Source organism: Saccharothrix sp. DSM 118769 (genome assembly GCF_052936295.1).
On sequence record NZ_CP193627.1, the window covers coordinates 3,594,130 to 3,651,800 of the forward strand.

41 protein-coding genes (1 of these 41 running past the window's edge) are annotated in these 57,671 nt (G+C 75.0%); 15 read left to right on the top strand and 26 right to left on the bottom strand.

Features of this window, described 5'->3' with window-relative positions:
- Together ACRAKJ_RS15710 and ACRAKJ_RS15715 are read right to left on the bottom strand one after the other, a co-directional pair.
- Positions 1-1,555 carry the 5' portion of a carbamoyltransferase C-terminal domain-containing protein gene (locus tag ACRAKJ_RS15710; protein WP_438926795.1) on the bottom strand. The gene continues 452 nt to the left of window position 1, outside the view, so the window shows 1,555 of its 2,007 coding nt (coding positions 1-1,555); it begins with the start codon at positions 1,553-1,555; its stop codon lies off the left edge, out of view.
- Positions 1,556-1,661: 106 nt separating this feature from the next.
- Positions 1,662-1,877, bottom strand: coding sequence for an MbtH family protein (locus ACRAKJ_RS15715; protein ID WP_438926794.1), 216 nt, complete (start codon positions 1,875-1,877; stop codon positions 1,662-1,664).
- A 263-nt stretch (positions 1,878-2,140) separates the two neighbouring features.
- Between ACRAKJ_RS15715 and ACRAKJ_RS15720 the strand changes: the two genes are divergently transcribed.
- Positions 2,141-8,563 (top strand): amino acid adenylation domain-containing protein, encoded by a 6,423-nt coding sequence (locus tag ACRAKJ_RS15720; RefSeq protein ID WP_447009010.1) that lies wholly within the window; start codon positions 2,141-2,143, stop codon positions 8,561-8,563.
- A 96-nt stretch (positions 8,564-8,659) separates the two neighbouring features.
- Here the strand turns inward: ACRAKJ_RS15720 and ACRAKJ_RS15725 are convergent, their stop codons facing one another.
- Positions 8,660-9,655, bottom strand: a complete 996-nt coding sequence (locus ACRAKJ_RS15725; protein WP_438925924.1) for an asparaginase domain-containing protein — start codon at positions 9,653-9,655, stop codon at positions 8,660-8,662.
- Positions 9,656-9,864: 209 nt separating this feature from the next.
- Here ACRAKJ_RS15725 and ACRAKJ_RS15730 point away from each other — a divergent pair, with 209 nt between their 5' ends.
- The 7 genes from ACRAKJ_RS15730 to ACRAKJ_RS15760 all read left to right on the top strand — a co-directional run bounded on the left by ACRAKJ_RS15730 (position 9,865) and on the right by ACRAKJ_RS15760 (position 25,806).
- Positions 9,865-15,795, top strand: a complete 5,931-nt coding sequence (locus ACRAKJ_RS15730) for an amino acid adenylation domain-containing protein (protein ID WP_438925923.1) — start codon at positions 9,865-9,867, stop codon at positions 15,793-15,795.
- Between the two features lie 91 nt (positions 15,796-15,886).
- A complete protein-coding gene (locus tag ACRAKJ_RS15735; protein WP_438925922.1) occupies positions 15,887-20,821 on the top strand; it encodes an amino acid adenylation domain-containing protein in 4,935 nt (1,644 codons plus the stop codon).
- 95 nt (positions 20,822-20,916) lie between these two features.
- Positions 20,917-21,873, top strand: coding sequence for a TauD/TfdA family dioxygenase (locus ACRAKJ_RS15740; RefSeq protein WP_438925921.1), 957 nt, complete (start codon positions 20,917-20,919; stop codon positions 21,871-21,873).
- A 16-nt stretch (positions 21,874-21,889) separates the two neighbouring features.
- A complete protein-coding gene (locus ACRAKJ_RS15745; protein ID WP_438925920.1) occupies positions 21,890-22,858 on the top strand; it encodes a TauD/TfdA family dioxygenase in 969 nt (322 codons plus the stop codon).
- 3 nt (positions 22,859-22,861) lie between these two features.
- Positions 22,862-23,623: an alpha/beta fold hydrolase gene (locus ACRAKJ_RS15750; RefSeq protein ID WP_438925919.1), complete on the top strand. Its 762-nt coding sequence runs from the start codon at positions 22,862-22,864 to the stop codon at positions 23,621-23,623.
- Between the two features lie 33 nt (positions 23,624-23,656).
- Positions 23,657-24,580: an ornithine carbamoyltransferase gene (locus ACRAKJ_RS15755; RefSeq protein WP_438925918.1), complete on the top strand. Its 924-nt coding sequence runs from the start codon at positions 23,657-23,659 to the stop codon at positions 24,578-24,580.
- On the top strand, positions 24,577-25,806 hold the full coding sequence (locus ACRAKJ_RS15760) for an MFS transporter (protein WP_438925917.1): 1,230 nt from the start codon (positions 24,577-24,579) through the stop codon (positions 25,804-25,806). The genes ACRAKJ_RS15755 and ACRAKJ_RS15760 overlap by 4 nt, the downstream gene beginning before the upstream one ends.
- Before the next feature lie 96 nt (positions 25,807-25,902).
- Here ACRAKJ_RS15760 and ACRAKJ_RS15765 read toward each other — a convergent pair whose 3' ends face one another.
- The 11 genes from ACRAKJ_RS15765 to ACRAKJ_RS15815 all read right to left on the bottom strand — a co-directional run bounded on the left by ACRAKJ_RS15765 (position 25,903) and on the right by ACRAKJ_RS15815 (position 37,607).
- Positions 25,903-26,205, bottom strand: coding sequence for a hypothetical protein (locus ACRAKJ_RS15765; RefSeq protein WP_447009011.1), 303 nt, complete (start codon positions 26,203-26,205; stop codon positions 25,903-25,905).
- Positions 26,206-26,402: 197 nt separating this feature from the next.
- Entirely contained in the window at positions 26,403-26,945 is a 543-nt protein-coding gene (locus ACRAKJ_RS15770; protein ID WP_438926552.1) for a flavin reductase, read from the bottom strand.
- Positions 26,946-27,010: 65 nt separating this feature from the next.
- Positions 27,011-28,549: a tryptophan 7-halogenase gene (locus ACRAKJ_RS15775; protein WP_438926551.1), complete on the bottom strand. Its 1,539-nt coding sequence runs from the start codon at positions 28,547-28,549 to the stop codon at positions 27,011-27,013.
- 144 nt (positions 28,550-28,693) lie between these two features.
- Positions 28,694-29,674 (bottom strand): 2,3-diaminopropionate biosynthesis protein SbnA, encoded by a 981-nt coding sequence (gene sbnA, locus ACRAKJ_RS15780; protein WP_438926550.1) that lies wholly within the window; start codon positions 29,672-29,674, stop codon positions 28,694-28,696.
- 41 nt (positions 29,675-29,715) lie between these two features.
- Entirely contained in the window at positions 29,716-31,059 is a 1,344-nt protein-coding gene (locus ACRAKJ_RS15785; RefSeq protein WP_438926549.1) for a tryptophan 7-halogenase, read from the bottom strand.
- Positions 31,056-31,367 (bottom strand): phosphopantetheine-binding protein, encoded by a 312-nt coding sequence (locus ACRAKJ_RS15790; protein WP_438926548.1) that lies wholly within the window; start codon positions 31,365-31,367, stop codon positions 31,056-31,058. Before ACRAKJ_RS15790 ends, ACRAKJ_RS15785 begins: the two co-directional genes overlap by 4 nt.
- Positions 31,364-32,914: an amino acid adenylation domain-containing protein gene (locus ACRAKJ_RS15795; protein WP_438926547.1), complete on the bottom strand. Its 1,551-nt coding sequence runs from the start codon at positions 32,912-32,914 to the stop codon at positions 31,364-31,366. Before ACRAKJ_RS15795 ends, ACRAKJ_RS15790 begins: the two co-directional genes overlap by 4 nt.
- Positions 32,911-34,053 carry an acyl-CoA dehydrogenase family protein gene (locus ACRAKJ_RS15800; protein ID WP_438926546.1) on the bottom strand — a complete coding sequence of 381 codons (1,143 nt, stop codon included), beginning with the start codon at positions 34,051-34,053 and terminating at the stop codon, positions 32,911-32,913. Before ACRAKJ_RS15800 ends, ACRAKJ_RS15795 begins: the two co-directional genes overlap by 4 nt.
- Positions 34,054-34,138: 85 nt before the next feature.
- The gene (locus ACRAKJ_RS15805; RefSeq protein ID WP_438926545.1) at positions 34,139-35,692 is read right to left on the bottom strand and encodes an amino acid adenylation domain-containing protein; all 1,554 of its coding nucleotides are present in this window, start codon (positions 35,690-35,692) and stop codon (positions 34,139-34,141) included.
- A 37-nt stretch (positions 35,693-35,729) separates the two neighbouring features.
- Complete coding sequence (locus tag ACRAKJ_RS15810; RefSeq protein WP_438926544.1) at positions 35,730-36,686, bottom strand: TauD/TfdA family dioxygenase; 957 nt, start codon at positions 36,684-36,686, stop codon at positions 35,730-35,732.
- 294 nt (positions 36,687-36,980) lie between these two features.
- Complete coding sequence (locus ACRAKJ_RS15815; protein WP_447009012.1) at positions 36,981-37,607, bottom strand: hypothetical protein; 627 nt, start codon at positions 37,605-37,607, stop codon at positions 36,981-36,983.
- Between the two features lie 163 nt (positions 37,608-37,770).
- On the opposite strand from ACRAKJ_RS15815, the gene ACRAKJ_RS15820 reads away from it, so the two are divergent.
- On the top strand, positions 37,771-38,517 hold the full coding sequence (locus ACRAKJ_RS15820) for a GH12 family glycosyl hydrolase domain-containing protein (protein ID WP_447009013.1): 747 nt from the start codon (positions 37,771-37,773) through the stop codon (positions 38,515-38,517).
- Positions 38,518-38,695: 178 nt separating this feature from the next.
- Positions 38,696-39,589 (top strand): peptidase, encoded by an 894-nt coding sequence (locus ACRAKJ_RS15825; RefSeq protein ID WP_447009014.1) that lies wholly within the window; start codon positions 38,696-38,698, stop codon positions 39,587-39,589.
- 88 nt (positions 39,590-39,677) lie between these two features.
- Here the strand turns inward: ACRAKJ_RS15825 and ACRAKJ_RS15830 are convergent, their stop codons facing one another.
- Together ACRAKJ_RS15830 and ACRAKJ_RS15835 are read right to left on the bottom strand one after the other, a co-directional pair.
- Entirely contained in the window at positions 39,678-40,067 is a 390-nt protein-coding gene (locus tag ACRAKJ_RS15830) for a VOC family protein (RefSeq protein WP_438926964.1), read from the bottom strand.
- Complete coding sequence (locus tag ACRAKJ_RS15835) at positions 40,064-40,360, bottom strand: metalloregulator ArsR/SmtB family transcription factor (protein ID WP_438926965.1); 297 nt, start codon at positions 40,358-40,360, stop codon at positions 40,064-40,066. The genes ACRAKJ_RS15830 and ACRAKJ_RS15835 overlap by 4 nt, the downstream gene beginning before the upstream one ends.
- A 181-nt stretch (positions 40,361-40,541) precedes the next feature.
- On the opposite strand from ACRAKJ_RS15835, the gene ACRAKJ_RS15840 reads away from it, so the two are divergent.
- Positions 40,542-41,327 carry an MEDS domain-containing protein gene (locus ACRAKJ_RS15840; protein ID WP_438926966.1) on the top strand — a complete coding sequence of 262 codons (786 nt, stop codon included), beginning with the start codon at positions 40,542-40,544 and terminating at the stop codon, positions 41,325-41,327.
- 25 nt (positions 41,328-41,352) lie between these two features.
- Here the strand turns inward: ACRAKJ_RS15840 and ACRAKJ_RS15845 are convergent, their stop codons facing one another.
- From ACRAKJ_RS15845 to ACRAKJ_RS15870, 6 genes are all read right to left on the bottom strand, one after another.
- Entirely contained in the window at positions 41,353-42,315 is a 963-nt protein-coding gene (locus ACRAKJ_RS15845) for a methyltransferase domain-containing protein (RefSeq protein WP_438926967.1), read from the bottom strand.
- On the bottom strand, positions 42,312-43,256 hold the full coding sequence (locus tag ACRAKJ_RS15850; RefSeq protein ID WP_438926968.1) for an alpha/beta fold hydrolase: 945 nt from the start codon (positions 43,254-43,256) through the stop codon (positions 42,312-42,314). Before ACRAKJ_RS15850 ends, ACRAKJ_RS15845 begins: the two co-directional genes overlap by 4 nt.
- Positions 43,253-44,566, bottom strand: a complete 1,314-nt coding sequence (locus ACRAKJ_RS15855) for a YcaO-like family protein (protein ID WP_447009015.1) — start codon at positions 44,564-44,566, stop codon at positions 43,253-43,255. Before ACRAKJ_RS15855 ends, ACRAKJ_RS15850 begins: the two co-directional genes overlap by 4 nt.
- A 389-nt stretch (positions 44,567-44,955) precedes the next feature.
- The gene (locus ACRAKJ_RS15860) at positions 44,956-45,909 is read right to left on the bottom strand and encodes an anti-sigma factor RsbA family regulatory protein (RefSeq protein ID WP_438923351.1); all 954 of its coding nucleotides are present in this window, start codon (positions 45,907-45,909) and stop codon (positions 44,956-44,958) included.
- Between the two features lie 467 nt (positions 45,910-46,376).
- A complete protein-coding gene (locus ACRAKJ_RS15865; RefSeq protein WP_438923350.1) occupies positions 46,377-46,673 on the bottom strand; it encodes an STAS domain-containing protein in 297 nt (98 codons plus the stop codon).
- On the bottom strand, positions 46,673-50,836 hold the full coding sequence (locus tag ACRAKJ_RS15870) for a SpoIIE family protein phosphatase (RefSeq protein WP_438923349.1): 4,164 nt from the start codon (positions 50,834-50,836) through the stop codon (positions 46,673-46,675). The genes ACRAKJ_RS15865 and ACRAKJ_RS15870 overlap by 1 nt, the downstream gene beginning before the upstream one ends.
- Positions 50,837-51,044: 208 nt before the next feature.
- Here ACRAKJ_RS15870 and ACRAKJ_RS15875 point away from each other — a divergent pair, with 208 nt between their 5' ends.
- On the top strand, positions 51,045-51,407 hold the full coding sequence (locus ACRAKJ_RS15875; protein ID WP_438923348.1) for an anti-sigma factor antagonist: 363 nt from the start codon (positions 51,045-51,047) through the stop codon (positions 51,405-51,407).
- Positions 51,408-51,413: 6 nt separating this feature from the next.
- Here the strand turns inward: ACRAKJ_RS15875 and ACRAKJ_RS15880 are convergent, their stop codons facing one another.
- The 3 genes from ACRAKJ_RS15880 to ACRAKJ_RS15890 form a co-directional block, all read right to left on the bottom strand.
- Entirely contained in the window at positions 51,414-51,851 is a 438-nt protein-coding gene (locus ACRAKJ_RS15880) for an ATP-binding protein (RefSeq protein ID WP_447009016.1), read from the bottom strand.
- Positions 51,848-53,146 carry a Na+/H+ antiporter NhaA gene (nhaA, locus tag ACRAKJ_RS15885; protein ID WP_438923346.1) on the bottom strand — a complete coding sequence of 433 codons (1,299 nt, stop codon included), beginning with the start codon at positions 53,144-53,146 and terminating at the stop codon, positions 51,848-51,850. Before nhaA ends, ACRAKJ_RS15880 begins: the two co-directional genes overlap by 4 nt.
- Before the next feature lie 142 nt (positions 53,147-53,288).
- Complete coding sequence (locus ACRAKJ_RS15890; protein WP_438923345.1) at positions 53,289-54,074, bottom strand: alpha/beta fold hydrolase; 786 nt, start codon at positions 54,072-54,074, stop codon at positions 53,289-53,291.
- Between the two features lie 217 nt (positions 54,075-54,291).
- Between ACRAKJ_RS15890 and ACRAKJ_RS15895 the strand changes: the two genes are divergently transcribed.
- Positions 54,292-55,386 carry an acetate/propionate family kinase gene (locus tag ACRAKJ_RS15895; RefSeq protein WP_438923344.1) on the top strand — a complete coding sequence of 365 codons (1,095 nt, stop codon included), beginning with the start codon at positions 54,292-54,294 and terminating at the stop codon, positions 55,384-55,386.
- 54 nt (positions 55,387-55,440) lie between these two features.
- Here ACRAKJ_RS15895 and ACRAKJ_RS15900 read toward each other — a convergent pair whose 3' ends face one another.
- A complete protein-coding gene (locus ACRAKJ_RS15900) occupies positions 55,441-55,821 on the bottom strand; it encodes an anti-sigma factor antagonist (RefSeq protein ID WP_438923343.1) in 381 nt (126 codons plus the stop codon).
- A gap of 383 nt (positions 55,822-56,204) precedes the next feature.
- Here ACRAKJ_RS15900 and ACRAKJ_RS15905 point away from each other — a divergent pair, with 383 nt between their 5' ends.
- Positions 56,205-56,609, top strand: coding sequence for a YciI family protein (locus ACRAKJ_RS15905; protein ID WP_438923342.1), 405 nt, complete (start codon positions 56,205-56,207; stop codon positions 56,607-56,609).
- 143 nt (positions 56,610-56,752) lie between these two features.
- Positions 56,753-57,655 (top strand): hypothetical protein, encoded by a 903-nt coding sequence (locus ACRAKJ_RS15910; protein ID WP_438923341.1) that lies wholly within the window; start codon positions 56,753-56,755, stop codon positions 57,653-57,655.
- The last annotated feature ends 16 nt before the right edge of the window (positions 57,656-57,671 follow it).

Sequence of the window (57,671 nt, forward strand, 5' to 3'; positions counted from 1 at the left end):
CCCCCTGCTCGGCGGCGACGGTCTGGATGCGGCACGTCCCGTCGACGTGGGTGATCTCCTCGATCGCCTCGCGCTTCTCCGGCAGCACCGGGCACACGAACAGCATGAAGGGGCTGTCCGGCACGGGGATCTCGAAGTAGTCCACCGCCCGCTCGGCCAGCACCGAGGCGGCGAACGGCCGGAACGCCTCGCGGAACTTCACCCGCGCGTTGAGCCGGTCCTTCATGCCCGGCAGGCCCGGGTGGCACAGGATCGACCGCGACCCCAGCGCCCGCGGCCCGTACTCGGCGCGGTCCTGGAACCAGCCGATGATCTCGCCGCGCTCGATCGCCTCGGCCGCCGCGCGCACCATCTCGTTCTCGTCCGCGTGGTGGACCGGGTCGCACGACCAGGTCTTGGCCGCCTGCTCGATCTGCTCCTTGGCCACCCGCGGCGGGCCGAGGTAGACGTCCATCATCCGCAGCGACTTCGGGTCCGCCGGCGCGGCGGACCCCGGCTCGTTGACGATGTTGTAGTGGGCGTAGAGCGCCGCGCCCGCGGCGTTGCCGTCGTCCGTCGCCGCCGGGAAGACGGAGATGGCGTCGATGTCCAGCTCGCGCGCCAGGCGCGCGTTGGTGGTGGAGTTGAGGAAGCAGCCGCCGGACAGCACGACGTTGCGGCTGCCGGAGATCTCCAGGCTCTTGTTGGTGAGGAAGAGCATGGCCTCCTCGAACTCCACCTGGATCTGGTAGGCCAGGTCCTTGTGGAGCTGCGTCATGGCCTCGCCGCGCTGCCTCGGCAGCAGCTGCGCGCCCGTCCCCGCGTGCTTCGCGAAGCCCAGGTCCACCAGCGACCGCGTGGCGTTGTCGAACCGCATCTCGCCGCTGCTCACGTCGATGAACAGCGAGTCGGCCGACAGGCGCTTGCCGTAGGGCGCGAGGCCCATGGTCTTGCCCGCGTCGTCGTACGCGGTGCCGGACTCGCGGAACCCGAGGGCCAGCGTGACGACCCGGTACAGCTCGCCCAGCCCGCCGATGTTCTCCGGCAGGTAGACGCCGCCGTTGTGGACGGTGCCCGCGATCCGCGTGCTGGACCGCGTCATGCGGAACAGCTCCTTGGGGCGCGCGCCCAGCGAGAACTCGAACGCGGTCTCCCGCTCGCGGTGGCCGCGGAAGATCGACCCGTAGGTGTCCACCACCACCGCCGCCGCGTCGGGGAGGCCGGAGGTGTAGAACGCCGCGCTCGCGTGCGCCAGGTGGTGCGCGGGGTGGGGGAGCGCGAGCCGCTTGCCCGTCGGGGCGAGCACGCCGAGGATGTCGAGCAGCCGCTCCTCCTCGTTCTGGTCGCCGGACTCGGTCGAGGTCCCGATCCAGTAGTCGACGTCGTCGATCGTGAGGCCCTGGCCGCCCAGCACCTCGATCGCCAGCCTCGTCATCGCGAGCGTGTACTCGTGCCACGGCACGGTGCCACGCTTCTGCTGCGTGATGCGCTCCAGCGCGAGAGCCGCCACGACGCGCCCGTCCTCGACCAGGCTCATGCTGCTGTCGTGGCTGAGATTGACACCTACGATCCGCATATATGACTTCTTCCGACAGTTGGCAGGCGTCTGCCTGACACGTGAGTACCGGATTCCGGTCGTGCGGTGGACAACGGCGCGGCCCGACCGGTGAACGCGCTCGGGTTCAGATGCCCTGGGCCTGCATCCGCCGTCGCAGGCTCAGCGGGCGCATGTCCGTCCACACTTCCTCGATGCGCGCCAGGCATTCGTCCTTGGTGCCCTCGGTGCCCTCCGCGAGCCATCCCGCAGGCGGTTCGCGGTCGGCCCACCACACCGAGTACTGCTCCTCCTCGTTGAGCACGACCCGCCAGCGGCGGTCGTCGGCGAGGTTCTCCGTCACCGAATCCTCCTGCTCTCCACGTTTGCAGCGGCCGGACGGAAGAGTGCTCGCCCCGGCAATATCCCGGCTATACGCGGCGAAACGGCCGCCGGACCGCCCGGAGCCGGGGAGCCGGCGCGCCCCGAGCCCGGGTGACGTCCGCGGGGCGGCACGGGCTGGCCATATAGCGGCCGTATTGCCGCGCCCACGAGGGTTGCCGGTCAGGCGTGCACGGACCCCGGAGGGGAGCACGCCACCGGATCAGGTCGCAGACAGGAGCCCCGATGGCCAGCAAGCCGGACGTGTCCGTGGATGCCCGCCGCGCGCAGCTGCTGTGGCGGCGCCTGCACGGCAGCGATGGCGCGTCCGCGCGCATCGGACGAGCGGACCGCTCCCGACCGCTGCCGCTGTCCCACGGGCAGGAGCAGATGTGGTTCCTCCAGCAGTTGCGGCCGGGCAGCTCCGAGTACCTCGTCCCGGTGGCGCTGCGGCTGTCCGGCGCCCTCGACGCCGACGCGCTCGGCCGGGCGTGGGACCAGGTGGTGGCGCGGCACGAGATCCTGCGCACCCGCTACGAGATGCGCGGCGGCGCGCCGGTCCAGGTCGTCGACGACGCCGTGCCGGGCCTGCTCCGCCCGGAGCGGCTCTCCGGGCGGTCGGTCGCCGAGCTGGACCGGCTCACCGACGAGGTCGTCCGGCGCGAGGCGAGCACGCCCCTCGACCTGGCGACCGAGTGGCCCTGCCGCGCGGTGCTGGTCGAGCGCTCGCCCGACGAGCACCTGCTGCTCCTCACGCTGCACCACATCGCGTGCGACGCGTGGTCCACCCGGGCGCTGCTCACCGAGCTGGCCGAGGGCTACCGCGCGATCCTGGCGGGCGAACCGCCCGCGCTGCCCGCGCTGCCCGTGCAGTACGCGGACTTCGCCGCCTGGCAGCGCGCCCGGATGTCCGAGGCGGACCGCAAGCGCCAGCTCGGCTACTGGACCGACGTGCTCGCGGGCATCACCCCCGTCGAGCTGCCCACCGACCGGCCGCGGCCGTCGGTGCGCGGCTACGCGGGCGCCCAGTTCGACCTGCGCGTCGAGCCCGAGCTGGCGGACCGGGTCGTCAAGCTCGCCCGCGGCGAGGGCGCGACGCCGTTCGTGGCGATCCTCACCGCGTTCCAGGCGGTGCTGAGCCGCTACGCCGGCCGGGCGGACGTGCCGGTCGGCACGATCGCCTCCTCCCGCACGCAGCCCGAGCTCCAGCACCTCGTCGGCTACGCGGTGAACACGCTGGTGATCCGCACCCGCTGGTCCGGCGACGTGTCGTTCCGCGCGCTGCTCAACCACGTCCGGGAGATCGTGCTGGACGCCTTCGACCACGACGCCGTGCCGTTCGCGCAGGTGGTGGACGCGGTGGAACCCGAGCGGGACCTGTCGCGGACGCCGCTGTTCCAGGTCGTGCTCACCATGCACGAGACCGACGGCGCGGCCGTCGAGCTGCCCGGCGTGACCGCCGAGCCGTACGCCGGCGACGGCCAGGTCGCCCGCTGCGACCTCGAACTCCAGGCCGCGCTGCTGCCCGACGGCTCGATCACCGCCCGGCTGCTCTACGCGACCGAGCTGTTCGACCGCGCCACCGTCGAGCGCATGGCCCGCCACTTCACCACCCTCCTCGAACGGGTCGTCGAGGAGCCCGACGCCCCGCTCTCCCGGGTGGACGTGCTGGACGGCGTCGAACGGGCCGTGCTGACGCTCCCGCCGCTCCCCGGCCTGGGCGGCGCGCCGGCGCTGGAGCGCTTCCACGACCGGGTGGCCGAGGTCCCCGACGCCGAGGCGGTCCGCACCGCGACCGGCGTCACCACCTTCGCCGAGCTGGACGCGCGGGCCGACCACCTGGCCCGCGTCCTGCGGTCGCACGGGCACGGCCCCGAGCGGGTCGCGGGCGTGCTGCTGGACCGCGGCCCCGACCTCATCGCCTCCTTCCTGGCCACCTGGAAGACGGGCGGCGCCTACCTGCCGATCGGGCCCGAGCTGCCCCCGGAGCGGTGGGCGCACCTGCTGGCCGACGCCGGCGCGCGCTGGGTGCTCACCGAGCGCGCGTACGCCGACCAGGTGCGCGTGGCGTTCGACGGGGAGGTGGTCGTCGTCGACGAGCCGCTGCCCGCCGACCTCCCGCCGGTCACCGCGCCCGACCTCGACCCCGACGCGCTGGCCTACGTCATCTACACCTCCGGCTCGACCGGCCGCCCCAAGGGCGTGCAGGTCACCCACCGGGGCCTGGCCAACCACCTCGACCACGTGCTCGCCGAGTACGTGGGGGACTCGACCGGCGGCGCGCCGCTGTTCTCGACCGTCGCCTCCGACGTGGTCGTCCCCGTGCTGTACGGGCCGCTGCTGGCCGGCCTGCCCGTGCACGTCCTCCCGCAGGACCTGGACCTGTCCGAGCTGGGGCCGGCCCTGCGCGCCGCCGCCCCGTTCAGCTTCGTCAAGCTCACCCCGGGCCACCTCGACGTGCTGGCCCACCAGCTCTCCGACGCCGACATCGACGGGCTGGCGGCGACCGTCGTGCCCGGCGGCGACGTGCTCACCGGGCACGTGGCGCGCCGGTGGGAGGAGATGCTCGGCGACGGGCGCGTGGTCAACGAGTACGGCCCCACCGAGATCACCGTCGGCAACTCGACGTGCCCGGTCGCCGACGCGCTCGACCGCGAGGTCATCCCGCTCGGCCGCCCCATGCCCGGCACCAGCATGTACGTCCTGGACGAGCGGCTGGAGCCGGTGCCGGTCGGCGTCGTCGGCGAGGTGTGCGTCGGCGGCGACGGCGTGGCCCGCGGCTACACCGGGATGCCCGCCATGACCGCGGACCGGTTCGTGCCCGACCCGTTCGGCCCGCCCGGGTCGCGCCTGTACCGCACCGGCGACCTGGGCAAGGTCCTGCCCGACGGGACGGTGGACTTCGTCGGCCGCCGCGACGACCAGGTCAAGATCCGCGGCTACCGGGTCGAGCTGGGCGAGGTCGAGGGCGTGCTCGGCACCCACGAGCACATCGGCCAGGCGCGCGTGCTGCTGCGCCGCGACGGCGACCGCGACCCCCGGCTGGCCGCCTACCTGGTGGCCGTCGACGGCGCGCCCGAGGTCGACGCGCAGGAGCTGCGCGACTGGCTCGGGCAGACCCTGCCCGAGTACATGGTCCCGGCCGACCTGGTCTACCTGGACCGGATGCCGCTGACCTCCAACGGCAAGCTCGACGTGGCCGCGCTGCCCGTGCCGGACGCCGGCGCGGACGTCGACTACGAGCGCCCGCGCACGCCCGACGAGGAGCGGATGGCCGCGGTGTGGGCCGACGTCCTCGGCGCGGAGCGGGTCGGCGTGCGGGACGGCTTCTTCGACCTCGGCGGCGACTCGATCCGCGCGGTCGCCCTCGTCGGCGCGCTGCGCGAGGCCGGGTTCGACGTGTCGGTGCGCGACATCTTCGCCGAGCGCACGGTGGCCGCGCTGTGCGCGCTGGTCGCCGAGAAGCCCCAGCTGGCCGACGTCGGCAGCACCGTGCGGCCGTTCGCCCTGATCGGGCTGGAGGACCGCAACCGGCTGCCGGAGGGCGTCGTCGACGCGTACCCGTTGTCGCGCAACCAGATCGGCATGCTGTTCGAGATGATGGCGGACGACCAGAACCGCTACCACAACGTCACCTCGTTCCGGGTGTTCGACGACAAGCCGTTCTCGCTCACCGCGATGACCCGCGCCACCGCGCTGGTCACCGAGCGGCACGAGGCGCTGCGCACCTCGCTGCACCTCACCGGCTACTCCGCGCCGATGCAGCTCGTGCACGCCACCGCCAAGATCCCGCTGGCCGTCAGCGACGCCTCCGGCTCGTCCCCGGAGGAGGTGCGGGCGCTGCTGCGCGAGCACTCCGACCGCGAGCGCCGCGAGCTGTTCGACCTGGAGACGCCCGGCCTGCTGCGGTTCTTCATCCACCTGACCGACGACGGCGTCTACTGGCTGTCGTGCACCGAGTGCCACCCCATCCTGGAGGGCTGGGGGCACCACACGCTCATCATGGAGCTGCTCAAGTGCTACGAGGCCCTGCGCGACGGTGAGGAGCCGCCGCCGTACGACCCGCCGGCCGTCCGGTTCGCCGACTTCGTCGCGGAGGAGGTCGCCGCGATCGCCTCGCGCGAGCACGCCGACCACTGGCGCGGCGTCGTCGAGGACTACGTGCCGGTGACCCCGCCGCAGGAGTGGGGCGACCCGGACGCGCCGGCCGGGCAGACGCGGCAGGCGTACGTCTCGTGGCGCGACCTCGACACCGCGCTGCGGGCACGGGCCAGCGAGGCCGGGGTGTCCATGAAGAGCGTCATGCTGGCCGCCTACGCCAAGGTGCTGTCGCAGCTGACCGACGAACCGGCGTTCCACGCCGGGCTCGTGTGCGACGCGCGCCCCGAGCGCACCGGTGCGGACCGCGTCTACGGCATGTACCTCAACACGGTGCCGTTCGCGGTCGACCGCGGCGCGCGGACGTGGCGGGACCTGCTGACGCAGGTGTTCGAGCGCGAGGTGGGGTTCTGGCCCTACCGGGGCTTCCCGCTGCCCGAGATCACCCGGCTCACCCGGACCGCCGGCCGGCTGATCACCGTGCTGTTCAACTACCAGGACTTCAACCAGGTCGAGTCCCGGCTCGTCGGCGACCTGGCGGGCGAGGACGACAGCCCGACCGAGTTCCCGCTCAGCATCTCCTCGCGCGCCGGGCACGTGTTCGTCACGGTCGACCCGCGGGTGGTCGGCGAGGAGCGGGCGATGGCCGTCGCGCTGATGTTCCGCGCGGTGCTGGAGTCGATCGCCGCCGGCCTCGACGGCGACGCGTCCGCCACCTACCTGCCGCCGGGCGAGCGCGAGCAGCTGCTCGACTGGGCCCGCACGCCGGTGCGCCCGGTGCCCGGCGAGCCGATGACCAGCGCGATCGAGGCGTTCGAGCGGCAGGCGCGGCTCACCCCGGGCGCCCTGGCCGTCGAGTGCGCCGACGTGCGGCTGGACTACGCCGAGCTGGACGCCCGCGCCGAACGGCTCGCCGGTCGGCTGCGGTCGGCCGGGGTCGGCCCGGGGCGCGTGGTCGGCGTCGTGGCGCGGCGGGACGAGTGGCTGCTCGTGTCGCTGCTGGCCACCTGGAAGGCGGGCGCGGCCTACGTGCCGCTGGGCACCGAGCAGCCCGCCCGGCGGTGGGCGCTCGTGCTGGAGGACAGCGGCGCGGGCTGGGTCCTCACCGGGCAGGCCGACACGGAGAAGGTGGCCGAGTCGTTCTTCCCGGGCGAGGCGATCGTGGTGGACGGCGCGGTCGACGCCGCCCAGGTCGACGACCGGCCCGCCGCGCGCGACCGCGCGCGGCCGGACCCCGCCGAACCGGCCTACCTGGTCTACACCTCCGGGTCGACCGGGCGCCCCAAGGGCGTGTGCGTCACGCACGCCAACCTCGCCAACTACCTGACCTGGACCGTCCGCGAGTACCTGACCGGCCCCGGCGGCGCGCCGCTGTTCTCCACGCCCGCGTCCGACCTGGTCGTCACGACGCTGTTCACGCCGCTGGTGACCGGGCGGGCGGTGCACGTGGTGCCCGAGGACACCGACCTGTCCCGCCTCGGCGCGCGGCTGCGGGCGGCGGCGCCGTTCGGGTTCGTCAAGCTCACCCCCGGCCACCTGGAGGTGCTGGCGCACCAGTTCGACGCCACGACCGCGCGCGGCCTCACCACGACCCTCGTGGTCGGCGGCGAGTCCCTGCCCAGCCGGGCGGCGAGCCGCTGGGCCGACTGGCTCGGCGACGGCGCGCGGGTGGTCAACGAGTACGGCCCCACCGAGATCACGGTCGGCAACTGCACGCACGTGGCGGAGCCCACCGAGCGCGAGGTCGTGCCGGTCGGCGTCCCGATCGACGGCACCACCATGCACGTCCTGGACGAGGCGTTGCAGCCGGTGCCGATCGGCGTGCCCGGCGAGCTGTGCGTCGGCGGGCTCGGCGTGGCGCTCGGGTACCTCGGTCGGCCCGACCTGACCGCGGAGCGGTTCGTGCCCGACCCGTTCGGCCCGCCCGGCACCCGCCTGTACCGGACCGGCGACATCGCGCGCGTGCTGCCCACCGGCGTGGTGGACGTGCTGGGCCGGCAGGACGGCCAGGTCAAGATCCGCGGCTACCGGGTCGAGCCGGGCGAGGTGGAGGGCGTGCTGGGCGGGCACCCGCTGGTGGCGGAGGCGCGGGTCCTCTGCCGGCACGCGCACACCGGCGAACCGCGCCTGGTGGCCTACCTGGTGCCGGCGGACGAGTCCGCGGCCCTGGAGCCGGAGTCGCTGTCCCGCTGGCTGGCGGGCACCCTGCCGGACCACATGGTGCCGTCGGCGTTCGTGCCGGTGCCGAACCTGCCGCTGACCGCCAACGGCAAGCTCGACGTGGGCGCGCTGCCCGAGTGGGACGGCACCGCGTCCTCGGACGCCCGCTACGTCGCGCCGCGCACGCCGGGCCAGCAGCGGATGGCCGCGGTGTGGGCCGACGTGCTCGGCGTCGAGCGGGTGGGCCTGGAGGACAGCTTCTTCGACCTCGGCGGCGACTCGATCCTGGCCGTGGTGCTGGTCGCGGCGCTGCTGCCGGAGGGCTTCGAGGTGACGGCGAGGGACGTCTTCCGCACGCCGACGATCGCGCAGCTGCTCCCGGAGGACGAGGACGCGACCGGCTCCCGGTAGCGGGGAGGGGGTGGGTGGCGGCCACGTGGCCGCCACCCACCCCCTCGTCGTGGAGCGGTGCGTCGGGCCGTCCCCGTTCGACGACCCGGTCCGCGCTCAGCCGAACTCGGGCACGCCGTGCTCGTCGAACAGGGAGCGCAGCCGGTCCCGGTCGTCGGTCACCGCGAGGCCGAGCGTCAGCAGCAGCCGGGCCTTCTGCGGCCGGAGGTCCTCGGCGGCGATGATCCCCGGCACGCCCGGGTCGTACACCGCGCCGCCGGTGTTGCGGTTGGCCGCGACGACCACGACGCCCGCGCCCACCGCCTCGCGCAGCGCGCCGGCCTGGCGGTCGGACGGGTCGCCCGCCATCACCACGCCGGCGACCCCCGACCGGGCGAACGCGGCGATGGCCTCGCCGCCCGCGTCGGAGTACGAGTAGGCGATCTCGGTGCGGGGCAACCGGTCCGGGTCGACCCGGGTCAGGTCGAACGGCGTGGCCCACGCCGGACCGCCGTGCCGCAGCACCCGGGCGGGCGCGCGGAGCAGGCGGACGCGCCGCTCGTCGACCACGCCGAGCGCACCCCACTCGCCGCCCCGGAAGGCGTCCGCGCGCAGGGTGTCGGTCTTGGTCGCGTCGCGGGCGGCCAGGACGCGGTCGTTGAGCAGGACCACCGGGCCGAACCCGGTCGTGCGGCCGGACGCGGCCAGCGTGACGGCGTTGTGCAAGTTCGCCGGCGCGTCGCTGCCCAGGGCGTTCCACGGCCGGAACGACCCGGTGACGACCACGGGCTTGGGGCTGCGCACGGTGAGGTCGAGCCAGTAGGCCAGCTCCTCCAGCTGCCGCGTGCCGCACAGCACCACGACGGCGTCGGCGCCGTCACCGGCGAGGTGGGTGTCGACCAGGGTGGACATCGCGTGGAAGTCGCGCAGGTTGCGGCACCCGCCGTCCTCGCCCCGGAAGTCGACCGCCTCCGCCTCCGCGACCTCGCCCAGCTCGTCGGCCAGCTCGTCGAGCAGCTCGGCCGTCTTGAGGGCCCCGCCGCGGTAGGTCTGGCTGTCCGACCGGCGCGCCGCGACACCCGCGATCGTGCCGCCGGCGCCGATGACCACCACCGACGCCCGCTTCCCCCGAATTGTTTTTTCATTCACAGGTACCCGATTGTCGCCGTCGGCCTACAGCGGCCCAATATCCCCTGGGTATAGGGGAGTTGTAGCCGGGATCGGCACCGTGGGGCGCATGGTCACGAGCCCATGCGGACGTCCGAGTGCTGCGAGTTCGACGGTGCCCCTGAGCTGGGTGGGCCTCGACGGGGCGGCGTCCCGTGGGTGACCCGGGCGCGCGCCGGCTGCCGCTCTCCGCGGCCCAGAAAGGCGTCTGGTTCGCGCACCAATTGGACGCCACCGGCCAGGTCTTCAATTGCGCCGAGGTGCTCGAATTCGACGGGCCGCTGGACGTGGGCGCGTTCACGGCCGCGTGGCGGCAGGTGCGCGCCGAGGCCGACGCGCTCCGGGTCGAGCGGGTCGTGGACGAGGACGGCCTGGTGCAGGTCGTGGCCGCGGCCGAGCCGGCGGACGAGCCGGTGGAGCTGCCGGTGCTCGACCTGTCCGGCGAGCCGGACCCGGGACGCGCCGCCGACGAGTGGACGGCCGCCGAGCGCGCCACGCCCGTCGACCTCGCCGCCGGCCCGGTCTCCGCGGCGGCGCTGATCCTCCTGGGCGGGCAGCGCGCCCGGTTCTACTGCCGGGTGCACCACATCGTCACCGACGCGTACTCGATGCGGCTGCTGCACCGCACCCTGGCCGACCGCTACACCGCGCTCGTGACCGGCTCGGCCCCCGCGCAGCCGCCGCTGCGGTCGCTGACCGCGCTGCTCGACGCCGACCTGCGCTACCGCGAGTCGCCCGCGCACCAGGCCGACCTGGAGTTCTGGACGAACCGGTTCGCCGACCTCCCCGAGTCCATGCGGGTGCCCCCGATCGGCGCGCCCGACCCGGACCCCGACCCCGTCGCCTGGCGCACGACCCGCGCGTTCGACGACGCGGCGCTCGCCCGGATGCGCGAGGTCGCCGAGCGGACCGGCGCCACCTGGCAGGTCGTGCTGCTCGCCGCCGTCGCGGCCTACCTGCGGCGGCTGACCGGCCGGCGGGACGTCGTGCTCGGCCTGCCGACCAGCGGCCGGCGCGGCGTCGCGGTCCGCCAGGTGGCCGGCATGGCGGCGTCGATGGTGCCGCTGCGGGTCGACGTGGCACCCACGGCCACGCTGACCGACGTCGTCCGGCTGCTGTCCGCCGAGCTGTCCCGGGGCCTGCCGCACGAGCGCCTCCGGCACGACGAGGCGGTCCGCGCCCTGGGCGTGGCCGGCGGCGACAACGGCTTCCTCGGCCCGTTGGTCAACTTCACGCCGTTCGACGACGAGTTCTCCTTCGCCGGCACCACCGCGCGGGCCCGCAACCTGGCCGCCGGCCCGCCGATCGACCTGTCGGTCAACGTCCACGGGCAGGACGGCGGCCCGGTGTCGCTGGTCTTCGAGGCCGAGCCCCGGCTGCACGGCCGGCGCGGGGTCGAGGAGCACGCCGACCGGTTCACCGCCTTCGCCCTGGACGTCACCGCCGCACCGGACCGCCCGGTGGAGTCGTTCGACCTGCTGTCCCACGCCGAGCGCCACGAGCTGCTGGTGCGCCGCAACGACACCGGCCGGCCCGTGCCGGACGGCGACATCGCCGAGCTGGTCGAGCGGCGCGCGCGCCGCGCGCCCGACGCCGTGGCCGTCGTGCACGGCTCGACCGAGCTGACCTACCGCGAGCTGGACGAGCGGGCCGAGTGGCTCGCCGACCGGCTGGCCGCGCGCGACGTCGGGCCGGAGGACGTGGTGGCACTCCTGCTGCCGCGCACGCCCGACCTGGTCGTGTCCATGCTGGCCGTGCTCAAGGCCGGCGCCGCGTTCCTGCCGATCGACCTGGCGAACCCGCCCGAGCGCATCGCCCACCTGCTCACCGACGCCGGCGCCCGCTGCGTGGTCAGCGACGCCGCGACCGAGCCCACCCTGCCGCCCACCTCCGTGGAGGTGCTGCTCGCCGAGGACACCCGGCCGACCGTCGGCCGGGCCGCACCGCGCCGGCCGGTCGACCCGGCGAACCCCGCCTACGTCATCTACACCTCCGGCTCGACCGGCACCCCCAAGGGCGTGGTCGAACCCCGGTCCGCGCTGTGCAACATGGTGTTCGACAACATCCCCCGGTACGGGATGCACGAGAACACCCGCGTGCTCCAGCTCGTCTCGCCCGGCGTCGACGCGTCGGTGGCCGACATCTGGCCCGCGCTCGTCGCGGGCGGGCGGCTCGTGCTCGCGCCGCCCGCCGCCGAGCTGCCGTTCGACCGGCTCGTGGAGCTGCTGCGGGACCACCGGATCACGCACCTCGCGCTGCCCCCGGCCGTGCTGGCCAACGTGCCCGCCGTGGACCTGCCCGACCTGGAGACGCTGCTCACCGGCGGCGAGGACGTGGACCAGCGGCTGTGCCGGCGCTGGGGCCCCGGCCGCCGGATGCTCAACATGTACGGCCCGACCGAGGCGGGCGTGGGCACGACCGGCAGCGCGCCGCTCACCGGCGAGAGCCGACCCGACATCGGCACGCCGCTGCGCAACATGCGCGTCTACGTGCTCGACGCCGAGCTGCGGCCGACCGTCCCCGGCGCGGCGGGCGAGCTGTACGTGGCCGGCGCCGGCCTGGCGCGCGGCTACCTGGGCCGCGCCGCGCTGACCGCGGACCGGTTCCTGCCCTGCCCCTACGGCCCGCCCGGCGCGCGCATGTACCGCACGGGCGACCTGGTGCGCTGGCGCGCGGACGGCAACCTGGAGTACGTCGGCCGCACCGACGACCAGATCAAGATCCGCGGCGCCCGCATCGAGCCGGGCGAGGTGGAGACCGTGCTCGCCGGCCTGGAGGACGTCGCCGCCGCCGCCGTCGTCGCCGACAAGGGGCCGCACGGCCGGATGCGGCTGCTGGCCTACGTGGTGCCGGCCGCCGGCGCGGCGCTCGAACCCGACGCCGTGCGCCGGGCCGCGCAGCGGTTCCTGCCCAACCACATGGTGCCGGACGCGGTCGTGCTGCTGGACGCGCTGCCGCTCACCCCCGCCGGCAAGCTCGACCGGCGCGGCCTGCCCAGCCCGGAGGGCGTGGCCGTCGCGCCCACCGCCCCGGACGAGGCCGGCCCGGTGAAGGTCGTGCGGGACCTGCTGCGCGAGGTCCTGGGCGTGGCCGAGATCGGCCCGGACGAGTCGTTCTTCGACCGCGGCGGCGACAGCATCATCGCGTTGCAGCTCGTGTCGCTGGCCCGGCAGCACGGCCTGGAGCTGACCGCCCGCGAGGTGTTCGCGCACCCGACGGCGGCCGGGCTGGCCGAGGTCGCCCGCGCGCTGGGCGCCGGCACCGCGCCCGCGGCCGAGGTGACCGGACCGGTGCCGCTGACCCCGATCATGCACTGGGCCCGCGCCGGGCACGCCCCGATCGACGGCTTCCACCAGGCGGTCACCGTGCACACCCCGGCCGGGCTGGTGCTCGACGACCTCGACCGGGCGCTGCGCGCGCTGGTCGACCACCACGACGCGCTGCGCGCGGTGCTCGGCCGCGACGCCGACGGCGACCCGGTGCTGGAGGTGCGCCCCACCGGCACGCCACCGCCGGACGGCTGGCTGCGCCGGGTCGACGCCGCCGACCTCGACCGGGACCGGCTGCGCGCCGCCCTGGCCGACGAACGCGCCGCGGCGCAGCGCGCCCTCTCGCCCGGGGCGGGCGCGGTGCTCCGGGCGGTCTGGTTCGACGCCGGTCCCGCCGTGCGCGGCACCCTCCTGCTGGTCGCGCACCACCTCGTGGTCGACGGCGTCTCCTGGCGGGTCCTGCTCCAGGACCTCGGCACGGCGGCGGCCGGCCGCGCGGACGCGCTGCCCGCCGTGACGACCCCGATGGCCGCGTGGGCGCGGCAGCTGGCCGCCACCGCGGCGGCCGGGGCGTACCGCGACGAACTGCCCCACTGGACCGACGTGCTGGCCACCCCGGACCCGGCCTACACCGCCGACCTCGACCCCGGGGTCGACACCTTCGCCACCGCGCGGACCGTCCGGCTCACCCTGCCCGCGGACGTCGGCGACGCGCTCGTGGACACCGTGCCCGCCCGCTTCCGGGCGACCGCCGGCGACGCCCTGCTGACCTCGCTGTCCCTGGCCTACGCCCGGTGGCGCGAACGGCTCGGCGCGCCCCGGGCCGGCGCGGTGCTGGTGGAGCTGGAGGGCCACGGCCGCGAGGAGATCGCGCCCGGCGTCGTCCTCGACCGCACGGTCGGCTGGTTCACCAGCATCCACCCGGCCCGCGTCGACCCCGGCGAGGTGCCGTGGTCCGAGGCGGTCGCCGGCGGCCCGGCCCTGGGTACCGCGCTCCAGCGGGTCCGGCAGCAGCTGGGCGCGCCGCGCGACAACGGCATCGGCTTCGGCGTGCTGCGCCACCTCGACCCCGCGACCCGCGACACCCTCGCCGCGCTGCCCACCCCGAGGCTGTGCTTCAACTACCTGGGCCGGTTCCGGTCGGCCGGGGCGGACGACTGGGGCACCACCGGGGCGGAGGACAGCTTCGCCGGCGGCGCCGACCCCCGGATGCCGATGCCCAACGTGCTGGGCGCCGACGCGATCACCCACGACACCGCGGACGGGCCGCGCACCACGCTCATGCTCACCTGGCCCGCGCGCCTGCTCGACGAGGACGCGGTGACCGACCTGCTCGGGCTGTGGTCGGCGGCGACGGCCGGCCTGGTGGCGCACGCCGCCACCGCCGGCACGGCCGCGCTGCTGGCCTCCGACGTGCCGCTGGCGGGCGTGACCCAGGAACGGCTGGACCGGCTCTGCGCCGCCCACCCCGGCGCGGTGGACGTGCTGCCGCTCGCGCCGATGCAGGAGGCGTTCCTGTTCCACAACCTGCTCACCGAGGGCGGCCTGGACGTCTACGCCTCCCAGGTGCGCGTCGACGTCGACGGCGACCTCGACCCGGACCGCCTGCGCGCGGCGGCGGCGGCCACCCTGGCCCGGCACGACAACATCCGCGCCGCGTTCGTCCACGACGACGAGGACGGCACCGCCGTGCAGGTCGTGCCCGCCGAGGTCGCGGTCCCGTGGACCGAGCACGACCTGACCGGCGTCCCCGACCAGGAGGCCCGCGCCGCCGAGCTGGCGGCCGACGAGCGGGTCCGGCGGTTCGACCTGGCCGCGCCGCCCGCGCTGCGCCTGCTGCTGCTCCGCCTCGGCCCGCGCCGGCACCGGCTCGCGCTGACCACGCACCACATCCTGTGGGACGGCTGGTCCACCGGCATCGTGCTCAAAGAGCTGTTCGCGTTCTACGGCGACCTCGACGCCGCCCTGCCGCCCGTCGCGCCCTACCGCACCTACCTGGAGTGGCTGGCGCGGCAGGACCGGCCCGGCGCCCGCGCGGCGTGGGCGGAGGCGCTGGCCGGCGTCACCGGTCCGTGCCACGTCCACCCGGCGGAGCGGGCGGGCACGCCCGAGCCGCACCGGCAGCTCCGGCGCGCCCTGGGCGCGGCGGAGTCGGACGCGCTGACCAACCGCTGCCGCGCGCTCGGCGTCACCCTCAACACGGTCGTCCAGTGCGCGTGGGGCTACGTGCTCTCGCGGCTGACCAACGCCGACGACGTCCTGTTCGGCACGTCGGTCTCCGGCCGGCCGCCGGAGCTGCCCGGCGTGCGGGACATGGTCGGCCTGCTGACCAACACGGTGCCGGTGCGGGTGCGGGTCGACCGCGACGAGACGCTGGCCGCCCTGGCGCGGCGGACCCAGGACGAGCAGGCCGCGCTGCTGCCGCACCACCACCTGTCCCTGGCCGAGATCCAGCGCCAGGCCGGGTTCGGCGGCGGCAAGAGCCTGTTCGACACCACCACGATGGTCGTCAACTACCCGCTCGACCCCTCGGTGTGGCCGGACTCCCTCGGCGACCTCCGGGCCGGCTCCTACGGGCTGGAGGACGAGACGCACTACCCGCTGCGCATGGTCGCCATCCCGGGCGACCGGCTGGAGCTGTGGCTGGGGCACCGGCCCGACGTGTTCGACGACGCCGCGGCGGGCGCCCTGTTCGACCGCTTCACCACCGTGCTCGACCGCTTCGCGACCGACCCCGACCGCCCGGTCCGGGAGCTGTACGCGGCCGAGGTCGGCGACCGGCAGCGGCTGCTGGCCGAATGGGGCGGCTACGCCTGAGCCGCCCGTGACCACCCGAACCACCGGTACGCCGGGTGCCCCGCACGTCCGACGCGCACGTGCCGAGCCGAGTCTGCTTGGAGGATCACCGATGTCCCACGACATCCACCTGCTCGTCACGCGACAGGCCGCGGCCACGCCCGACGCGGTCGCCGTGGTCGACGACACCCGCTCGTACAGCTACGCGGAGCTGGAGGACCGCGCCGAACGCCTGGCCGCCGCGCTGCGCGCCGGCGGCGTCGGGCCCGAGTCGGTGGTGGGCGTGTGCCTGCCGCGCGGCGTCGACCTGGTGGCCGGGCTGCTCGCGGTGTGGAAGGCCGGCGGCGCGTACCTGCCGCTCGACCCCGACCACCCCGGGCAGCGCAACGCCCTGGTGCTGCGCAACGCCGGCGTCCGGCAGCTGCTGGCCGCGCCGGGCACCGCCCCGCCGGGCGTCCCGGACCTGGTCGTGCTCTCGCCGCACGACCTGCCCGAGCCCTCGGGCGCCCCGGCCGTCGACTCCGGCGGCGAGGGCGCGGCCTACGTCGTGCACACCTCGGGCTCCACCGGCACGCCGAAGGGCGTCGTCGTCACGCACGCGGGCATCGCCAACCGGGTCGACTGGGCCGTGCGCGGCCAGCGGCTGACCGCGGCCGACCGGGTGCTCCAGAAGACCGCGCTCACCTTCGACGCCGCCGGCTGGGAGATCTTCGCCCCGCTGACCTGCGGCGGCACCGTGGTGCTCGCCCCGCACGGCGCCGAGCGCGACCCGGCGGCGCTGGTGGCCGCGGTGGTCCGGCACGACGTCACCGTGCTCCAGGTGGTGCCGTCGGTGCTGCGCGCCCTGGTCGCCGAGGACGCCTGGTCCGGCGCCCGCGCCCTGCGGCTGCTCACCTGCGCGGGCGAGGCGCTGCACGCCGAGCTGGTGCAGCGCTTCCTCGGGCTGCTCCCGGCACCCGAGCGGGTGGAGGTGTGGAACACCTACGGGCCGACCGAGTGCTCCATCGACGTCACCGCGTTCCGCTTCGACCCCGAGCAGCGGTCCGGCCCGGTGCCGATCGGCCGCCCGATCCCCGGGATGCGCGTGCTGATCGCCGACGAGCGGGTCGAGCCGGTCGACATCGGCGTGACCGGCGAGCTGTACGCGGGCGGCGTCGGCGTCGCCCGCGGCTACCTGGGCCTGCCCGGCCGCACGGCCGAGGTGTTCGTGCCCGACCCGCACGGCCCGGCGGGCGCGCGGCTGTACCGCACCGGCGACCTGGCGCGGTGGCGCGAGGACGGCTACCTGGAGTACCGCGGGCGCGTCGACCAGCAGGTCAAGGTCAACGGCGTGCGCATCGAACCGGGCGAGGTCGAGGCGGCGCTGGCCGGCCACCCCGGCGTGCGCGCGGTGGCCGTCGTGCCGTTCGCCACGCCGGACGGCGGCACCCGCCTGGTCGCCTACCACGAGGCCACCGGCCAGGCCGACGTCGGCGACCTGCGCGGCTACCTGGTCGACCGCCTGCCCGCCACCCACGTGCCGTCGGCGTTCGTCGCGCTCGACCGGCTCCCGCTGCTGCCCAGCGGCAAGGTCGACCGGTCGGCGCTGCCCGAGCCCGCGGCGACGGCCGGGGAGAAGGTCGCGCCGCGCACCGCCGCCGAGCGGCTGGTCGAACGGGTCTGGTGCGAGCTGCTGGGCGTGGCCGAGGTCGGCGTGCACGACGACTTCTTCCGGCTCGGCGGCTCCTCGCTCCAGTTCACCCGGCTGGCCAACCGGCTGCGCAAGGCCACCGGCACGGCCGTCGACCTGCCCCGGCTGCTGTCGGCCACCACGCTCGCCGAGCAGGCGGCGCTGGTGACCCCGGCCGAGGAGGTCGACGCCGACGCGCTGCGCCGCGTCCCGCGCACCGGCCCGCTGCCGGTCTCCACGGGCCAGCGCCGGCTGTGGCTGCTCGACCGGATGCAGCCCCGCGCCCGCGAGTGGGTCTCGCCGCTGTTCCTGCGGGTGCCCGGCGACACGCCCGACGACCTGGTCCGCGCCGCGCTGGACGGGCTGACCGCCCGGCACGAGTCGCTGCGCACCCGGTTCGCCACCGAGCGCGGCGAGCCCGTCCAGGTCGTCGACCCGCCCGCGCCCGCCGACCTGCGCGTCCTCGCCGCGTCCGACGAACTCGCCACCGTGCTCGACGGCGAGCTGGACCGGGGCATCGACGTCGAACGGGGCCCGCTGGTGCGCTCGGTGCTCACCGCGGCCGGCGACGCCGGGCACGACCGGGTGCTGGTCGTGCTGATGCACCACATCGTCTGCGACGGCTGGTCCTCCTCGGTCCTGGAGCGCGACTTCGCCGAACTGCTCGCCGCCGCCCGGGACGGCCGCGCGCCCCGCCTGCCCGAGCTGCCCGTGCAGTACGCGGACTACGCGGTGTGGCAGCGGGAGCGGGCGGAGGGCCCGGCGGTCGAGGAGGAGCTGCGGCACTGGCGGACCGTGCTCGACGGCGCGGCGCCCCTCGTGCTGCACACCGACAAGGCCCGCCCCGAGGTCCGCGACGGCCGGGGCGCCATGGTGCCCTTCACCGTCTCCGCCCTGGTCGCCGAGGCGCTCGACGAGCTGGGCCGCGAGGTCGGCGCCACGTCGTTCATGACCCTGCTGTCCGGCTTCAGCACCCTGCTGGCCCGCTACACCGGCCAGTGGGACGTGGTGATCGGCACGCCGGTGTCCGGGCGCGACCGGGCCGAGGTCGAGGACGTGGTGGGCTTCTTCCTCAACAGCGTCGTCCTGCGCTGCCGGCTCGACGGCCGCTCGTCGTTCCGCGACGCCCTCGCCGGCGTGCGCGACACCTGCCGGGACGCCCTGGCGCACCAGGGCCTGCCGTTCGAGCTGCTGGTCGCCGACCTCGCGCCGGAGCGGGACCTCTCCCGCACGCCGCTGTACCAGGTGGCCTTCGACCTGCACGACGAGCGGCTGACCGGCTCCGCGGCGGACCCCGAGGACCTGGGCACCCTGCTCGACCTGTCCCGCACGGCCCGCACCGACCTGACGCTGTACCTGCGCCGGGAACCGGACGGCCGCTACGTCGGCGGCTTCGAGTACGCCACCGCGCTGTTCGAACGCGCCACGGTCGAGCGGATGGCCGAGCACTTCGTCCGGCTGCTCACCTCCGCCGCGGCGGACCCGGCCGCCCGCCTGGCCGAGATGGACTTCGACGGGCCGCGCCGCGCCGCGCGGCGACCGGCGAACCGGGTCGCGGCGTCGTTCGGCTCGGTCCCGCGCCTGGTGGAGCGCCAGGTCCGCGCGGCGCCCGACGCGGTGGCCCTGGTCGCCGGCGCGGACACCGCGACGTTCGCCGAGCTCGACGAGCGGGCCAACCGGATCGCCCACCACCTGCGGCGGCGCGGCGCGGGCCCGGAGTCCGTCGTCGCGGTGGCCCTGGACCGGGGCGTGGACCTGATGGCGAGCCTGCTGGGCGTGTGGAAGGCAGGCGCGGCCTACCTGCCGCTCGACCCGAACCTGCCGCAGGAGCGGATCGGGTTCATGCTGACCGACGCCGACGTGCCCGTGGTGCTGACCGCCTCCGCGCACGCCGACCGGGTGAGCACCCACGCCTCGGGCCACGTGGTCTACCTGGACACCGACGCGGCCCTGGTCGCGGCGGAGCCGGCCGACGCGCCCGAGCGGGTCGACGACCCGGACCTGCTGGCCTACGTCATCTACACCTCCGGCTCGACCGGCAGGCCGAAGGGCGTGCAGATCACCCACGGCGGCCTGGCCAACCACCTGCGGTGGGCCACCAACGAGCTGGCCATGCGCGGCCGGCGCGGCGGCGCGGTGTTCTCCTCGGTCGCGTTCGACCTGGTGGTGCCGAACCTGTGGGCGCCGCTGATGGCGGGCCAGCCGGTGCACCTGCTGCCGTCCGACCTGGACCTGGCCGACCTGGGCAGGCTGCTGACCGACGTGGCGCCGCTGAGCTTCCTCAAGCTCACCCCGGGCCACCTCCAGATCCTGACCGACCAGCTCTCCGAGCAGTGGCTGGCCGACCTGGCCGAGGTCGTCGTGGTGGCGGGCGAGCCGCTGCCCCCCGCGCTGGCCGACCGGTGGCTGCGGGCGCTCGGCCCGGGGCACCTGATCAACGAGTACGGCCCGACCGAGTCGTCGGTGGGCACCTGCGTCTTCCCGGTGGACGAACCCGCCGTGGGCGACTCGGTGCCGATCGGCCAGGCGCTGCCCGGCATCGAGATGCACGTCCTCGACGACGCGCTGCGGCCCCTGCCGACCGGCGTGGTGGGCGAGCTGTACGTCGGGGGAGCGGGCCTGGCCCGCGGCTACCTGGACCGCCCGGCGCTGACCGCCGACCGGTTCGTGCCCTCGCCGTTCGGCCCGCCCGGGTCGCGCCTGTACCGGACCGGCGACCTGGTGCGCGTCCTGCCCGAGGGCGACGTGGACTTCGTCGGCCGCGCGGACGACCAGGTCAAGATCCGCGGCTACCGGGTGGAGCTGGGCGAGGTCACCGCGGTGCTGGCCGACCACCCGGACGTCAAGGACGCCGTCGTGGTCACCGCCAAGGGCCCGTCGGGCGACGTGCGGCTGCTCGCCTACTGCGTGGCCGCGCCGGACGTGGCGGACCTGCCGGGCGCGCTGACCGCGCACTGCGCCGCCCGGCTGCCGGACTACATGGTCCCGGACGGGATCGCGGTGCTGGAGCGGATGCCGCTCAACGCCAACGGCAAGGTGGACAAGGCGGCGCTGCCGGCGTTCAACGAGGCGCGGACGACCGAGCTCGTCGCCCCGCGCGGCCCGGTCGAGGAGCGGGTCGCGGGGATCTTCACCGACCTCCTGGGCGTGCCGGCCGGCGCGGACTCGCACTTCTTCCGGTCGGGCGGCAACTCGATCCTGGCCATCCGGCTCATCGCGGGCCTGCGGTCGGTGTTCGAGGTGGACCTGCCGATCCGGTCGGTGTTCGAGGGGCCGACGGTCGCCGAGCTGGCCGCCGTCGTCGAGGCCGCGATCCTCGCCGAGGTCGAGCAGATGTCCGAAGAGGAGCTGATCGCCCGGACCTCGCCCGAGGTCTGAGCCCATATAGCCGCCGTATTGCCCGACGGACGACAGTGCCAGAGCCGCAGGCGCGCCGGGCGTGGCGGGACGAGACGGAAAGAGGGGTGGTCCCCGTGGCGGAGTCAGCCGAGCAGCGCTGGTCGCCGAGGGTGATCCGGCCGGCGGACGCGGATGTCGCGCCCACCACCGCAGGGCTGCTGGAGCACCTGGCGTCGGTCGACGACCTGGGCGCCGAGCTGACCCGGGCGAAGGCGCTGGTGTGGCGCGGTTTCGCGGTGCGGCCGGAGGAGTTCGACGCCGTCATCGACCACCTGCTGCCGGAGCGCTGGGCGTACAAGCACGGCAACTCGCCGCGCACCAAGGTGGGCGACATCGGCGCGAACGTCTACACGTCGACCGAGTACCCGCCCGAGTACACCATCTCCATGCACAACGAGCTGTCCTACGCCGCGCGCTACCCGAGCCGCCTGCTGTTCTACTGCCAGCAGGCGCCCGGGGGCGGCGGCGCGACCCCGGTGGTCGACGGCACCCGGTGGCTGGCCGCCCTCGACGAGGAGGTCCGCGCCGCCTACCGCGGCGGCGTGCGCTACCGGCAGAACCTGCACGACGGCCACGGCTTCGGCAAGAGCTGGCAGGAGACGTTCGAGACCACCAACAAGGCCGACGTCGAGGTGTTCCTCAAGGAGACCTCGGCCGAGTTCGAGTGGCGGGCCGACGGCTCGCTGCGCATCGAGCAGCACGGCCCGGCCACGCTCGTCGACCCGCGCACCGGCGCCGAGGTCTGGTTCAACCAGTCCGACCAGTGGCACGCCGCCGGGCTCGGCGACGAGACCGCCAAGGCGCTGGCCGAGATCATGGCCGAGGAGGACATGCCGCAGTCGGTCGTCTTCGCCGACGGCACGCCCATCCCCGCCGAGCACGTCGTGCAGGTGCGCGACCGCGGCCTGGCGGAGGCGGTCGACAACGACTGGTCCGCGGGCGACCTGATGCTGATCGACAACGTGCTCGTCGGGCACGGCAGGCGACCGTTCACCGGCCCCCGCCGGGTGCTCGTGGCCATGTCCGGATGAGCGGAGGTACCAACGGATGACCGACACCCTGTCCCAACCGCAGACGCTGCCGCACGTGCAGCGGGCCGACGACGCACGACCCCTGCACGAGGTGGTCGCGGCCGAGCAGGACCGCTGGCGGAAGCTGCTCACCACGCACGGCGCGCTGCTGTTCCGCGGCTACCCGGTGGACGACGTGACCGCGTTCGAGGCGGTCGTGCGGGCGTTCTCCGGCGAGCCGCTGACCTACAACGAGCGCTCCTCGCCCCGGCACGCGATCAAGGGCAACGTCTACACCTCGACCGACTACCCGCCGGACGAGGAGATCTTCCTGCACAACGAGAACTCCTACCAGGCGGTGTGGCCGCGGGTCGTCTACTTCTACTGCGACCGCGAGCCGGAGACGCTGGGCGCGACCCCGCTGGCCGACGTGCGCCGCGTGCACCGGGCCATCGACCCCGCCGTGCGGGAGGAGTTCGAGCGGCGCGGCTGGATGGTCGTGCGCAACTACCGGCCCCACTTCGGGGTGTCCTGGCCGGAGGTGTTCGGCACCACCGACCGCGCCGAGGTGGAGCGCTACTGCGCCGGCCGCGGCATGGTCGCCGAGTGGGTCGGCGACGACCACCTGCGCACCAGGGCGCTGCGCAGGGCGACCTACGTCCACCCCGCCACCGGCGAGGACGTGTGGTTCAACCACATCACGTTCTTCCACCACTCGTCGCTGGACGAGGACCTCCAGGAGGGCCTGCTGGGCATGTTCGGCGAGGAGGGCCTGCCGACCAACACGTACTACGGCGACGGCGCCCCGATCCCGAACGAGGTCGTCGCCCACCTGCGGGCCGCCTACCGCGCCGAGTCCCGCCGGTTCGACTGGCGGCACAAGGACGTGCTGCTGGTGGACAACATGCTGGCCGCGCACGGCCGCGAGCCGTTCACCGGCCCGCGCAAGATCGCGGTCGCCATGGGCGAGGCGCACGTGTCCGACTACCTGGTCGACGGGGGGTGAGCCGTGGGCCGACCCACGACCGCCGGCCCGACCGGCTGGCTGCGCGTCTACCGGTCCCGACCCCGGGCCGGGCTGCGCCTGGTGTGCTTCCCGCACGCGGGCGGCGGCACGAGCACCTTCCACGGCTGGGCCGAGCGGCTGCCCGGGTCGGTCGAGGTGGTGGGCGTGCAGTACCCCGGCCGCCAGGACCGCAGCCACGAGACGCCCGTCGAGCGGCTGGAGGAGCTGGCCGACCGGGTGGCGGCGGTCGTGCCGCGCCTGTTCGACCGGCCGGTCGCGTTCTTCGGGCACAGCCTCGGCGCGACCGTCGCGTTCGAGGTGGCGCGGCGGCTGTCGCCGAGGTTCCCGACGCCGCTCGCGGGACTGGTCGTGTCGGCCCGCAAACCGCCCGCGGAGCGCACCACCAGCGGTTACGACTTCACCCGCGACGACGACCTGCGCCGCTACCTGGCCAGGCTGGGCAACCGGGCCGGGGCGGCGCTGGCCGACCCCGACCTGTGGGACCTGCTGGTGCCGCCGCTGCGCGGCGACCTGCTGATGTCGCAGCGCTACCGCTACACCCCGGGGCCGCCGCTGACCTGCCCGTTCACCCTGATCGCGGCGGCGGACGACCACAGCTGCACGATCGACGACATGCGTCCCTGGACGAAGCACACCATCGGCCCGGCCGACGAGCACGTGGTGCCCGGTGACCACTACTACGTGGACACCCCGCCCCGCGAGCTGTTCGACCTCCTGGCCGGTGCCGCCGACCGGCTCCGCTGACGCCGGGACGACCCCGCCCGAAGGGTAGGAACGATGGCCCGGACGAAGCACCTGATCTCGATCGAGGACCTCTCCGACACCGAACTGCACGACATCGTCGACCGGGCCGCGGAGTTCGCGGCCGGTCCCGTCGAGCCCGGCGGTCCGCTGGCGGACCAGGTCGTCGGCCTGTACTTCCGGCGGACGTCGACGCGCACCCGCACGTCGTTCTGGTCGGGCGCGCTGCGGCTGGGCGCGGGCGTGGTGAACTTCGGGCCGGGCGACCTCCAGACCAACACGGGGGAGACCACCGAGGACACCGGCCGGGTGCTCTCCTCCATGCTGGACGTCCTGGTCGCCCGGACCTGCGGCACCACCGAGGAGCTGCGCGGGTGGGCGTCGTGGGCCGGCATGTCCGTGGTCAACGCGATGAGCGAGCTGGAGCACCCGACCCAGGCGCTGACCGACCTGGCCACGATCAAGTCCCACTTCGGCACGCTGTCCGGCGTCCGGGTGACCTACCTCGGCGAGGGCAACAACAGCGCGACCGCGCTCGCCCTGGCCGTGGCCCGCGTGCCCGGCATGGAGATCGACTTCCGGACGCCGCCGGGCTACCCGGTCGACCCGGGCGTGATGGCCCGCGCGCACGAGGCGGCCGGGCGCACCGGGGCGAAGATCTCCGAGTCGCACGACATGTCCACGCCGCCCTCCGGGGTGGACGTCGTCTACACGACCCGCTGGCAGACCACCGGCACCACCAAGCCGGACCCGGACTGGCGGGCGGTGTTCGCGCCGTTCCAGGTCAACGCGGCGCTGTGGGACGCCAACCCGGACGCGGTGTTCATGCACGACCTGCCCGCGCACCGCGGCGAGGAGGTCACCGCCGAGGTCCTCGACGGGCCCGCCAGCATCGCGTTCGAGCAGGCGGCGAACAAGATGCGCGCCGCGATGGCCGTCCTGGAGTGGTGCGGGACATGACCGCCGAGCCGATCGCGGCGGACAGCGCCCCGCCGCTGCGGCGCAACCGCGACTTCCTGCTGCTGTGGACCGGGGCCGGGTTCTCGCAGATGGGCGCGAAGATCAGCGTGATCGCGTTCCCGCTGCTGCTCGTCTGGCACGGCGACTCGGCGCTGGGCGCGGGCCTGGTGGCGTTCGCGGGCCTGCTGCCCGCCCTGCTGCTCCAGCTGCCCGCCGGCGTCCTGGTGGACCGCTGGGACCGCCGCAAGCTGATGATCGGCTGCGACGCGCTGGCGGCGCTGGCCATGCTCAGCGTCGCCGTCGCCGTGCTGTCCGGCGTCGTGTGGCTGCCGCACCTGCTGGTGGTCAACTTCGTCGAGGGCGCCTGCCTGATCTTCTACCTGCTCGCCCAGCGGGCCGCCGTGCGCAACGTGGTCGAGCCCGCGCACCTGCCCGCGGCGGTGTCCCGCAACGAGGCGCGCGGCCGGGTCGCGTCCCTGCTCGGCCAGCCCGCGGGCAGCTCCCTGTTCGCCCTGCTGTCCTGGCTGCCGTTCGCGGCCGTCGCGCTCGGGCACCTGGTGGCGCTGGTCGCCCTGCTGTTCGTGCGCAGGCCGTTGCAGACCGAGCGGGTGCAACGGCCGCTGGAGCTGCGCCGCGACATCGGCGAGGGCCTGCGCTGGCTGTGGGGGCAGAAGTTCCTGCGGGTCGCCACCGTCATGGTGGCGGCGACGAACTTCTTCGCGCAGGTCGTCAACCTGGTCCCGCTCGTGGTGATCAAGCAGACCGGCGGCTCGGCCGCGCTGGCGGGCCTGATCGGCCTGGTCGGCGGGGTCGGCGGCGTGTGCGGGGCGCTGTTCGGCGGGGTGCTGCTGCGCAGGCTGTCGCTCGGCGGCGTCCTGCTGCTCGACCTGGCCGCGCGCGCCGTGCTGGTGCCGGTGATGGCGTTCGCCACCGCCCTGCCGCTGCTGTTCGCGCCGTTCGCCCTGATGTCGTTCACCGGGGCGGTGCTCAACGTCGGCGCCGGCGCCTACATGGCCCGGGTGGTGCCCGACGAGATGCAGGGCCGCGCCATGAGCGCCGTCATGCTGACCTCCTGGGGCGCGAACTCCGCCGGCGCGCTCGTGGCGGGCCTGCTGCTCAGCTCCCTCACCACCACCGCGACCCTGCTGTGCGTCACCGCCGGCCTGGTCGTGCTCCTCGTCGGCGCGGTGCTCAGCCCCACCATCCGCAAGTCCGACGCCCGCTGACCGAACCCGGCGCCCGCAGGTCCCCGCACGCCCTGCCCTCGCAGGCCCCGTCCCCGCAGGCCCGACGCCCGCCGACCAGCGGGCGTCGGGCCTGCGTCACAGCCGGCCCTCGGGCGGCGCGACGCGGGCCAGCGCCATCTCGTCCCGGGCCCGCACCACCGCGAACGTGGCCGCGGTGACGGCCGCGCGGGCCGCGCCCAGGACCTCGCACAGGCGGGAGTGCACGTCGGCCGGGTCGCCGCCGGCGCGGGCGCGCTGCGCGGCGTCCACGGCCAGCGCGGCGGCCTCGACGACGCCCAGCACCGCCTCGTCGAGCGGGTCGGAGCGGTCGGACGTCGCCTTGAGCACCTCCAGCCCGGCAACGGTCATCGGTGGCAGCACGGGGGTGGGGCTGGACATGGTTCCTCCCGGACGGTCGGCGGAGCAGGGGAGTGGTGCGGGACGACCCCCGGCGGGACGACCGCAGCGGCACCACCGTGGCGAGCCCACGGTGGTGCCGCTGCGGTTGGTGCCGGTGCGGTCGGTGCTGCGGTGCTGCGGTGCTGCGGTGGTGCCGTGGTGCCGCCGCCCCGGTACCGGGTGGGGCGGCACCGGGGTCAGCGACCGGCGGGGAGGGTGTCGGGCACGACCGCGCCCGGCGCGCCGGAGAACGTGCGCCTCCCGTACAGCAGGGGGCTCCCCGGCCGGTTCTCGATGTCGAGGATGCGGCCGAACACGACCGTGTGGTCGCCGACCCGGTGCAGGTCGGCCACGGCGCACTCGGCCACCGACAGGACGTCGTCGACCAGCACCGGCACCCCGTGGGGCGAGCGCTCCCACGCCACCGAGGCGAACCTGTCCGGCGCGGGCGAGGCGAACCGCTCGGCGGTCGCCCGCCCCCGCTCCGCCAGCAGGTTCACCGCGAAGGCGCCGGTCTCGCGCACCGCGGCCAGGGTGCCGGCGCCCTGGTCGAGGCACACCAGCAGCGTCGGCGGGTCGAGCGTGACGCTGACCAGCGAGTTGCAGGTGAGCCCGTGCGGGCGGCCGGAGCCGCTGAACGCGGTGACCACGGTGACGCCGGTGAAGTAGCCGGTCATGAAGTCCTTCACGGCACGGGGAGCTACCTGCCCGGCCTGCGCGTGGGTCCGGATCGTCTGCATGTGTTGCCCCCATCGTGTGCTCGGTGACGTGCTCCGCAGGGTCGGCCGGACTCCTCCCGCACCGGTCAGTCGTTGATGCTCGCGAGGTACTCGTAGCAGCTGGGCAGGGTGGCGACCATCTCGTCGGCCTCCGCCCTGAGCTTGGCGAACTCGGCGAGCGCGTTGGTGGGTTCCAGGTGGCGCAGCGCGGGCCGGGCGGTGAGCGGGATGCGCCCCAGGCCGAGGTTCATCGTGTTCCACGAGTAGCTCTCGAACCCGTGGTAGTGCGGGTAGATCGTCTCCTCGTCGAGCAGGTGCGACTCGGCCAGGTCCAGCTTCTCCTGGAGGCCCGCCGGGATGGGCCGGGTCTTGGCCTCCTTCCAGTACGGCGTGTCCTCCCGGTCGGCCGACCGGTAGTGCAGCACCAGGAACTCCTTGACGCCGTCGACCGCCTTGTTGATCCGGTTGTTGTAGGCCGCCGTCATCCGCTGGTCGAAGCCGTTGTCGGGGAAGTGCTTGACCAGCTGCTCGATCGCGTGCTGGATGAAGAAGATGCCGGTGGACTCCAGCGGCTCGACGAACGCGCTCGACAGGCCGATCGCCACGCAGTTCTTGACCCACGAGTTGCTGTTGCGGCCGATCCGCATCCGGATGTGGTTGGCCTCCAGGTCGTCCCGACCGGGCGCCACCTTCTCGCGCAGCTCGCGCTCGGCCTCCTCCGGCGTGATGAACTGGTCGGAGTAGACGTAGCCGTTGCCGTTGCGGCGGAACAGCGGGATCGTCCACGCCCAGCCCGCCGTCATCGCGGTGGCCGTGGTGTAGGGCTGCATGTCGGTGGCGTCCTCGCGCGGCACGCGCAGCGCGACCGCCCGGTTGTTGGGCAGGAAGTCCTCGAAGGACTCGAACTTCTCGCCCATCGCCTTGTTGATCAGCAGCCCGCGGAAGCCGGTGCAGTCGATGTAGAGGCCGCCGGTGATGGCCCCGTGGTTCTGGGTGCGGATCTCGGAGATCCAGCCGCGGCTGTCCAGGCCGACGTCGACCACGTCGTCCACCACGTGCTTGACGCCGTGCGCCCGGCCGTGCTCGGCCAGGAACGACGCCACCGCGTCGGCGTCGAAGTGGTAGGCGTAGGGGAACTGCGCGCGCTGGTCCTCCAGCGTCGACTTGCCCAGCGGCCCGTCGAGGCTGGACACGAACAGCGAGCCGTCCAGCATCCGGGGCGAGCGCTCGGCGTCGCACAGCGCCGTGGTGATGAAGCACGACCGGTCGAACGGCTCGCTGCGGTCACCCAGCTCCAGCCACCACTCCGCGAGGCTGAACCCGTCCGCGCCGCGCAGCCGCTCGAACGGGTGGTAGAAATGCTCGCCGGGCTTGCGCCAGTTCTCGAACCGGATGCCGAGCTTGTAGCTGCCCGCGCATTTCGGCAGCCATTCCCGCTCGTCCAGGCCGAGGTAGTCGAAGAAATGGCGGACGGTGCTGAAGGTCGCCTCACCGACACCGATCCGGGAGACCTGCGAGGACTCCACGAGGGTCACGTCGACGTGCGCGCCGAAGGCGGTCTTCAGGTAGGTCGCGGTCATCCACCCGGCGGTGCCACCACCCACGATCACCACGGATCGGATCATGTGCCACTCCCCTGTCAGGTAAGCTTTCCTTGCGGGAACGCGCCCCGGAACGGCCGGTGGATTGCTCCGGGCGGTTCGGAATCGCCTTCGACTCTGCTGTTCCGCGCCATACCGGCGCTATATTGCGGGTATGCTTCGGGAATATCAATTGGTGCCGGACAGGGCCGGCGCGGTCTCCTCGCGCAGGTCCGGCACGCGCCCCAGGTGCTCGACCACCCACGGGTCCGAGTAGATCGTGTCCAGGTAGCGGTCGCCCCCGTCGGGCAGCACCAGCACGCACGTCGACCCGCGCGGCAGCGTCGGGGCGAGCCGGTACAGGGCGGTGACGGCCGCCCCGGACGACCCGCCCGCCAGCACCGCCTCCTGCTCGACCAGGGCACGGCACCCTGCCACGCAGTCCAGGTCCGTCACGTGCACCACCCGGTGCGGTGCGCTCGCGTCGTGGATCTGCGGGCGCACCGACGCGCCGTGCCCCGGGATCAACCGGGACACCGGCGGGGGAGCGGGGTCGAACAGCGCGCTGCCCACCGCGTCCACCGCGATGATCTGCGTGCGCAGCCCGTGCCGGCGCACGTAGCGCCCGCAGCCCTGGAGCGTCCCCGTCGTGCCGGCCGGGACGAACAGGTAGTCCACCGGGTCGTCCAGCGCCGTCACGATCTCCCGCATGGTGCGCTCGTGCGCCTGCGGGTTGCGCGGGTTCGCGTACTGGTTGGGCCAGAACGCGTGCGGCAGGGTCGCCACCAGCTCCCGGACCCGGCGCAGCCGCGCGGGCAGCAGCTCGCCGGTCGCCGGGTCCGGTTCGGTGACCACCTCGACCTCCGCGCCGTAGGCCCGGAGGATCTTCACGTTGTGCCCGGTGGTCTTCGCGTCCACCACGCAGATGAACCGCAGCCCGAAGTACCGGCACAGCTGCGCCAGCCCGATGGCCAGGTTCCCCGAGCTGGACTCCACGACCACCGAGCGCGCCGGGTCCAGCTCCCCGGTGTAGAGCTTGTCCAGCAGCATGGCGACCGCGGTGCGGTCCTTGATGCTGCCGCCCGGGTTGAACTTCTCCACCTTGGCGTGCACCTGGAGGTCGAGCTCGACGGAGAACCGCTCGAGCTCGACCAGGGGCGTGTTCCCCACGGTGGAGAGGATGCCGCGCAGCGCGGGGTTGACCACCGGACTCAGAAACCCGGAGCGGCGGCCGGTGCCCGCAGCGAGCCCAGGTAGGGGTGCCACAGGTGCTCGGGGTCGGCCTCCACGGCCGCCACGACCTCGCGCATCGCGGCCAGCGCCTTGGGCTCCTCGCCGTCGTACACGTCGCCCTGGAGCATCTTCAGCACGTCGGTGCGGTAGCGCGGGTCCTGCACGAACGCGGTGAACAGCACGTTGAGGCGGTAGTAGATCGAGATGAACTCGTACCAGTACTTCACCGCGCGGCGCAGCTTGGTCTCGTAGGTGTCGAACCGCTTCTTGGCGTAGTCGCCCTCGGCGTGCGCGGCGATGATGTCCTGCGCGGCGATGCGGGCGCTGTTGAGCGCCACGCTCACCCCGCTGGAGAAGATCGGGTCGACGAACCGGGCCGCGTCGCCGATCAGCACGAACCGGTCGCCGCAGATCTGCTTCATCGCGTAGCTGTAGTCGCCCTCGACCTTGAACGGCCGGACCTGCTTGGCCTTCTTCAGCGCCTCGGCCAGCTCCGGCCGGCTGCCGACGAAGTCCCAGAAGAACTTCTCCCGGTCGGTGTTGGCCTCGGTGAACCGCTTCTTCTGCGTCACCACGCCGATGCTGGTGATCGTGTCGGTGATCGGGATCTGCCAGACCCAGGTGTCCTTGATCGGCAGGAAGTGCACGAAGATGTGGTCGACCACGGAGGCGTTGGGCGCGATGGCGTCCCGGTCCAGGTCCTCGAACCAGGTGTGCAGCGCGTACTGGTCGAACACCGGGTCGGAGACCTTGAACTTGAGCTGGCGGCCCACCAGGGTCTGCCGGCCCGACGCGTCGACCACCATGCCCGCGGTGTAGACGGCCTCGCGCGGCCCGAACCGGACGGTCAGCTTCACCGCCTCGGGGTCGTCGAAGTCGACGCCGCGCACGCGGGCGCCGTTGAACACGGTCGCGCCCTGCTCCTGCGAGTGGCGCAGCAGGATCGAGTCGAACAGGCCGCGGTCGACGTGGAACGTGTAGTCGCGGTCCACGCCGGGCTGGTTGCGCTCGACGAACTGGATCTCCGCCGACCAGTCGTGCGACAGGCCCTGGTAGCCCATGAACGGGATGTCGCGGGACTCCGCGGACGTCCAGGAGGCGCCGAACTTCTTCGGGAACTTCGCCTCGTCGATCTTCTCCAGCGCGCCGATCTCGTTCAGCACCGGCGTGGTCGCGGGCACCAGCGACTCGCCGACGTGCGGGCGCGGGAACGTCTCGCTCTCGAACACCACGACGGACAACCCGGCCCTGGCCAGGTAGGACGCCATCGTGGAACCGGCCGGGCCGCCGCCGATGATCGCGACGTCGTAGTCGGTCGTCATGAGTTCTCCCTGTCAGCGGTGCTCGCCGCGACCGGCTCGGCCTGCGGCTCCTGGTCGGCTGCTTCGGCCAGCACGAGGCCGGCGATGCTGGTGATGTCGCGGAAGTTGCGCGAGTTGACCCTCGCGTGGGAGACGAACACCCCGAACCGCTCGCGGACGTGGGTGAGCAGGACCGCGGTGCGCAGCGAGTCGATGATCCCCCACTCCAGCAGCGGGGTGGACAGGGTGAGCTCCCGGTCCTCGTCACCCCACAGGAACTCCTCCCGGATGAACTCCAACAGCGCGAGTTCCACTTCGGCTTGCTTCACCGCTTGCTCCTCTCGGGGCCGGGCGCCGCGTCGGCGACCACCGGCTGCTCCTTGCGTTCGGTCCGCCGCGCGGCCAGGTCCTCGTGCCGGCGGACCAGGGCGGGCCGGTCGACCTTGCCGTTGGTGGTGCGCGGCAGGTCCGCCGTGACGTGGACCCGGTCGACCACGGCGTAGGACGGCAGGAGGCGGGCGCAGTGCGCCTTGACGCCCAGCGGCCCGGGGGTGCGGCCCCTCACCGGCACGACGAAGGCGACCAGGCGGGCGTCGATGCCGCTGCCGGCCACGACCACGGCGGCGTCCTCGACGTCCGGGTGGCTCTCCAGGGTCAGCTCCACCTCGCCCAGCCCGACCCGGTGGCCGCGCACCTTGACCGTGTGGTCGCGCCGGCCGACGTAGTCGAACGAGCCGTCGTCGAGCACGCGCACCACGTCGCCGGTGCGGTAGGGGCCGCGCTGGGGCGGCGCGCCCCAGTAGCCCAGCAGCACGGTGGGGCCCTCGACCAGCAGCTCGCCCTCCTCGCCGGGGCCCGCGACCGCGCCGTCCGGCCGCTCGGCCCACGCCGTGTCGCCGGAGCAGGCCAGGCCGATGGGCACCGGCCGGTCGCGCGCCAGGTCGGCCGGGGTGACCTCGTGGAAGGTGCACACGTTGGTCTCGGTGGGGCCGTAGAGGTTGAGCAGGCGCGCACCGGTCCAGCCGGCCAGGGCGCGCACGCCGCCGATCGGGAACGGCTCGCCCGCGAAGCAGAGCGCCCGCAGCGCGGCGGGCGCGGGCCGGTCGAGCAGGCCGCCGTCGCGGATCATCAGGACGAGCGCGGACGGCACCGAGTACCAGACCGTGATCCGCTCGTCGTGCAGGAACCGCACGAGCTGGGTGGGCGCGTAGGCCAGCTCGGCGGGCAGCAGGTGCACCGACGCGCCCGCGGCGAACGCCGCGTACAGGTCCATCACCGACAGGTCGAAGACGAGCGGCGCGTGGTTGGCCAGCCGGTCCTCCGGCCGCACGTCCAGCTCGGCGACCGCCCAGTCCACGAAGGCCCGCGCGTTGCGGTGGCTGACGCACACGCCCTTGGGGGTGCCGGTCGAGCCCGAGGTGTAGAGGACGTACGCGAGGTCGTCGTCGCCGACCGGTTCGTCGACCGGCCCGGCCTCGGCGTCGGGGTCCCCGTCGTCGTGCAGGTCCAGGCACGGCGCCGTGCCGGCGAGCGCGTCGCGCAGCTCCGGCAGGCGGCCCGCGTCGGCGCACACGACCGCCGCGCCGCAGTCCGCGGCGAGCACGACGACCCGGGCCAGCGGCGCGGTCCGGTCCATCGGCACGTAGGCGGCCCCGAGCCGCAGCACGCCCTGCATGGCGGCGACCACGTCGGTGGACTTGTCCGACCACAGGACGACCCGGTCGCCCCGGCGCACGCCGAGCGCGCGCAGCCGGTGCGCGAACCGGTCGGCCGCCCGGTCCAGCTCGCGGTAGGTCAGGGCGGAGCCGGCGCAGGACGCGGCGAGCCGGTCCGGGTGGCGCGCGGCGCTGCCGATGACGAGTTCGTGCAGGCTCACAGCCCCATCCCCTTCGCCACGATGGTGCGGTGGACCTCGTTGGTGCCGGAGAAGACCTTCGCGGGCAGCGCGTCGCGCAGCTGCGCCTCGACGCCGGTCTCCGCGAGGTAGCCGCTGCCGCCGAACACCTGCATCGCGGTGATGCCGTTGGCGACCGCCGCCTCGGAGACCGCGATCTTGGCGAGCGACACCTCGGTGGTGTCCGCGCGGCCCTGGTCCATCCGCCAGCACGCCCGGTACAGCAGCAGGCGGGCGCTGTCGAGCCGCCCGCGCATCTCGGCGATCGGGTGCGCGACGGCCTGGAACTCGCCGATGCGGTGGCCGAACTGGCGGCGGCGGCGGGCGTGCCGGACGCAGCGGCGGAGCTGGTCCTCCATCAGCCCGAGGTAGATCGCGAACAGGCAGCCGCGCTCCCAGCCCATGGAGTGCTGGAAGATCGCGCCGCCCTGGCCGGGCTCGCCGAGCACGTCGTCCGCCGGGACGGGGGTGTCGGTGAACCCGACCCGGCCCGCCGGGCAGCCGTGCAGGCCCATCTTGACCATCGGCGGGCCGACCTCGACGCCGGGGGAGCCGCGGCGGACCACGAAACCGGTGTTGCCCAGGAACCCGGACGCCGGGTCGGTGCTCGCGTAGGTGACGAACACGTCGGCGAGCGGCGCGTTGCTGGAGAACGACTTGACGCCGGTGAGCCGGTAGCCGTCGCCGTCGGCGACCGCCTTCGCGTCCAGCCGCGCCACGTCGGAGCCGGCCTCGTCCTCGGTGATCGCGTTGGCGGCGATCAGCGTCCCGTCGGCCAGGCCCGGCAGCAGCTCGGCGGCCGTCCCGGGGGTGGCGAAGTCGCGGACCGCCACGGCGCAGGCCAGCAGGTGCGCGGCCACGCCGAACACCAGGCCGGTGTCCGGGCAGTGCCGGCCGAAGGTCTCCAGGCACAGGGCGGTGTCCAGGGCGCCCAGGCCGCCGCCGCCGTGCTCGACGGGCAGGCACAGCCCGGTCAGGCCCAGCTCGGCGGCCACCCGCCAGCGGTCCCGGGTGAAGTGCCCCTCCGGTGTGGACGGACGTCCGTCGCCCAACCGGTCGCGCACCGCGGCGGCCAGGTCCTCGCCGCGGCGGCGCTGTTCGCGCGTCAGATCGAAGTCCATGTCCTTCTCCGGTTCGACGACTCGGCTTCGACCACGCTCGCTGGTCGACCTATATTCGGGCACTACCCGGCCTGTCCCGGCCGGGTCAGCCGGCGCCGGCGGGTTCCCGGGCCGGCGGCAGCGCCTGGTCCGGCGCGGGCAGGGCGGCCCGGTCGACCTTGCCGCTCGCGGTCGTGGGGAACGAGGTCACGCCGAGGTAGGCGACCGGCAGGTGCGTCGCGGGCAGCCGCAGCGCCAGGAACTCGCGCAGGCCCGGCGGCACCGAGCCGTCCGCGGTGCGCACGTAGGCGGCCAGCCCGGTGCCGGTGGCCGTGGGGAAGCCGACCACCACGACGCCGCGCAGCGCCGGGTGCGCGGCCAGCGCCGCCTCCACCTCGCCCGGCTCGATCCGCACGCCGTCCACCTTGACCTGGTCGTCCCGCCGGCCGAGGTACTCCAGGACCTCGTCGGCACGGCGGCGCACCAGGTCGCCGGTGCGGTAGAGCCGGGCCCCGGGCGGACCCGCCGGGTCGGGCACGAACCACTCGGCGGTCAGCTCGGGCCGGCCGAGGTAACCCCGGCCGACGCCGACGCCGCCCGCGTACAGCTCGCCCTGCCCGCCCGCCGGCACGGGGTCGCCGTCCTCGTCGAGCACCAGCGCGCGCAGCCCGTCGATCGGCCGCCCGATCGGCACCGGGCCGGACGGCTGGGCCGGGTCGAAGCGGTGCGCGGTGACGTCGATGGCGCACTCGGTCGGGCCGTAGGTGTTCCACACCCGCACCGCACCGGGGTCCGGCAGCCGGTCCAGGAACCGGTGCACCAGCTCGGCGTGCAGCTGCTCGCCCGCCGAGAACAGCAGCCGCAGCGAGCCGCAGTGCGCCCAGCCCGGCTCGTCCACCAGGGTCCGCAGCAGCGACGGCACGACCTGGAGAACGGTGACGCCGTGCTCGGCCAGCAGCCGCACGATCGTCGCGGGGTCCCGCTCGGTCCCGGTGGGCGCGAGCACCACCGCGCCACCGCTGACCAGCGGGGCGAAGATCTCCCAGCAGGCCGCGTCGAACGTCGGGGCGGTCTTCTGGAGCACCCGGTCGGCCGGGCCCAGGCCGTGTGCGCGGACCGTCCAGGCGACCCGGTTGGCGATGCCCGCGTGGTGGACCACCACGCCCTTGGGCGTGCCGGTCGAGCCGGAGGTGAACAGCACGTAGGCCGCCTGGTCGCCGGTCACGTCGGCGGGCGGGGTCGCGGGGAGGCCGTCGGCGGCGGTCACCCCCCGGTCCAGCACCACCGTGCGCACGCCGGCGGCGACCATCGGCGCGTCGGTGATGGTCTGGGTCAGCACGAGGCCCACCCCGGCCGACCGGAGCACCGAGGTGGTCCGGCGGCCGGGGTGGGTGGGGTCCAGCGGCAGGTAGGCGCCGCCGGCCCGCCACACGGCGAGCAGCGCCACCACCAGGTTGACCCCGCGGTGCAGGCACACCCCCACCGTGCTCTCGGCGCGCACCCCGTTGGCGCGCAGCAGGTGCGCCAGCCGGTTCGCGCGCAGGTCCAGCTCGGCGTAGGTCAGCGGGCCGGCCTCGTCGAGCACGGCGACCGCCGCCGGGGTGGCGGCGGCCTGCCGGGCCACCAGCGCGGGGATCAGGGCCTCGGTCGTCGGGGTCATCGCGGGTCCTCCTCGCACCGGTGGGCGGGTCGGCGGTTCACGCCAGGACGTGCCCGTCCAGGTCGCGCATCGCGCGCGAGCGGCGGTGGTCCAGGTGCACGAAGGTGCGGTGGAGCCAGCGGTCGTTGCCGTCGTAGCGCGGCGTGAACAGCGTCCGGCCGTGCAGGGTGACCCGGTTGTCGACCAGGGCCAGGTCGCCGGGCACCAGCAGCAGGGTCTCGGTGACCGACTCCACGGCGTCCCGCAGCACCTCCAAGGCGTTCTTGGCGTCGGTGTCGTGGGCGTGGGTGGCGTGGAAGTCGACCTGGACGTCCGGGTCGGTCGGCTCCCCGGTGAGCACGGCGTGCGCCGGGGCGGCGTCGTCCGGTCGGCCGAACGACGGCGGCGCCTGCGTGGTGAACCGGGGCTCGGCCAGCACGGCGCGGACGTCCTCGGGCAGCTCGCGCACGGCCCGCCGGACGCAGCCCACCTGGAGCCCCGCGATGCGCTCGTGGTCGGCGCGCACGCACAGCAGGGCCACGTAGTCGGGCCGGCGCGGGTGGAAGGCGTTCTCCACGTGCATCTCCAGCCGGGTGGAGCCCGCGTTGCTCTGCTGGGTCTCCCGGCCGGGCACCGGCACCACGTTCTGCACCAGCGCGCCGGACTTCTCGTTGCGGTAGGCGATGACCTCGCCGAGCTGCATCGACACCATGCCGATCACCGCCGCGCCGGGCGTGGAGTCGCGCTCGACCGAGTCGGGCTCGGAGGGGGTCGGGCGCTCGGCGGCGCCCGGCAGGTTGCGCACCAGCAGCGCGCCGTCGGGGCCCGGGTCGCGGCGGAACTCGGCGAGCCGCGCGCGCAGGCGCTCGGGCAGCGTCGACGAGGCGTACCGGCAGTCGTTCACCCAGGCGATATCGTCCACCTTGCGGGGTGGCGCGCCCGCGAGCCGCTCCGCGCCCGCTCTGGTGAGGGCGCGTTCCTCGGCGGTCAAGGTGAACACGGCGTTGTCGTCCATCACTTCCCCTTCACAGCACTGCCGGAGGTCTCGGGTCGCGCACGGTCGACGCGGGCGGGCGGTGCTCACGGCCCTCCCGGACGCCCGGTCTGCACCGTCCACAGTGGTCGAGGGGTGGGCTGCGCGGCCGGCGGGCTCGGCCAGGATCATCGCGCGGGCTATGCGGGCGCTATACGCGTCCGTCGGCCGCCTGATATGGCTGTGGTATAGGCCGCGCCGGGGCAGCTCCCCAGGCTCCCGCCCCGCCGCACCACTGCCGCACCACTGCCGCCCGCGCCGCTTGCCCGGCCGCCCTCACCCGCCACCCGCCGTTTCCCCGCCGCCCGCGCCGCCGCCCACCGCCCGCGCCGCCGCCCACCGCCCGCGCCGCCGCCCACCGCCCGCGCCGCCGCCCACCGCCCGCGCCGCCGCCCACCGCCCGCGCCGCCGCCCACCGCCCGCCCGCACCCTGCCGCCCCGCACCGCCGCGCCGCCCGCACCGCCGCGCCGCCCGCACCGCCGCGCCGCCCGCACCGCCGCGCCGCCCGCACCGCCGCGCCGCCCGCACCGCCGCGCCGCCCGCACCGCCGCGCCGCCCGCACCGCCGCGCCGCCCGCACCGCCGCGCCGCCCGCACCGCCGCGCCGCCCGCACCGCCGCGCCGCCCGCACCGCCGCGCCGCCCGCACCGCCGCGCCGCCCGCACCGCCGCGCCGCCCGCACCGCCGCGCCGCCCGCACCGCCGCGCCGCCCGCACCGCCGCGCCGCCCGCACCGCCGCGCCGCCCGCACCGCCGCGCCGCCCGCACCGCCGCGCCGCCCGCACCGCCGCGCCGCCCGCACCGCCGCGCCGCCCGCACCGCCGCGCCGCCCGCACCGCCGCGCCGCCCGCACCGCCGCGCCGCCCGCACCGCCGCGCCGCCCGCACCGCCGCGCCGCCCGCACCGCCGCGCCGCCCGCACCGCCGCGCCGCCCGCACCGCCGCGCCGCCCCGCCCCGGCGGTGTGGCGTCCCGGTGTCGCGCCATCCCCGCTCCGGGCCTCGCCGGCGTATGCTGGGAGCGCTCCCAGAGTTGCCCCGTCGCCGTGGCCACTTCGAGAGGGGTTCCATGCGAAGCACCATCCGCGCCGTCGCCCTGGCCGGCCTGCTCGTCGCGGGCGCCGTCGCCGCGACCGGTCCGGCGCAGGCCGACGTGACGATCTGCGACCAGTACGGCTCGACCACCGTCCAGGGCCGGTACGTGGCCCAGAACAACAGGTGGGGGTCGTCCGCGACCCAGTGCATCAACGTCACCTCGTCCGGGTTCCGGATCACCCAGCAGCAGGGCTCGGCGCCCACCAACGGCGCGCCCCTGTCCTACCCGTCGCTGTACCTGGGCTGCCACTACGGCAACTGCTCGCCCGGCTCGAACCTGCCGATGCAGGTCAGCCGCATCCGCAGCGCCACGTCGTCGATCGCCTACCGGTACGCCGGCGGCACCTACAACGCCTCCTACGACATCTGGCTCGACCCCACGCCCAAGACCACCGGGGTCAACCAGGTGGAGATCATGATCTGGTTCAACCGCCAGGGCTCCATCCAGCCGATCGGCAGCGCCGTGGGCAACGCGACGGTCGGCGGCCGGACCTGGCAGGTCTGGCGCGGCAGCAACGGCGCCAACAACGTGATCTCCTACGTCGCGCCCTCGGCGATCAACTCGTGGTCGTTCAGCGTGCTCGACTTCGTCAACGACGTCCGCAACCGAGGCATGATCACCACGTCCTGGTACCTGACCAGCGTCCAGGCCGGGTTCGAGCCGTGGAACGGGGGCGTCGGCCTGGGGGTCGACAACTTCTCGGCGTCCGTCAGCGGGTGACCGGTGCCCCGGGGGCGTGCGAACACGCCCCCGGGGCCGCACCACGCTCGGGAACGGAACGTGATCGGTCGGTTGTAGGTGCTATTCCACCCGTTCGCCGGAAACGGTGACCTGTTGCGCTGAGTAACTTCCTCACCACGGTCCCTGCCGGTGATCGACCCACGGAAGGTGGAAGATCATGCACCGCAGTGTGAAACGACTGCTCACTCTGACGAGCGCGCTCGCGTTGTCCCTCGTCACGGTCCCCGCGGTGGCCCGGGCCGCCGCGCCCGACACCTACTGGACGCCGGAGCGGATGCGCGCCGCCGCCCCGCTCGACCTGCCCACCGCCCCGGCCTCGGCGCTGCGCGCCGCCGTTCCCGCCGGCGAGCCCGCCACCGTCGCCCCGCTGGCCCTCCCCAACGGCGGCAGCGCGTGGACCGGCGGCGGCGCCGTCGTGGCGACCGCGGGCCGCGTGTTCTTCACCTACCAGGGCCGCAACGCCTCGTGCAGCGGCAACGCCGTCACCAGCGCCAACAAGAGCACGGTCATCACGGCCGGGCACTGCGTGAAGCTCGACGGCGCGTTCCACACCAACGTCGCCTTCGTGCCCGCGTACGACAACGGCACCGCGCCGTACGGCACGTGGAACGCCCGCGCCACCTTCGCCACCCCGCAGTGGGTCGCGAGCGAGGACATCAACTACGACATCGGCGCCATCGTCGTCGGGCAGCTGGCCGGCCAGTCCCTCACCGACGTCGTCGGGGCGCAGGGCATCGCCTTCAACCAGTCGCGCGCGGTCGACATGTACGCCTTCGGCTACCCGGCCGCCGCGCCGTACGACGGGACGAAGCTCGTCTACTGCAGCGGTCGGACGTTCAACGCCTTCCTCAGCAACGGCATCGGCATGACGTGCAACATGACCGGCGGCGCCAGCGGCGGCCCCTGGTTCCGCTCGTTCTCCGAGGCCACCGGCACCGGCACGGTCAACTCGGTGAACAGCTACAAGATCAACTTCTTCCCGAACTGGATGTTCGGCCCGTACTTCGGCGCCGACGCGCAGAACCTCTACGGCCAGGCCCAGGCGGCCTGACCCCCACCCGTCGCGACCGCGGCCCCGGTGGCGTGCGCGCCGCCGGGGCCACCACCGTCCACACCAGACTCGACAGCCGCCGGTCCGGCTACTTCACCGCGGCGAGCTGGATCAGGTTGCCGCACGTGTCGTCGAGGACGGCGGTGACGACCGGCCCCATGTCGACCGGGTCCTGGGTGAACTCCACGCCCAGCGCCTTGAGCCGCTCGACCTCGGCGTGCACGTCCTCCACGGCGAACTGGGTGAACGGGATGCCGTCGTCGGCCAGCGCCTTCTTGAACGGGCCCGCCGCCGGGTGGCCGTCCGGCTCCAGCAGCAGTTCGACGCCGTCGGGGTCGGCGGGGGAGACCAGGGTGAGCCAGCGGAACTCGCCGGCGGGCACGTCGTGCTTCGTGACGAACCCCAGCTTCTCGGTGTAGAAGGCGAGCGCCTTCGCCTGGTCGTCGACGTACACGCTGGTGATGTTGATGCGGATCACTGGTCCGGTGCCTCTCGGTCGATGGGCCACCGCTCGACGATCGAGCGCAGCGGGCTCGTGTCGATGTGGTGGAACTTGTACCGGCCCTGGCGCCGGGTGCGCACCAGGCCGGCCTGTTCGAGCACCGCGAGGTGCTGGGAGATCGCCTGGCGCGAGGAGGTGAGGCCGTGCTTCATCGTCAGCCGGCCGCAGATCTCGAACAGCGTCTGGCCGTCCCTGTCGGTCAGCTCGTCCAGGATGGTTCGTCGCGTCGCGTCACCGATGGCCCTGAACAGGTCGGGGTCTGCGTCCACGGGCACAGTTATAGGCAAGTGGCCACTTGCCTGTCAAGGTCGGTGACCCCCGGCCCCACCGAACGGCGTGTCGCCCGGAAGGGTGTGCTCAGGTCGGAGGCGGGACACGTAGGCTCTGCGCATGCAGTCGTCGGCCGTGCGTGACGGTGGGCCGCGTCCGGGGCCCCGCAGCCACCAGTGCTTGCGCTACGAGCAGCGGGACGAGTTCGACGTCCGCGCTCGGGAGTTCCTGCTGGCGGGGTTGGCCGCGGGGGAGCGCGCCCTCTACATCGCCCCCGACGCACCCGACGTCCTCGTCGAACGGGTGCGGGCGACCGACGCCCTCGCCGAAGGGCTCCGGCGTGACGCCGTGCGGGTCGCGTCGCTGGAGGCGACCTACACGGCGGCGGCCGTGGTCGACCCCCGCACGCAGGTGGAGACCTACGCCGCGGCCACCGAGGAGGCGCTCGCCGACGGGTTCACCGGCCTGCGCGTCGCCGCCGACGCGACCTCGCTCGTGCGCACCCCTGCCCAGTTGGACGCCTTCGCCCGCTACGAGCACCTGGTCGACCGCTACATGGCCACCCACCCCATGTCGGCGATGTGCGCCTACGACCGCGCCGAACTCGGTGACGACGCCATCGCCCAGCTCGCCTGCCTGCACCCCGAGGCCGGTGACGGCACCTCGCCGTTCCACCTGCACGCCCACGCGCCGGCCGGGGCGGGCGCGGTGCTGGAGGGCGAGCTGGACCTGGAGTCCCACGAGCTGTGGCCGCTCGCGCTGGAGCGCGCCGACGTGCCGCTCGACGGCGGCGAGGTGGTGATCGACGCGACCGACCTGGAGTTCATCGACCACCGCGGCCTGCTCGCGCTGGCCGACCACGCCGAACGGCGCGGCGCGACCGTCGTGCTGCGGACCCGGTTGTTCCACGCCGCGCACCTCCTGCGGGCGCTCGACGTCCGCGGTGTCCGCGTGGAACAGGTCTGACGGGCGCCGGCACCCGGTCCCGCCGTCACCCGGCGGCGGGCGGACCGGGTCGGCCGAGCACGTAGAACTGGAACAGCCCGGTGCCGTCGGGCAGCGCCCCGACCGCGTCGCGCACCCGCAGGCCGGTGACGCGCGCGGCGCGGTGGACGTCGAGCAGCACGGACGTGTGGCCGAAGACGAAGGCGTGCCCGCCGGGCGCCACCAGGTCGGCCAGCCGGCGGAAGGCGGGCAGCGCCGCCGCGCGCGGCACGACCTCGGCGTTGAGGAAGCGCACCACGAGCAGGTCCACCGAGCCCGGCGCCAGCGGTGGGTGCGCGGCGTCGGCGACCAGCACGTGCGGGAGCCCGGCCGCCGCCCGTCGGGCCATCGCGGGGGAGAGGTCCGCCCCCACGCAGCGCGCGCCGGGCAGGGCGTCGGCCAGGTGGCGCAGGTACGCGCCGGTGGAGCAGGCCGGGTCGAACACGACGGGCGCGGCGCAGGCCGGCAGACCGGTGGGGAGCAACCCGGTGGGGAGCAACCCGGCGGCGAGCCGGGCGCCGTGCACGCGGAAGTGGTGCTCGGCGTCGTCCAGGGTGCCGACCAGGGACTGGTGGTCGTCCCACGCGCCGGGCGGGCAGGTCTGCTCGCGCAGGTCGTCGTCGAGCACGGGGAACGGGAAGACCAGCTCGGTCTCCCCGGGCCGGCCGAACAGGTCGTGCCGGCGGGCTTCGGTGCAGGCGCGGTAGCGGAAGTCGACGCCGCCGCCGTGCCGGTGCAGGCCCAGGAAACGACCCATCACCATGTGCGGGCGCACCACGCTGAACCCCGCCGGGGTGGTGAGCAGCCGCCGGCCCAGCCAGGTGCCGTCGGGCCGGCGCAGCAGGAAGTACTGGTTGAGGCTCGGCGGGCAGTCCTCGCGCCAGACGCGCACCCGGCCGGGCGGACCGAAACCCGAGGCGTGCACGGTGTCGCGGACCCGGCGCTCCCGGCGCAGCAGCGCGACGCTCACGACGTGCCCTTCACGACGTGCCCCTCACGACGCGCTCCGGCGACCGCCGAGGCGGCGGCGCGCAGGCGCGTGCGCACGCCGGGGTGCAGGACCGAGTGGCCGGCGTCCACCACGGTGACCTCGGCGTGGGGCAGCGCCGCCGCCAGCGCCGCCGTGCAGCGCAGCCCGGTCGGGTCGCCCGCGCCCTGCACCACGTGCACGGGCACGTGCCGGGGAACGGTGCCCAGCGACGGCAGGACCCCGTGCGGCGGCAGGAAGAAGTCGTGCGCGACGTAGTGCGCCTCCACGGCCACGGACTCGGCCATGCCCGGCTCCGGCGTCACCCGCTCGGGCGCGTAGGGCAGGCCGGCGCACGCGGCGTCGAAGGCGACCCACCGGCGGACCGCGCCGAGGTGGTCGGGGTGCGCGGGGTCCAGCGCGCGGCGCAGGTGGGCGCGCGCCGGGTCGTCCCGCTCGCGCTCGTCGAGGGACTCGGTGAAGCGGCGCCACGTCGCCGGGTCGAGGTCGGGGTGCCACCGGCCCACGGCCGGGTCCTCGTGCCGCCCCAGGTACGGCGCGCCGAGCAGCACGGCGTCGGCGGCCCCGCCGTGCCGGGCGGCCCACAGCAGCGCCACGGCCGCGCCCCACGAGAAGCCCAGCACCGTCCAGGTGTCGACGCCCAGGTGGGCGCGGAGCCGTTCGAGGTCGGCGACCAGGTCGTCGGTGGTGTTGTGCGCGCACCGGCCGCGCGGGGCGGAGGCCCCGCAGCCCCGCTGGTCGTACCGCACGACGTGCCACCGCGCCGGGTCGACCAGGGCGAGGTGGCGCGGGCTGCTGCGCCCGCCGGGACCGCCGTGCACCAGCACCAGCGGCGCGCCGCCGGGGTTCCCGTCGCGCCACCACCTCAGGCGGTGCCCGCCGCCGACGTCGAGCAGGCCGGTCGCCGCGCCCCGCCCGGTCACGGGTTCCTCAGGCGGCGGGCGCGCGGGCCGGGCAGGGCGACGTGCCCGGCCGTGACCAGGTGGAAGCGCTCCAGCCCGGGGCAGTGCACCTGCACGGTGGTCGTGCCGTGCGCCAGGCCGGCCAGCCGGCGGACCAGCACGTCGTGCCCCGCGCGCAGCACCCGTTCGGTGATCTCCCGCCGCAGCGCCGGCACCGGGGCGGGCGGGACGTCCTCGCCGAACCGGGCCGCGGTGCCCGGCGTGTCGACCGCCTCGTCGGGCACGTCCACCGAGGCGGCGGCCAGCAGCCGGGGGTGGCGGCCCAGGGCGCGGGCGACCGCCGCGCCGGTGGCGCTGTCGTCCACGCCCCGGGTGACCAGCGCGGTCTGCACGAGCTCGCCGACCGCGCGCCGCACCGCGTGCCCGGACGAGGTGGACGCGCCGAGCCCGTAGCGGTGCCGCGCCGGACCCGGTCCGCCGCGGTCGAGGGCCAGCACCACCGGCACGTCCAGGTCGGTGGTGAGGTCGACCAGGTCCACCCGGCCGCCGAGGACGTCGTCGGCGGCGGCGAGCAGGTCGGCGGTGTCGTCGGCCAGCAGGTGCCGGGCGATCCGGCGCGGCGGGGTGGCGCGGTCGTGCACGCAGCGCAGCAGGAACAGCGAGAACGCGTCCCGCTCCGCGCACTCGCCCAGGGCGTGCAGCACGGCCTCGTCCTCCGTGGCGCCGATCGCGCAGCCGGTGTTGACCGAGTACGACTTCACCCGCGCGTAGTCGGTGTCGTCCCCGAGCCCGCGCCGCCACCCGGCCCGCTCACCCGAGGTGGACCACGGGGCCCAGAGGAACAGCGGCACCTCGACCCGCCGGCCGTCGCGCACGTCCGCGTGCGGCAGGCACGCCACGTGCGCCCGCGGCTGGGCGCGGGCGAGTTCGGCGACGGCCGCGTCGACCGCGAGGGGGCCCCGCGCCAGCTCGGCGACCGGCACGGCGAGCACCGGCAGGTCGTCGGCCAGGGCGGGGCCGGTGAACACGTGCTCCAGGGACTCGAACAGGGCGCCGACGGTCGCGGTGGCCACGTCGCCCTTGCCCGAGCCCGCGCCGCCGACGACCGGGGCGCCGGTCGCGTCGACCAGGGCGCAGCGCACGGCGGTCAACGGCGCGTCGGCCAGCACCTCCAGCTCGGCCCGCCACCCCAGCGCGTCGAGTTCGGCGCACGCGCGGTCCCGCGCGCCGGGCAGCGGCAGCTCGCGCTCGCGGGGCGGTCCGCCCGGCGCACGGCCGCGGGCGGACTGCGGCGCAGCCGCCCGCGGCCGGGTGGGAACCGGTGCGGTCATGTCAGCGGTCGGACCCGGCGGACTCCGCGGTGTCCTCGGACTCCACCTCGGTGGCGACGTCGGCGGGGATCTCGGTGTCCTCGACCTCGGCGGCGTTGAAGCTGACCAGGTAGCCCATGGTGTCTCCAGATTCGTCGAACCGGATGTGCGGCGACGGGCCGCGCCCGTCGAGGACAGGGTTGCACCCACGTCGGCCGCGCGGACCGCGTCGGCCGCGCGCCCCACTCCCGGGTCGACGCGTCAGCCCCGGCGGTGACGGGGGAACCGGTCCGGTCACGCACCGCACGCAGCGGTCACTCGGTGTGCACGCCCGGCCGGGCAAGCGGGTGCCGCGAGCGGCGGTTCCGCGCCGGAGGGGTGTGCGCGCCGGCGGGGTGTGCGCGCCGGGCTCAGCCCAGGTCGGCGTGCAGGCGCACGGTGGTGCGCCCGGCCCGGTGGTCGACCTCCAGCAGGTCGCAGAACTGGCGCACGAGCCACAGGCCGCACCCCCGCCGCAGCCCCGGGTCGGGCGGCAGGTAGCCCTGGTACCAGTCGACGGGACCCGCGCCCGGGTCGGTGACGTCGCAGATGACGCGCGGACCCACGCGGCGCAGGGTCACCTGCCCGCCGCCGCCACCGTGCCGGACGGCGTTGGTGGCGAGTTCGTTGACGCTGTAGACCAGCCGCGCGACGGCCTCGCCGGACATGCCCAGCGCGGCGGCGGTCCGCGCGACGAAGGCGCGCACGGCCGACAGGTCGGTGCCGAACCGCAGCACGGCCTCCTCGCCGTCGGCGCGCAGCGGGGCGAGCCGGCGTTCCCAGGAGCCGTCCGCGGCCGTCGGACCGGTGTAGTGGTCGCTGGCCCGCGCGGACCGGCCCACGGCCAGCTGCGGGTGGGTGCGCCGGGCGTCGTCCACCACGTGACCGGGCAGCACGCGGGTGTCGTACGGGCAGACGATCCACGCCGGGCAGTCGGCGAAGGCGAGGTTGATCACCGACTCGTAGCGCGTCCACTCGGCCGTCTCCAGCTCGTCGCGGCCGTGCCACACCGGCTCGCCGATCACCCGCACCCGGGGGTGCGGGCCCTTCACCGCGTGCCGGTCGACGTAGCGGTGGTAGGCGCTCAGCGTGCGCCCCGGCGCCCGGTACCAGTCCTCGGCGTCGACGAACTCCACCCGCCCGGCGGACTCGCCCAGCGCGCGGGCCAGCAGCGCGGCGTTGGCGGCGGTGGTCACCGCGAGCACGGCGTCGCCCCGCTCCAGGCCATCGGCGCAGAACGGCGCGGTGGCGGACAGGAACTCGTCGTCGCTGCCGTAGACCAGGCCCTGGTGGACCAGGGTCGGCGGGTGCGGGGCGGCGGTCACGCGCCCACCTCCTGTGCGCTGACGACCGGGGCGGGGGCGGCGGACGTCGGGCGCGGGCGGGAGCCGCGGTCCCCGTCCAGGACCCGCCGTTCCCGACTGCCGTGCGTGATCACGTCCGCCCCAGAGCTCCCGCCGGGCCCAGTTCCGGGCCGTTGCGCGTCAACAGTAACCCGCCGGGGGGCGGGCCGGTACGCGTGGCACCGCCGTCGCCCGCCCCGCGCGCCCGGCCGGCGGGCGGCCGTCCGGTGCGCGGTGGTGGGTGCCACGGCGTCCGGGAGGCGGCACCGGCGCGTTTCCCGACCTGGTCGGGTGGTGAAGGCGCCGGGGGTCGGGGGGCGTGCCCCCGGCGCTGTCCGGTCTATCGCCCCGGCCCGTCACCGCGAAACAGGCTCACGTGTCGTTCACCCGAACGGATGAAGCCAAAAGGGGGTACCCACCCCTGGAAGCCCACGTCAGGGGGACGGCGCTCAGCTCCCGCCGGGGGAGCGGACGACCACCACGTCCGCCAGGCCCGAGATGGTGATGACCGGTTCCAGCAGCGGCGCGGCGAGGAGTTCGATGCGGTCGGCGTGGTCGAACAGGACGCTCAGCCCCGCGCTGTCCAGGTACTCGACCTCGGTCAGGTCCACCACGAGCCGCCCCGGCAGGCCGTCGAGGGCGGCGGCGAGGGCCGGGGTGTTGCTCAGGTCGATCTCCCCGACGGCCTTGAGGACCGCCGTGCCGTCCGGGGCGCGGCCGGGGGTGAGGGTGAGGGGCGTGGTCATCAGGGGATCCTCAGGTGCATGTCGACGGTGGTGCCCCCCGGACCGGGGGTGATGGTGACGCGCTGCATCAGCGCGCGCATCAACGTGACGCCCCGACCGCGGTGCCGGTCGACCTCGGGCTGCGGTGTCCGCCAGCGGCCGGTGTCGACCACGGTCAGGCGCAGGTCGTCGACGAGCGCCTCGGCGCGGAGCCGGACCGGGTCGCCGGTCGCGTCGCGGTGGCCGTGCTCGACGGCGTTGGCGCAGGCTTCGCCGGCGGCGATCAGGACGTTCTGGACGTCCTGCGCGGGCAGGCCGCAGCGGGTCAGCCAGCCGCGCAGGGTCTTGCGGACCGGCGCGAGCTGGGCGGCCTCGGCGGGGAAGGACAGCTCCAGCGGGGCCGGGTGGCGGTAGAGCAGGAGCGCCACGTCGTCGTCGTAGCCCCCGGCCGGGGCCAGCCGGGCCATCACCTGGGTGGCGAGGTCGTCGAGGGCGGTGTCGCGGCCCTCCTGGACGGCCTGCCCGGCCTGGTCGATGCCCGCGGTCAGCGGGCGGCGGCGGCGTTCGACGAGGCCGTCGGTGTACATGAGCAGGGTCGCGCGGGGCGGCAGGGTGCACTCGGCCTCGGGGCGCCGCACGCCGGGGCGCACGGCGAGCGGCGTCGAGCCGCCCTCGTCCAGCAGCCGGGTGGTCCCGTCCGGGTGGGCGAGGATGGCGGGCGGGTGGCCGGCCCGGGAGTAGACCAGGTGACCCGTCTCCGGGGTGAGCACGCCGCAGAAGACCGTGGTGCACACGGCGCCGGGCACGCCCGCGGCGAAGTGGTCCAGGGCCGACAGCGTGCGGGCGGGCCCGACGTCCTGCAGCAGCAGGGCGCGGCAGGCGCTGCGCAGCTGCCCCATCACCGCGGCGGCCTCCAGGCCCCGGCCGACGCAGTCGCCCACCACGATGCCGATCCGGCCGTCCGGCAGCGGGACGGTGTCGTACCAGTCGCCGCCGACCTCCAGGGGACGGGCCGCGGGCTCGTAGCGGACCACGAAGCCCTCGGGCAGGCTGGCGGGGCCGAGGATGGCGCGCTGGAGCGCGATGGCGGTCTCGCGCTGCTGGTCGATCTGGTGGGCGCGGCTCAGCCCCTGCGCCAGGTGCCCCGCCAGCAGCGACAGCAGGACCTTGTCCTCGTCGGTGAACGGCCGGTGGGCGTCCAGGTCGAGCCAGAGCGCCATGGTGCCCGAGGGGTGCTCCAGGGTGATGCCGGTGCCCGTCGCCCCGACGCCGGTCTGGCTCAGCAGGGGGCGTTCGCGCAGCGCGCCGAGGGTCGCCCGGTGCTGCTCGTCCAGGGTGTCCCAGTCCAGGCCCGGTTCGGTGGCGGCGAGCTGCGGCGCGTCGCGGTCGGTGAAGACGGCGGCCAGGACCCGGCGGGCGCGCCACAGCTCCCGGAACTCGTCCAGCGCCCCGTCCAGCGCCTCGGGCAGGCTGGTGGCCCGGGTCAGGCGCATGCTCAGCGCGGCCAGGGCGGTGTCGCGCTGGATGGCGTAGTGCTCGGCGGTGACGTCGCGGAAGGTGCCCACGACCACGGTGCGCCCGGTGTCGGGGTCCTGGGCGGAGTTGAACGTGACGCTGATCCACAGCTGGTGGCCGTCGCGGTGGGTCACCGGCACCGTGTAGCTGCCCCGGCCCCGGGCCACCAGGGCGGCGAAGGCGTCGGCGACCTGCTCGTGGGCGCCGGGGTCGGTGCGGGCGTCCGGCCACCACGGGTGCACCGGCGCGTAGGGCAGGCCCTCGGCGCCGTAGCCGAGGATGTCGGTGAAGGCGGTGTTGATCTCCACGACGGCGCCCTCCTCGTCGCAGACGAAGAACGCCTCCTGGAGGGAGTCGATCAGCGCGGTGCGCCAGCGGGCGTGGTGGTTGCGCAGGCGGGACAGCTCGACGTTCGCCCGCACCCGGGCCAGCAGCTCCGCCGCGGCGAACGGCTTGACCAGGTAGTCGTCCGCGCCGGCGTGCAGGCCCTCGATGGACGCCTCCTGCCCGGCGCGGGCGGACAGCAGCAGCACCGGGACCGCCGCGGTGCGCGGGTCGTTGCGCAGCGCGCCCACCAGCGCCAGGCCGTCCAGGCGGGGCATCATCACGTCGCTGACGAGCAGGTCGGGCTCCCGGACGCGGACCGCCTCCAGCGCCTCCACGCCGTCGGTGACGGCGTGGACCCGGTAGCCGGCGTCGGACAGCAACCGGGTCAGGTACCCGCGCATGTCGGCGTTGTCGTCGGCGACCACCACCGTCGCGGGCACCGAGGGGCCGTGCGCCCCGCCGTCGTGTCCCCCGCCGTCGGGCGCCTCGCCGTCGGGCCCGTCGTCCCCGTCGGGCAGCCAGCGCAGGGCTTCCTGCACGTACGGGGCGGCGGTGCCGGCCACCGGGGTGGCGGTGCCGGCCGGCACCAGGGCGTCGGCGGGCAGGTGGGCGGAGCCGAAGGGCAGGCGGATGGTGAAGGTGGTGCCCCGGCCCTCGGTGCTGTCGGCGGTGATGGTGCCGCCGTGCAGGCCGACCAGCTCCCGCACCAGGGCGAGCCCGATGCCGCTGCCCTCGGTGGAGCGGGAGCGGGCGTGCTCGATGCGGTGGAAGCGCTCGAACAGCCGGGGCATCTCGTCGGCCGGGACGCCGATGCCGGTGTCGCTGACGGTGACCACGGCCTCGGGCCCGTCGGCGCGCACGGACACGCCGACCGAACCGTCGAAGGTGAACTTCAGCGCGTTGCTGAGCAGGTTGAGGACCACCTTCTCCCACATGCCGCGGTCGAGGTGCACGGGTTCGGGCAGCGGCGGGCAGTCGACCTCGAAGGCCAGGCCGGCCCGGTCGACCGCGGAGCGGAACACGCCGGCCAGCTCGGCGGTGACGGCGGACAGGTCCACGGGTTCGTAGCCGGCCTGCATCCGGCCGGCCTCGATGCGGGAGAAGTCCAGCAGCGTGTTGACGAGCTTGCCCAGCCGCAGCCCGTTGCGGTGGACGAGCCCCAGCTCCTGCGACGCCTGCGGGTCCGACCCCGCCAGCCGGTCGCGCAGCTCCGCCACCGGCCCCATGATCAGGGTGAGGGGGGTGCGGAACTCGTGGCTGATGTTGGAGAAGAACGCGGTCTTGGCGCGGTCCAGCTCGGCCAGCTCCTCGGCCCGCCGCTGCTGCGACTGGTAGGTGCGGGCGCTGGCGATCCCGGTCGCGACGTGGCCCGCGACGAGGTCGACGAACCCCCGGTAGCCGTCGTCCAGCGGCCGGTAGCGGTTCAGCCCGATCACCAGGAACCCGTAGGGCGCGCCGCCCTGCTGCTGCAACGGCGTCACCAGCGCCTGCGCGGGCGGCTGCGGCCAGTCGCCGCCCGGCAGCCCGGTGAACGGCTCGCCGTGCAGCGCCACCAGCGCGGTGTCCCCGCGCGCGGGGACCGCGGTCGGCCACACCGGGCCCTGCTCGCCGGCGGGCAGCGCGGCGGGCGCGATCGGGTGGTCGGCGGGGACGCCGGTCGTGGCCGCCAGCCGCGCGCCGCCGTCGTCCTGGAACAGGTAGGTCAGGGTGAAGGGCAGGTCGCGCAGGTTGCGCTGGAGCTGGCGGCCGGCGAAACCGAGCATCTCCTCCTCGGTGCGCACCACGCTGGGGTCCGAGCCCAGGTCGCGCAGCGTCGCCATCCGCCGCTCGCCGACGACCCGGTCGGTGTCCTCGCTGACCACGCACAGCATCCCGACCACGACGCCGTCGTCGTCGCGCAGCGGGCTGTAGGAGAACGTGTGGTAGCTCTCCTCCGGGTAGCCCGACCGCTCCACGAACAGCAGCAGCGCCTCGTCCCAGGTCGCCCTGCCGGTGGTCAGCACGGTGTCGATCCGGGGCCCGATGTCGCCCCAGATCTCCGCCCACACCTCGGCGGCGGGCCGGCCCAGCGCCCACGGGTACTTGCGGCCCAGCGTGTCGCGCCGGTAGGCGTCGTTGCAGAAGAACGTCAGCTCCGGTCCCCAGGCCATCCACATCGAGAACCGGGACGACAGCAGGATGCTCACCGCGGTGCGCAGGCTCTGCGGCCAGCCGTCCGGCGACCCGAGCGGGGTCGTCGCCCAGTCGACGGCGGCCAGGTGCCGGCCGACCTCGTCGTCCGCGGCGAACACGTCGGTGCCCGCCCTCGGCCACCCGTGCCCGGTGTCGTCGGAACGCGCCACTGGAGACCCCTTCGTACGCGCCGACCAGGTCCGGGACCGCTGCCCCGACGTGCCACCGGCCGTCGATCACCGCCGCCGTGGGAACCCGGAGACGCGGTCCGTAGGATAGGAGATCACACCTGGTGGGTGGCTGTCCGGGGCACGGGGACGCGGTCCGGGAACCCGCTCGACCGACGACCGCCCGAAACCCACCACGCAGGGAGAACCGGTGACCGATCGCGTCTTCACCGTCAGCACCAGTTCCCAGCCCGGGGGGCCGGCCGTGCTCCGGGTCTCCGGCGAGCTCGACCACCACACCGCGCCCCAGCTGAGCGAGGCCGTCCACGCGGTGCCGTCGACCGCCGGCATCGTGCTCGACCTGACCGGCCTCTCCTACTGCGACTCCACCGGCATCACCGTGTTCGTCACCGCCCACCAGCGGGCCGAGGCCGCCGGCGGTTCCCTCGACCTCGCCGGTCTCAGCCCCGACCTGACCCGCGTGTTCGGCATCGTCGGGCTCGACCAGGTCCTGTCGCTGCACCCCACCGTCGAGCAGGCGCTCCGGTCCGCGCACGCCCGGCGCGGCGCGTAGGGCGGGTCAGCCGCACGCGACGGTCGCCCACACCGTCTTGCCGGTGGGCGTGGGGTTCCACCCCCACCGGTGGGACAGCTCCCCGACCAGCACCAGCCCCCGGCCGCGTGTCCCGGCCAGGCGTGACCGGCCCGGCACGGGCGGCCGGGACGACGGGTCGTCGACCTCGATCCGCACCCGGTCGAGCGGCCCGAGGTTGCGCAGCAGCCGCAGCACCGTCGGCCCGCGCGCGTGGTCGTGGGCGTTGCCGACCAGTTCGGTGACGACCAGCAGGAGGTCGTCGAGGACGTCGGTGCCCGCCAGGCGGGGCACCCCGTCCGCCACCCAGCCGCGCACCCGGGCGAGCTGCGGGGCCTGCCCGGTCACGTCCCAGACCAGCGGGTTGTTGCTGATCAGCGGCGCGGTCACCCCGCGCCGCCCGGTCGCCGGTGGGCGTCCGGTCACCCGGCGCCGCCCGGTCGCTGGTGGACGTCCGGGACGCCGTCCCGGTCGTCGTCCCGCGTCTCCTCCTCGTGGATGCGGCGGTGGACGCGGTTGCGGGCGCGCAGGATCAGGGTCGCGACCAGGGCGGCCAGCAGGGACCCGAGGAGGACGGCCACCTTGGCGTCGTCGTACTGGGTGGTGCCCTCGCCGAACGCCAGTTCGCCCACCAGCAGCGAGACCGTGAAGCCGATGCCGCCCAGCACGGCCAGGCCGACCACGTCCACCCAGGCCAGGTCGTCGTCCAGGGTCGCCCTGGTGAAGCGGGAGACCAGCCAGGTGCTCGCGGTGATGCCCACGAGCTTGCCCACCACGAGGCCCGCGACGATGCCGAGGGTCACGGTGTCGGCGAGGGACGCGGCCAGGCCGTCCAGGCCGCCGATCCCCACGCCCGCGGCGAAGAACGCGAAGACGGGCACCGCCACGCCCGTCGACACGGGCCGCCAGCGGTGCTCGAAGTGCTCCGCCAGGCCCGGGCCCTCGCCGGCCTTGCGGCGGATCACCGGGACCGCGAAGCCGAGCAGGACGCCGGCCACCGTGGCGTGCACGCCCGAGGCGTGCATCAGCGCCCACGTGGCCGCGGCCAGGGGCAGCAGCAGCCACCAGGAGCGGACCCGGCGCTGCACGAGCACCGTGAACAGGGCCAGCGGGACCAGCATCAGCAGGAGCGGCGTCACCGCCAGGTGGTCGGTGTAGAACAGCGCGATGATCACGATGGCGATCAGGTCGTCCACCACGGCGAGCGTGAGCAGGAACGTGCGCAGCGCCGAGGGCAGGTTGCGGCCGATCACCGCCAGGACGGCCAGGGCGAACGCGATGTCGGTCGCGGTGGGGATGGCCCAGCCGGCGGCCGCGTCCGGCGAGCCGAGGTTGACCAGGGCGTAGATCAGGGCGGGCACGGCCACGCCGCCGAACGCCGCCGCCACCGGGACGGCCGCGCGCCGCGGGTCGCGCAGGTCGCCCGCCACGAACTCGCGCTTGAGCTCCAGGCCCGCCACGAAGAAGAAGATCGCCAGCAGGCCGTCGGAGGCCCACTGGCCCGCGGTCAGCCTCAGGTGCAGCGACCCGGGGCCGAACTCGACCGCGCGCAGCGCCTCGTAGGTCGGTGCCCACGGCGAGTTCGCCCAGACCAGGCCGAGCAGGGCGGCCACGAGCATGATCACGCCGCCCACGGTCTCCAGGCGGAGGATGTCGGCGACGCGCTTGGCCTCGGGCCACGAGCCGCGGTCGAAGAGCTTGGCTGCGGTGCTGCGGTTCACGGGCGGCTCCTGGGGTCGGTCGGGCGCGACGCCGACCAGGCTTCCCGGCACACCATGCCCCGTCAGGAGCAACGCCACGACCCTAACGGCGGGTGCCGGGCGGCGCAAAAGCTCCGGGGCCGTGCCCGCCGGCGCCGGCCGGTCACGACCGGTCCGGGACGCGCGGCAGCGCGCGGGTGATCCGGGCGACCTCGGCGGGCGCGGAGTGGTGCGCGGCGTGCGCGGCGCCGGCCAGTTCGACGAGGTGGCCGCGCGGGAGGAGCGCCGCCACCTCGCGGGCCCACTCCCGCGACACGATCGGGTCGCCGCTGCCGCGCACCACGGCGGTCGGCGTGCGGAGGTGACCGAGGTTGAGCTCGACCGGGTCGTCGAGCAGGTGGCCGAACGTGGCGGCGATCCGGCGCGGACCGCAGGTCAGGTAGTCGCGGGTCAGCAGCGGGACCAGCGCCGGCCGTTCGCGCGGCACGTCGGCCAGCAGCCGGGCCAGCTGCCTCGGCGTCGACCGGGCGTGCCGGTCCACCGTCGGGCTGACGAGGACCGCCGGGCCGAGCAGGTCGGGGGAGTGCACCGCCAGGTCCGCGACGACCTGGCAGCCCGCGGAGTTGGCCACCAGCGCCGCGCCGCCCCGGCCGGTCGCCCGCAGCCAGTCGGCCAGTGCGCGGGAGAGCCCCCGGACGTCCAGCGCCTCGCGCGGGCCGGGCGTGCGGCCGAAGCCGGGCAGGTCCACCGCGGCCACCCGCGCACCGGGTGCGAGGCACCGGGCCAGCGGCAGGAAGTAGCGGTGCGAACAGCCGAGGCCCGGCACGCACACCACGTCCGGCGCACCGCGCGGTCCCAGCACGGCGGCGTGCACGCGGGTGCCCGCGACCTCGGTCAACTCGGCCGACACCCGGTCCGGGCGGGTGGCCGTCGGGGCGGGACGGGTCACCGCGCGCAGGCCCGGGTGCTCATGGGCGGCGGGTACCCCTTGATCACCCCCGTGAACCGGCGGCCCTGCCCGGCCTTGCCCGGCCCTGCTCGGCCTTGCTCGGCCCTGCTCGGATGCGGTGGGCCGCCGCGGGTATCGCACGGCCGTGCCGCGGGTAGCCCGACCGCATGATCGACGTGTGGAGGCGGTCCGCGACCGACGTGCGGGGGTGGGCCGCGTGAGCGCCGTCCTGACCGTCAACGCGGGCTCGAACAGCCTCAAGGCGCACCTGGTGGACACCGGCTCCGAGGAGGTCCTCGACTCGGCCGAGGTCGAGCACCCGCCGGACTCCGACGAGGCCCGCCGCGCCCTGGACGACCTGCTGGGCGGCGCGGACGACGTCGTCGCGGTCGGCCACCGGCTGGTCCACGGCGGACCGGACCTGCGCTCGCCGACCGCGGTGGACGACGCGGCGCTCGCCGCCGCCCGCCGCGCCGAGGCGCTGGCCCCGCTGCACGTGCCGCCCGCGCTGCGGCTGCTGGACGTGCTGCGCGAACGCCTGCCCGACGTGCCGCACGTGCTGTGCCCGGACACCGCGTTCCACGCCGACCTGCCCGACGTCGCCGCCACCTACCCGCTGCCCGCGTCGTGGCGGGAGCGGCACGGCCTGCGCCGCTACGGCTTCCACGGCCTGTCCTACAAGTGGGCGCTGGACCGCACCGCCGCGCTGCTGGACCGGCCCGCCGACCGGTTGACCGTGCTGATGACCCACCTGGGCGGCGGCTGCTCGGTGTGCGCGGTGCGCGACGGCCGCAGCGTCGACACCTCCATGGGCTTCACGCCGCTGGAGGGCGTGCCGATGTCCAAGCGCTCCGGCAGCGTCGACCCCGGCCTGCTGCTGTGGCTGCTGCGCCACGGCGGCGTCGGGCTGGACGACCTCGAACACGGGCTCAACCACGAGTCGGGCCTGGTCGGCCTGTCCGGCGGCCGGTCGGGCGACACCCGCGACCTGGTCGCCGCGGCGGGGGAGGACCCGGCGGCGGCGTTGGCGCTGGCGGTGTTCGCCCACCGCGTGCGCCGCGAACTCGCCGCCGCGGCCACCTCGCTCGACCGGCTCGACGCCCTGGTGTTCACCGGCGAGATCGGCTGGGACCAGCCCGAGGTGCGCGCCGACGTCGTGGCCGGCCTGTCGCTGCTCGGTGTCCCCGCGGACCTGGTGGCGGACCCCGGCGGCGACGGGCCGGTCAGCCCGCCCGGCGCCGCCGTCCCGGTGCTCGTGGTGCGCCCGCGCGAGGAGCTCCAGCTCTGCCGCGCCACCCTGGCCGCCCTGTGAGATCCCGGCCGGCCCCGTGAGACCCCGGCCGCCCCGTGAGGCGGGTGCGGGACCTTACGCGGACATCACCAGCAGCGACCTGACCGCGTCCTGCGCGGTCGGGTGGACCCGCACGGCCTGGTCCACGAAGGTGATCGACAGGGGGCGCAGCACGGCGCGGCGGTCGGTCGCGACGACCAGCGCTATCCCCTGGCGGTGCGCCCGCTGCACGGAGTCCACGAGCAGCCGGATCCCGGTCGAGCCGAAGAAGTCGGTGCCGGTGAGGTCCACGACCAGGCCGGTCGGCCCGCGGTCGAACGCCGCGTCGAGCGCGGCGCGGACCTGCTCCTCGCAGGCGATGTCCACCTCGCCGATGAGTTCGACGACGGCGATGCCGCCGTGGGCGATGTGGGAGTTGATCGTGACGGGTGCGGTCTGCGAGCAGGTTTCGCCCATGGGGGGCTCCTCGATCGGCGTGAACGTCGACAACCGAGCTTCTGCTCAACCCGGACCGCGGCTCCGCGTGACGGTGCACGACGGTTGTCACCCACGGTATCGGACAGCTGGTCGAACGACAACGACCCGGTGGTTGCTGTCACGCAACAACCGACGGACATGACTATTGTCGGATTGTTGAACAATCCTCCTCGGTGGGTAGGCTTCTGCTACCTGGTGGGCGCTCTCCAGCCCCGCGCCGAAAAATTCTTCGCCGACGTGCCGAAGAATTTTCGCCGACCTGTCGAACCCCGGGGTCGTCGTTCGTCGCCCGGGTGAGGATCGATCACCGTGTCCGGGGTCGGCCCGACCACCTGTCCTCACCTGACCACTTAGGAGTGGCAATGCGGTTCCTGATGATGCACCGGCTCGACGAGAGCGCCTCGGAAGCCTGGAACCCCAGCCCGGAGTTCATCGACAAGATGGGCGCGTTCATCCAGGACTGGGTCGACCGGGGCGTCCTGATCACGGCCGAGGGCGTCCACCCGTCCGTCATGGGCGCACGCGTCCGCAAGGCCGCCGGCGCGGGGCTCACCGCCACCGACGGGCCGTTCACCGAGGCCAAGGAGGTCATCGGCGGGTTCGCGCTCATCAACGCGAAGGACAAGGCGGAGGCCGTCGAGTACGCCGGGCTCTACGCGGACCTGTTCGAGGAGGTCGAGGTGGAGGTGCGCCAGGTCGTCGAGTTCGAGGACCTGCCCGACCAGGCCCAGGCCGCCGGCCACGGTCGGGCGGCCGGCCACTCCTGATCGGCCGACCTCGCCGCGCCGCGCCGACCTCGCCGCGCCGTGCCGTCCGGGCACGTCGCGGCGAACCGGGACCACGGCCCGCCGCGACGCCCTACCATCCGGGCAGGCACGTCGGGTAGGGGTGCCCGAGGGGGGAGTGCGCCATGACCAAGCGGTCCGCGACCGCGCGCGGGTTCCTGACCGCGCTGCTGCTGGCGGTGTCCGGCGTCGTCGGCGTGTCACCGGGCGCGGCGCTCGCGCAGGCGGACTGCGCGGCCGAGCAGTCCGCGCTGGACCAGGTCCACCAGCAGATCAGCACCCACAACGCCAAGCCGCACGTCTTCGAGCTCCCCCGGCAGGCGGGGGAGCTGGCCGCCTACGACGCCGAGGCCGCCGCGCTCAACACGGCGCAGCAGACCGCGATCACGAACCTCGGGGGCTGCCGGCAGCGGGTCCTGCAACGGGACCAGGCGCTCGCGGAGCTGGCGGACGCGCGCCCCGGCTCGCCCGCCGTCCCGACGCCCAGGCCGGACACCCTCCAGCGGCTGGAGCAGGAACGGGCCAAGCTGCCGCCGGGCTTCACGTCACCGGTCCGCGCGCCGGACGCGAAGGGGCGCTGGCGGGTGGACAAGGGCACGCCCCCGCGTCCCCTGTACGAGGCGCTGCGCGAGGTGACGCCGCCCGGCAACTGGGGTGCGGGCACCACCCTCCAGGGCGTGTCCAGGCCGAAGGTCGGCGACCGCAACCCGGCGCTGCACCCGAGGCACACCATCGGCGCCAACGCCAAGGGCGAGCCGCAGGTGTCGCCCGACCACGTCGTGCCGCTGACGGAGATCGTCCACATGCCGGGCTTCCTCCAGCTCAACGCCCGGAACATGTACTCGGTCGTGAACTCGCCCCTCAACCTCCAGTGGATGGCCTCGCGCACCAACATCTCCAAGGGCTCCAAGAGCGCGGGGGTCGTGACCCGGTTCGACCCGGCGTGGTCGACCGCCCAGGTGGCGCTGGAGAACAGGATCAGGCCGCGGTTGCAGGACCTGATCGCCAGGCTGCTCGCGAGCCAGTGATGAGCGAGGATGGCGG

Coding starts and splice junctions, on each gene's coding strand:
- ACRAKJ_RS15720 (WP_447009010.1), top strand. CDS start 2,141: ATGGCCAGCAAGCCGGACGTGTCCGTGGATGCCCGCCGCGCGCAGCTG.
- ACRAKJ_RS15735 (WP_438925922.1), top strand. CDS start 15,887: ATGTCCCACGACATCCACCTGCTCGTCACGCGACAGGCCGCGGCCACG.
- ACRAKJ_RS15745 (WP_438925920.1), top strand. CDS start 21,890: ATGACCGACACCCTGTCCCAACCGCAGACGCTGCCGCACGTGCAGCGG.
- ACRAKJ_RS15755 (WP_438925918.1), top strand. CDS start 23,657: ATGGCCCGGACGAAGCACCTGATCTCGATCGAGGACCTCTCCGACACC.
- ACRAKJ_RS15760 (WP_438925917.1), top strand. CDS start 24,577: ATGACCGCCGAGCCGATCGCGGCGGACAGCGCCCCGCCGCTGCGGCGC.
- ACRAKJ_RS15765 (WP_447009011.1), bottom strand. CDS start 26,205: ATGTCCAGCCCCACCCCCGTGCTGCCACCGATGACCGTTGCCGGGCTG.
- ACRAKJ_RS15770 (WP_438926552.1), bottom strand. CDS start 26,945: ATGCAGACGATCCGGACCCACGCGCAGGCCGGGCAGGTAGCTCCCCGT.
- ACRAKJ_RS15775 (WP_438926551.1), bottom strand. CDS start 28,549: ATGATCCGATCCGTGGTGATCGTGGGTGGTGGCACCGCCGGGTGGATG.
- ACRAKJ_RS15785 (WP_438926549.1), bottom strand. CDS start 31,059: ATGACGACCGACTACGACGTCGCGATCATCGGCGGCGGCCCGGCCGGT.
- ACRAKJ_RS15800 (WP_438926546.1), bottom strand. CDS start 34,053: ATGGACTTCGATCTGACGCGCGAACAGCGCCGCCGCGGCGAGGACCTG.
- ACRAKJ_RS15805 (WP_438926545.1), bottom strand. CDS start 35,692: ATGACCCCGACGACCGAGGCCCTGATCCCCGCGCTGGTGGCCCGGCAG.
- ACRAKJ_RS15810 (WP_438926544.1), bottom strand. CDS start 36,686: ATGGACGACAACGCCGTGTTCACCTTGACCGCCGAGGAACGCGCCCTC.
- ACRAKJ_RS15820 (WP_447009013.1), top strand. CDS start 37,771: ATGCGAAGCACCATCCGCGCCGTCGCCCTGGCCGGCCTGCTCGTCGCG.
- ACRAKJ_RS15825 (WP_447009014.1), top strand. CDS start 38,696: ATGCACCGCAGTGTGAAACGACTGCTCACTCTGACGAGCGCGCTCGCG.
- ACRAKJ_RS15855 (WP_447009015.1), bottom strand. CDS start 44,566: ATGACCGCACCGGTTCCCACCCGGCCGCGGGCGGCTGCGCCGCAGTCC.
- ACRAKJ_RS15865 (WP_438923350.1), bottom strand. CDS start 46,673: ATGACCACGCCCCTCACCCTCACCCCCGGCCGCGCCCCGGACGGCACG.
- ACRAKJ_RS15900 (WP_438923343.1), bottom strand. CDS start 55,821: ATGGGCGAAACCTGCTCGCAGACCGCACCCGTCACGATCAACTCCCAC.
- ACRAKJ_RS15905 (WP_438923342.1), top strand. CDS start 56,205: ATGCGGTTCCTGATGATGCACCGGCTCGACGAGAGCGCCTCGGAAGCC.
- ACRAKJ_RS15910 (WP_438923341.1), top strand. CDS start 56,753: ATGACCAAGCGGTCCGCGACCGCGCGCGGGTTCCTGACCGCGCTGCTG.